Here is a 54,577-nt window from a genome sequence, read left to right on the forward strand (position 1 = left end):
CAGGTACGACGAGGTGACTGGCGCCGACTCGAAGTACGCCAGCTGGATCGAGGAGCTGCTCGCCCGACTCGCCCCAGGCAGCCGGGTGCTCGATCTTGGCTGCGGCAGCGGGGTTCCGATGGCCCGCGCGCTCAGCGCCGCCGGTCATCACGTCGTCGGCGTCGACATCAGCGAAGTGCAGATCAGCCGCGCCCGGCAACTCGTACCGGAGGCCGAGTTCGTCAACGCCGACGCGATGTCGCTCGAGTTCCCGCCCGCGTCGTTCGACGCCATCGTCTCGCTCTATGCGCTGATCCACCTGCCGCTCGACGAGCAGCCGCAACTCCTCGCACGGATCGGGACCTGGCTCCGCCCCGGCGGCTGCTTCGTCTGTACGACGGGCCACACGGCTTGGACCGGCACCGACGACAACTGGCTCGACGGCGGCGCGCCCATGTGGTGGAGCCACACCGACACCGAGACCTACCGCAAGTGGCTCACGGACGCGGGCCTCACCGTCGAGAGTGAGACCTTCGTCCCCGAAGGAGCCTCTGGGCACACCTTCTTCTGGGCGGCGCGGCGAGGGGCTCCGACCTAGCGGGGTGTGATCGGTGTGGTGGTTTCCTGGCGGAGGGCTTCGAGGACGTCGAGTTCGCGGTCTATCTCGCGGCGTTTGGACTGGAGTCGCCGGACCTCCTGAGCGAGCAGTTCCTCCAGCAGGCCGGCGCGCTCCTCGGGTGGGGCGTCCAGGCACGGGAGCAGTTCGCCGATGATGCCGCTGCTCAGGCCCGCCGCGTACAGGTGCTGGATCATCACGACCCGCTCGATCATCGAGGCGTCGAAGTCCCGCCAGCCACCCGGTGTACGGGTCGAGCGGATCAGGCCCTGCTCCTCGTAGTACCGCAGTGAGCGCGTGCTCACGCCGCCGGCCTCCGCGAGTTCTCCGATCCGCATGATCCCAGTGTTGCACCTGACACCAGTGTGAAGTTTCACCCTCGGGAGGACGCACCCTTTCCGGAAGGAACCTCATGCACTGGCTCTACCTCGCGATCGCCGTCGTGTTCGAGATCGCCGTCGCGATCGCCGCCGGCAAGGCGCAGGGCTTCACGCACCGCGGCTGGACCGCCGCGACGCTCGTCACCGGCGGGCTCGGCACCTACTTCCTCAGCCGCGCGCTGCTCACCTTCGACGTCGGCGTCGGGTACGCGCTGTGGACGTCCCTGGCCGGAGTAGGCATCACCCTGCTCGGCGCTCTGGTCTTCGGCCAGCGCCTCACCTGGCGCAAAGCCATCGGCATCGCACTCGTCATCGCCGGAGTGGCCGGCCTGCAACTCACCACCTGAAGGAGCACCCTCATGACTGAGGCAAAGAATTCATCCCGTACGGCGTGGCTCACGTTGCTGCTCGCCGGCGCGTTCGAGGTCGGCTACGCACTCTCGGTCGGAGGCAGCCATGGCTTCACCGTCTGGTCCTGGTCGGCCGTCGCGGTCGTCTTCTTCCTGCTCACCCTCTGGGCCCTCAGCCGAGCCCTCCGCACCATCGAGGTCAGCATCGGCTACGCCGTCTGGGCCGGCATCGGAGCCGCCGGCGCCGCCCTCCTCGGCCCGCTCTTCTTCGAAGAGTCCCTCACCCCGTCGAAGGCGATCTGGCTGACGGTCATCATCACCGGCGTCATCTGGCTGAAACTCGCCGATCGCCCAACCCGACCCAACTGATCCCCGCCGCGAAGGGGTGTCCGATTCGGGCCGCGGAGGTGGGCGGCGGGGAGCCTGGTGGACTCCCCGCCGGTCTGGGTCAGTCCTTGATGCCGGACTGGGTGACGCCCTGGATGAGGTAGCGCTGGAGGAAGGCGAAGATCAGCACCAGCGGAAGGATGGAAACCGCGACGGCCATGAACAGTTCGTGGATGTTGATGGTCTGGGCGGTGATGAAGGTCGACATCGCCACCTGGATGGTCCACGACGAGGAGTCCTGGCCGATCACCAGCGGCCACAGGAACGAGTTCCAGTTGCCGATGAACGTGATCGCCGCGATGGCCGCGAAGAACGGCAGTGAGTTCGGTACGACGATCCGCCAGAACACCCCGAAGTACCCGGCGCCGTCGACCCGGGCCGCTTCCTCGAGCTCGCGCGGAAATCCGAGGAAATACTGCCGGAAAAGGAACGCCGCGAACCCGCTGAACAGTGTCGGGATGATCAGGCCGCGCAGCGACGAGACCCACCCGAGCGAGGACACCACGATGAAGGACGGGATGAAGGTCACCGCGCCCGGGATCATCAGCGTGGCGACGATCGCATAGAAGACCTTGTCCGCGTGCCGGTACGGGATCCGCGCCAGCCCGTAGCCGGCCATCGAGGCCAGCAGCAACTGTCCGCCGGTGCCGAGGATCGCGACGACGGCGGAGTTGTACAGCGCCCGCGCCATCGGCACCGTGGTGTCGTTGAACAGCTCGCTGATGTTGCTCCACTGCAGGTGCGAGGGGAACAACGTCCAGTCGGGCGCGGTGATGTCCTGTTCGGTGGACAGCGCGTTGCGGAGGATCAGGTAGAACGGGATCAGGAACAGCACGACCGCGACGAACAGCGCGATCCAGCGCAGCACCATCCCGACGACGCCCATCGTGCTCCGGCTGAAGCCGATCGGCTGCGGGGTTCCCGTCGTACGCTCGGAGACAGCCATCAGTCGCCCGCCTTTCCGAGGCCGAAGATCCGGTTCTGCAGCAGCGTCACGAGCATGATGATCACCGCCAGGATCAACGCGCCGGCCGATCCGTGCCCGAGGTCCTGGATCGACCCGAGCGAGATGCCGTACAAGTAGACCAGCGGCGGCCGCGCGTAGTTCACGTTGCCGACCAGGTTGTAGAACTCGTCGAACGCCTGGTACGCCGCGATCAGGTTCAGGATCAGGACGGCGACCGACGTCGCCCGCAGCTGCGGCAGCGTGATGTAGCGGAACACCTGCCACCCGGGCTTCGCCCCGTCGACGTACGCCGCCTCGTACAGCGTCGGTGAGATCCGCTGCAGGCCGGCGATGAACAGGATCATGTAGAACCCGAGCTGCAGCCACAGCCGCACCGTCACCAGCGGGATCCAGTACCAGGGCGGGTCGACCGTCGACAGCCAGGCGATGTTGTCGATGCCGAACCAGCCGAGCACCGTGTTCGCGAGCCCGAACCGGACGCCGTTGAAGATCGACAGCTTCCAGATCAGCGACGCGACGACGTACGAGCACGCGGTCGGCAGGAAGAACACCGACCGGAAGAACGCCCGCGCGATCTTCACCTGGTTGACCAGCAACGCCAGCGCCAGCGAGAGCGCGAACGTCAGCGGCACGATGAACACGGCGAAGATCGTGAACGTGCCCAGGCTGGACAGGAAGTTGTGGTCGGTCAGCATGTCGACGTAGTTGCGCAGCCCGACGAACTTCGACGGGGTCGCGGTGTTGTACGCCTCGAAGAAGCTGAGGACCAGGCTCCACAGGATGGGCAGGTACGAGAAGATCAGCAGCCCGATCACGAACGGGCCGACGAACACCCAGAACCACAGGGTGTTCCCGGCGATGCCCTTGTGTCGGCGCTTCCGCGTCTCCCGCTGCTCACCAGTGACAGCGGGATCCGCGGACGTCTTGGCCGGAGCGCTCATCCGAACAACCGCTGGAGCTCGGCGTTGACGGTCTTCTCGGCTTTGGCGATCTCGGCAGCTGGGTCGGCTCCCTTCTTGATCACGTTGGTGAGCATGTCGGTGAACGCCGTACCCATCTTCGGAGTCCAGGCCGGGTTGTCGGTGTGCCCGTAGTCCTGGTTGAGCTTGACCGTGTCGGCCGCGACGCCGCTCTGCAGCTTGGACGCCTTGGCGGCCAGGCTCTTGCGCGGCGGGATGTGGAAGCCGTAGTTGAGCGACCAGTCCTCCTGGTACTCCGACTTGTCGAGCCACAGCCACTTGACGAACTTCTTCGCGGCGTCGACGTTGGCGCTCTTGGCGGACACGAACTGGGTCCAGCCGCCGGAGTACACAGCCGGCTTGCCCTCGGCGTCCAGCTTCGGGAACGGGATCACGCCCAGGTCGTCGCCGAGCGCCTTCTGCATACCCGGCACGGCCCACATGCCGATCCACTGCATGGCCACCAGGCCCTGGTTGATCGCGGTCGGGTCCCACCAGTCGGTGGGCGCGCCGAGCAGGACACTCTTGCTCGCGTAGAGCTCGTGCAGCTTACCGAACGCCGTCGCGGCGCGGGGGTCGGTGAAGCCGGGCTTGTTGTCCTCGGTCAGGTAGCTGCCGCCGGACGACCACAGCGCCGGGCCGCCCATCGCGTTGCCGCCGTCGTTGCCGACGAAGATGCCCTTGACCTTGTTCGTGGTCAGTTCCTTGGCCGCGGCGATCAGGTCGTCGACGGTCTCCGGCGGCTTGATTCCGGCCTTGTCCAGCATCGACTTGCGGTAGTAGATGACCTGCGGGTCGATGATCATCCGGATGCCGTAGATCTTGCCGTCGATGGTGTTCGTGGCCAGGTCGCCGGGCAGGAAGTCGTCCTTGACGTCGGCCATGATGTCGTCGAGCGCGACGACCTGGTTGCTCTTCACCATGCCGATGTTGAACTGGCTCTCGAACACGTCCGGGCCCTTGCTGGACAGCAGCCCGGAGGACAGCTTGGCGGCGTAGTCGCCCGGCGTCCACTGCACGGCGACGTTCGCGTCGGTGTAGGCCTTGGCGTACTTGAGCGCCGCCTGCTGAGTCCCGGTCTCGCCGTACTGGTGGTACCACTGCGACAGGTTCACCTTGGCGCCGCCGTCTCCGCCGCCGGAGGAGGACGGCCGGCCGGTGTTTCCGCCACAGGCCGCGGTCAGTGCGGCGAGGGCGGCCAGGCCACCGGTCCGCTTGAGCAGATCCCGCCGGGTCAGACCGGCGTTCGGAACATGAGCAGGCATGAATTCCACCTTCCCGAGAGCGACGTCGCAGGGGTACGACGCCAGCGGTTCCGAGTTACTTAACGTGGTTAAGCATCTCCGATTTTCGCACACCGTACTACAGGTCAATCGTTGTAGAAGTGCCAGCACAATGTCTCAAAAGCGCGCCCGGCGCAAGACCGGACGCGCTGTTCTTTGTTCGAATGTGTGGAGTTTGCTTGAGTTGGTATCGGCCCGTGATCAGCCGAAGTTCTCGCCCGCCGCCGCGAGGCGGTCGAGCAGCGCCGGCGGCTCGAACCGGGAGCCGTACGCCGCCGCCAGCTCACGGGCCCGCTCCGCGAAGGCTGACAGGCCGTAGGCGTTCACGTACTGCAGCGCGCCGCCGTGCAGCGGCGGGAAGCCGATCCCGAAGATCGACCCGATGTTGGCGTCCGGCACCGACCGCAGCACACCCTCATCGAGGCACTTGACGGTCTCCAGCGCCATCGCGAACAGCATCCGCTCCTGGAGATCGATCAGCGGTACGTCGGTCTGCCCGCCGAACTGCTCCCACAGCCCGGGCCACAACCGCTTCGGCCCGTCGGCCGGGTAGTCGTAGAACCCCGCGCCGGCCGCCTTCCCCTTGCGGCCGAACTCGTCGACGAGCCGGTCGGTGACCGCCATCCCGGGGTGGTCGTCGAAGGCGCCCGCGCTGTCACCGGCCGCCCGCGCGGCGTCCCGGATCTTCTGCGGCAGGGTCAGCGTGACCTCGTCGAGCATCGCCAGCGGCGGCGCCGGGAACCCGGCCTGGGTCGCGGCACGCTCGATCGTCACCGGGTCGACGCCCTCGGCGACCATCGCGGCGCCTTCCATCACCAGCGTGCCGAACACCCGCGAGGTGAAGAACCCGCGGCTGTCGTTGACCACGATCGGCGTCTTCCTGATCTGCCGTACGACGTCGTACGCCCGCGCGATCGCCCGGTCCGAGGTCTTCGCGCCGACGATCAGCTCGACCAGCGGCATCCGGTCGACCGGCGAGAAGAAGTGCATGCCGATGAAGTCGTCGGGCCGGTCGACGCCGTCGGCAAGCGCGGTGATCGGCAGCGTGGACGTGTTCGAGCAGAGCAGCGCGTCGGGCTCGACCACGGCCGCGATCTCCGCGAACACCTTCTGCTTCAGCCCGCCGTCCTCGAAGACGGCCTCGATCACCAGGTCGCACCCGGCCAGGTCGTTCGGGTCGCCGGTCGGCGTGATCCGGCCCAGGAACGCCTCGACGTCGGCAACGGTCGTCCGGCCCTTGGCGACCTGTTTCGCGAGCAGCTCCTCGGAATATTCCTTTCCGCGCGCGGCCGCCTCCAAAGAAACATCTTTGAGCACAACCTCGAGACCGGCTTTCGCGCACACATAAGCGATTCCCGCGCCCATCATCCCCGCACCGAGCACCCCGACCTTGCGCGCGGAATACTTCGGCACGTCGGCCGGCCGCGACCCGCCGGCGTTGATCGCCTGCAGGTCGAAGAAGAACGCCTGGATCATGTTCTTCGCGATCTGGCCGGTCGCCAGCGACACGAAGTACCGCGACTCGATCCGCGAGGCGGTCTCGAAGTCGACCTGGCTGCCCTCGACCGCGGCGCTCATGATCGCCCGCGGCGCCGGGTACGGCGCGCCCTTGAGCTGCTTGCGCAGATTCGCCGGGAACGCCGGCAGGAACGCGGCCAGCTTCGGCGACGACGGCGTACCGCCGGGGAGCTTGTACCCGTCCCGGTCCCACGGCTGCTTCGCGTCGCCGTCGTACGTCGTGATCCAGCGACGCGCCGCGTCGAGCAGGTCCGCGGCCGCGACGACCTCGTCGACGATGCCGACGCTCAGAGCATGGGCGGGCTTCATCCGCTGGCCCTGGAGCAGCACCTTCATCAGCGCGTCCTGGAGGCCGAGCATCCGGACCGCCCGGGTCACTCCCCCGCCGCCGGGCAGCAGGCCGAGCGTCACCTCCGGCACCCCGAGCTCGATCCGGTTGTCGTCGGCAACGATCCGGCGGTGGCAGGCGAGCGCGATCTCCAGGCCGCCGCCGAGCGCCGATCCGTTGATCGCGGCGACCACGGGGACACCGAGCGTCTCCAGCGTGCGTAGCTGCTTCTTGACCAGCTCGATCGTCTCGAAGACCTGCGCGGCATCCGAGGGCTGGATCTGCGACAGCATCTGCAGGTTGCCGCCGGCGAAGAACGTGGACTTCGCCGAGGTGATGATCACGCCCTTGAGCAGGGCCTTCTCGGCCACCAAGCGGTCGACGGTCCGGCCCATCGCCTCGACATAAGCATCGTTCATCGTGTTGGCGGACGCGGAGGGGTCGTTCAGCGTCAGCGTCACAACACCGGCGTCGTTCTTCCACTCGATCATGCGGCGATCCTCTCGATGATCGTCGCGACGCCCATCCCGCCGCCGACGCACAGGGTGGCCAGGCCGTAGCGGAGCTCGCGCCGCTCCAGCTCGTCCAGCAGGGTTCCGATCAGCATCGCGCCGGTGGCGCCGAGCGGGTGCCCGAGCGCGATCGCACCGCCGTTCACGTTCACCTTCTCGTGCGGTACGCCGAGATCCTTCATGAAGTGCATGACCGCGGCCGCGAACGCCTCGTTCATCTCGAACAGGTCGATGTCGCTCACGTCCAGCCCGGCGCGCGCCAGCGCCTTCCGGGCCGCCGGCGCCGGGCCGGTCAGCATGATCGTCGGATCGGCCCCACTGACACCGGTTGCGACCACCCGTCCGCGCGGCGCCCGACCGAGCGCCGCACCGGCCTTCTCGTTGCCAACAGCAACCAGCGCGGCGCCGTCGACGATGCCGGACGAGTTGCCCGCGTGATGTACGTGCTCGATCCGCTCGACGGTCAGGTACTTCTCCAGGGCGACCGAGTCGAAGCCGCCGTGCTCCCCGATCGCCGCGAACGACAACGGCAGACCGGCCAGCGTCTCGACCGACGTCCCCGGCCGGACCAGCTGGTCGTGGTCGAGGATCCGCAGGCCGTTGCGATCCACCACCGGTACGACGGAGCGCGCGAAGTACCCGTTGGCCCAGGCCTTCGCGGCCCGCGCGTGCGACTCGGCGGCGTACGTGTCGACGTCGGTGCGGGAGAAGCCGTCGATGGTCGCGATCAGGTCCGCGCTGATGCCCTGCGGGATGAAGCCGGTCTCGAGCGCGGTCTCCGGGTCCATCGCCCAGGCGCCGCCGTCGGAGCCCATCTTCACCCGGGACATCGACTCGACGCCGCCGGCCAGGATGAAGTCCTCCCAGCCGGACCGCACCCGCTGCGCGGCCTGGTTGACCGCTTCCAGGCCCGAGGCGCAGAACCGGTTCAGCTGCACGCCGCCGGTCGTCTCGGGATAGCCGGCCATCAGAACGGCGGTCCGCGCGATGTCCATGCCCTGGTCGCCGATCGGCGTGACGACGCCGAGCACCACGTCGTCGATCGCGGCCGGATCCAGGCCGGGATGCCGGGTGCGCAGCTCCGTCAACAGTCCCGTGATCAGCTGGATCGGCTTGACCTCGTGCAGCGCGCCGGTGGGTTTGCCCTTGCCGCGCGGTGTCCGGATCGCGTCGTACAGGAACGCTTCGCTGGTCATACGCCTGATTGTGACAGTAGTGCTGTCACGATGGTCAAGGGCGACTCGTTATGATTTCCGCCATGTCGGAAGTGGCGGGGGCTGCATCATTCGAAGGCGTGACCTTGACGGTCGACGAGCTGTCGACGCGGGTCGGGATGACGGTGCGCACGTTGCGGTTCTACGCGGGACGAGGGCTGATCCCGCCGCCGATCCGGCGCGGGCGGGTGGGGTACTACGGGCCGGAGCACATCGCGCGGCTCGACCTGGTGCGGGAGCTGCAGGCGCACGGCTTCACGCTGCAGGCGATCGAGGGCTATCTGGACCGGATCCCGTCCGACGCGACACCGCAGGACATCGCGCTGCATCGCACGCTGCTGACGCCGTGGATGCGGGACCTGCCGGAAACGCTCGACCGCGCGGCGCTGGTCCGGCGTACCGGGCGGGAGCTGAGCGACGACGACATCGAGATGCTGGTCGCGCTCGGGGTGGTCGAGCCGACGCCGGACGAGGACGTGTTCCAGGTCGCGACCGCACACCTGAGCCTCGGCGTCGAGCTGCTCGACCTGGACCTGCCGGTCGAAGCGGTGCTGGCGGCCGGCCGGATCTTTACCGAGCACGGCCGCGCGATCGCGGAGGAGCTGACCGAGGTGTTCCGCACCAAGGTCTGGCCGCACTACCGCGACTCCGGCGGCCCGCCGGAGCACATCCAGCACCTCGTCGAGCGCTTCAAGCCGGTCACGATCCAGGGCCTGGTCCTCGCCTACGAACGCGCCGTCGGCGAAACCCAGCGCGACACCATCCGGCGCACCCAGCACAAGCGCGCCAGTAGGTGATCAGGCGTTGGGGACGCGGAGGTAGGTGAGGCCGCGGAGGTCCAGGTAGGTGTTGTCCGGGGTGCTGACGACGCGGAGCAGCACGGACTCGCAGCCGTTGCAGCGGGCAACCATGCCGGGGGCGTCGACGTACAGGCGGGACTCGGCGAAGACGGCGACCTGGCCGCAGCCGTTGCACTGGCCGGTCGCGGTGGTCAGGTCCACGGCGAACACTTCGCTCAGGGCCCCGGCCGCCGCGTTGCCGTCCAGGTAGTTGGCTTCACTCATCCGAAACGCTCCGTTCTGACTCGGGCCGGGTCGTGACCGGCCGCGACCAGCAGATCCGCCACCGTCTCCACGAACGGCGTCGGCCCGCACACGTACGTCGTCGCGCCGTCCTCGGGCGCGAACGCGTACTGCTCGATCAGCTCCGCGTCGATCCGCCCCACCCGCGGCTCCCCGGCCGGCGCCTCACGGGTGTACACCAGCCGGACGTCGACGTCGTCCGACGCGGCCAGCTGCTTCAGGTCCTGGACGTAGATCACCGACTCCGGCCGCCGTACGGAGTACAGCAGCCGCATCGGCGTCCCGGAACCGGCCGCCGCGCGCAGCATCGACCGCAACGGCACGACCCCCGATCCCCCGCCGATCAGCTGCACCGGTCCTTCCTGGCCGGGCTTCCACACGAACCAGCCGCCGACCGGCCCGCGGATCTCCAGCGGGTCGCCGGCCTTCAGCACCTCGACGAGGTACGGCGACACCTCACCGTCGGGCACCTCCTCGACGGTCAGCTCGACCGTCGAGCCGTCCCACGCCGACGCGATCGAGTACGACCGCGAGGCGCGGTACCCGTCGGGCGCGGTCAGCCGCACGTCGAGGTGCTGACCCGCGAGATGCCCCGGCCAGTCCGGTACGTCGAGCACGATCGTGCGCGCCGTGGCGGTCTCACGCCGTACCTCGGCCACCGTGGCGACCTGCCACGTCAGTCGCCGGCGTATCGCTGTTCTTTCCATGGGTCTCCGTACTCGTGATAGCCGGCGGTCTCCCAGAAGCCGAGGTCCTCGGTGTCGGACAGCACCAGGCCGCGGACCCACTTGGCGCTCTTCCAGAAGTACAGGTGCGGGACGAGCAGCCGCGCGGGTCCGCCGTGCTCGGGATCGAGCGGGTCCCCGTCGTACTCGTAGGCGATCCAGGACTGCCCGTCGAGCAGGTCGTCGAGCGGCACGTTCGTGGTGTACCCGCCGTAGCTGTGCGCCATCGCGAAGTCCGCGCCGGTCTCGACGTCCGCGAGCAGCGTGTCGAGCGAGACGCCCTTCCAGGTCGTCTGCAGCTTGGACCACCGGGTCACACAGTGGATGTCCTTGGTGATCTCCTCGGACGGCAACGCCATCAGCGCCGCCCAGTCCCACTTGTACTTCTCGCCGGTCTCCGTGGTGACCGTGAACTCCCAGTGATCGGTCAGGATGTGCGGCGTCGGGCCTGCCGACAGCACCGGGAAGTCCCGCGTCAGGTACTGCCCCGGCGGTAGGTCGTTGCCGCCCCCGCGCCGACCTGTGAAACCTGGTGACACAATGTCCATGCCGACCCCTCCCTCGGTGTGCCGCCCGGCCACCGCTCGGGAACACGCTGATGAGCGCATCGTACGGCGTGCACCCCGGCGGGCGAGTGAAGGGCACAAGAACGGGTACTGGGTTCCCTCCAGACAATCCATCAGGCCAGTGTTGCGATGAGTCACCAGATCATGATCCGGCCGTTAGAGTGGAGCATCCGCCCAGCGGCGGCTCGAATCTGGGTGGGGTACGTGGATCTTGACCGCGGTGCGAGGGTGTGGGGGGCGATCAGGTCCTCCGCCCGCGCTGAGGGCACGTCCCCGACGCTGTCGCATGCTGTCCGCGCGTGCGCCACGGCAATGTCGGCGGTCGGTGCCGGATTCGCGATGACCCGCGACGGCGGCGCCTGGGAGCCGCTGCTCGCCAGCGGTCCGGAAGCGGCCGAGCTGGACGAGGTGCAGTTCACCCTGGGCGAAGGCCCGAGCCGCGACGCGTTGCAGCGCGGCACGCCGGTCCTCGAATCCGACCTCGGCGGCCTCGGCGCCGGGCGGCGCTGGCCCGCGTTCACCGCGGCCGCCATGGAGCGCGGCATCGCGGCCGCGTTCGCGTTCCCGATCGGCATCGGCGCAGCCCGGATCGGCGTTCTGACCGTGTACCGGACCGAGCGCGGCCCGCTGCCCGGAGAGCTGCTCCAGGACGCCTTGGTGTACGCCGACGCCGTACTGGTCCTGGCCCTCGACGACCGCGTCGGGGCCGGCACCGACCCGGAGCAGGTGGTCTCGGCAGCCTTCAGCAACCGGCGTGCCGAAGTGCACCAGGCCACCGGCGCGGTCGCGGCGCAGCTCGGTGTCAGTGTCACCGACGCGCTCGCGCGGCTGAGGGCCCACGCCTACAGCAGCGGCCAGACCTTGCAGGAGGTCGCCGCCGCTGTCATGGCGGGCGATCTGCGCTTCGAGATCGACCACACCGCACCGCGAACGAAGGAGACGGACTCACAGCATGGCGAGCAGCAGGAGGACTCATGAGCGCGACTGACAGGCGAGTGCGCGAGGTATTCATCGAGCTGTCCGACACCCTCGTCGCCGACTTCGACATCATCGAGTTTCTCGACCGGCTCGCGGACCGCTGCAGCGAGCTTCTGGACCTGTCGGCGTGCGGCATCCTGCTCGTCGATCACCTCGGCGTGCTGAACCTGGTCGCCGCGTCCAGCGAGGAGGCGCGGCTGATCGAGCTCGGCCAGCTGCAGAACCTCGAAGGTCCCGGCCTCGACGCTTTCAAGACCGGGCAACCGGCGCAGTACGCCGACCTGCGCGACGGGTCGAGCCCGTGGCCGGAGTTCACGACGGCGGCCGTCGACGCCGGCTACAGCTCGGTCCAGGCGCTGCCGATGCGGCTCCGCAACACGACGCTGGGCGCGGTCAATCTGTTCCGCGAACGGGCGGGCCGGCTGACCGCGGACACCGTCGTTCTCGGACAGGCGCTGGCTGACGCCGCAACCATCGGTATCGTGCACCAGCGGGCACTGGCCCGGCAGGAGATCATCACCGAGCAACTGCAGACGGCCCTCACCAGCAGAATCCTGATCGAGCAGGCCAAGGGCTTCCTCAGCCACCGACTCTCCGTGGGCGTCGACGAAGCCTTCGACGTACTCCGCTCCTACGCCCGCTCCACCAACCGCCGCCTGACCGAGGTGGCCGGCGACGTTGTCGAAGGCCGGATCAGCCTGACCCGGTGACCCGGCTCAGATGCCCATCGTGCGGCCGATGATCTCCTTCATGATCTCGGTGGTGCCGCCGTAGATGGTCTGGACGCGGGTGTCGAGGTAGGCCTTGGCGATCGGGTATTCGGTCATGAAGCCGTAGCCGCCGTGGAGTTGCAGGCAGCGGTCGACGACCTTCTTCTGGAGCTCGGTGGTCCACCACTTGGCCATCGCGGCCTCGGCCACGGTCAGCGTGCCGGCGTTCAGCTCCTGGATGCAGCGGTCGACGAAGACCCGGGCGATCTGTGTCTCGGTGGCGAGTTCGGCCAGGACGAAGCGGCTGTTCTGGAACGACCCGATCGGACGGCCGAACGCCTTGCGGTCCTTCACGTACCGCAGGGTCTCGTCGAGCATGTTCTCGCACGCCGCGGCCGCGACCACGGCGATCGTCAGCCGCTCCTGGGGCAGCTTCTCCATCAAGTAGACGAAGCCCTTGCCCTCCTCGCCGAGCAGGTTGTCCACCGGCACCCGGACGTCGTCGAAGAACAGCTCGGCGGTGTCCTGCGCCTTGAGCCCGATCTTGTCCAGGTTCCGCCCGCGGTCGAAGCCGGGCATGCCGCGCTCCACGACGATCAGCGAGATCCCCTGGGCGCCAGCGTCCGGGTCGGTCTTGGCCACGACGATCACCAGGTCGGCCAGGATGCCGTTGGAGATGAAGGTCTTCTGCCCGTTCAGCACGTAGTGGTCGCCGTCGCGCCGCGCGGTCGTCTGGATGCCTTGCAGGTCACTGCCCGCACCGGGCTCGGTCATCGCGATCGCGGTGATCGTCTCCCCCGAGCAGAACGCCGGCAACCAGCGCGCCTTCTGCTCGTCGGTCGCATAGTCCAGCAGGTACGCCGAGTTGATGTCGGTGTGGATCGTGAAGCCGACGCCGCTCGCGCGAACCCTGGTCAGCTCCTCGATCAGCACCGCGTTGAACCGGAAGTCCCGCACCCCGCCCCCGCCGTACTCCTCCGGCATCATGAAGCCGAGCAGGCCCGCGTCGCCGGCCGCGGTCCAGAGTTCGCGCGGCACGATCCCGGCGTCCTCCCAGCGGTCGTGGTGCGGGACGATCTCCTTGTCGCAGAACGACCGGACGGTCTCGCGGAAGGCATCGTGATCGGCGTCGAAGAGCTGACGTTCCATGGGCGGGTTCCTTTCAGGTCTGGACGGCGGCGCCGGACTCCAGCAGGTCGTCGAGGTCGGTGATGCCCCAGTCGGCCAGGGCCTCCCGGGTGTGCTCCCCCGGCCGCGCGGGCGGCGGGCCGAGGCTGGTCGGTGTCCGGCCGAAGCGCGGCGCGGGCGCCGCCTGCCGGACGCCGTGATGGTCGACGAAGGTGCCGCGGGCAACGAGATGCGGATGCTCGCCGGCCAGCGGCAGCACCGGCGCGACGCACGCGTCCGAGCCGTCGAACAGCTCCGTCCACTCCGCCTGGGTGCGCTGCCGGAACGTCTCGGCCAGGACCTTGCGCAGCTCCGGCCAGTTGGCCGGATCGTCGCGGTCCGGCGCGTCCAGGCCGAGCTTGCCGAGCAGATCGGCGTAGAACTGCGGCTCGAGCGCGCCGACCGCGACGTGCTTGCCGTCGGCGGTCTCGTACACGTCGTAGAACGGCGCCCCGGTGTCGAGCAGATTCGTCCCGCGCTCCTGCTGCCAAGAACCGGCCGCGAGCGCACCGAGCAGCATCGTGGTCAGGTGCGCCGAGCCGTCGACGATCGCCGCGTCGACCACCTGTCCCTGCCCGCTGCGCTGAGCCTCGTGCAGCGCGGCGAGGACGCCGATCACGAGGTAGAGCGACCCGCCCGCGAAATCGCCGAGCAGGTTCGCCGGGACCTGCGGCGGCCCGCCTGCCCGCCCGATCAGGTGCAGCGCGCCGGACACCGCGAGGTAGTCGATGTCGTGTCCCGCGGCCTGCGCCAGCGGCCCGTCCTGGCCCCACCCGGTCATCCGCCCGTAAACGAGCCGCGGGTTGATCGCGCGACAGTCGGCCGGTCCCAGCCCGAGCCGCTCGGCGACCCCGGGCCGGAAGCCTTCGACCAGTACGTCGGCCTGCGCGACCAGCCGCCGTACGACGTCGACCGCGGCCGGCTGCTTCAGGTCCAGGGCCGCACTGCGACGGCCGCGGTTGACCAAGTCCAGTTCCGGCGGCCCCATCGACAGCCCGCCGCCGGGCCGGTCGATGCGGAGCACCTCGGCGCCGAGCTCGGCAAGCATCATGCACGCGAACGGCGCCGGGCCAAGACCGGCCAGCTCGACCACCTTCACGCCCTCGAGTGGACCCATGCGGGCTATTGTGACAGTCCTACTGTCACAGTCGTCAAGTCATCCTGCGCGTCCCGGCCAGCGCGGTCAGCGGCAGCACGACCATCAGCCCCACGGACAGCGCGAGCACGATCGACCAGCCGACATGGTCAGGTTCGAGATGACCGAGGTGGAAGACCGTGTGCGGGACGGAGAACGCGAGATAGGCCACCAGCGCCAGCGTCGCGAGGAACCGGTCGAGGCGGACCGCCGCGGCGATCAGGACGATGGCCAGCCCCAGCGATGCCGCACCGAAGTCGCGGAACGCGTGTTCGGCGTACGGCGGGTCCCAGTCGACCGTCGGCACGTGGTCGTAGAACGTCCTCGGCACGAGTGTCAGCCACACCCCGAGGACCAACTGGAGCGCGGCGAAGGCGATCAGCACCGCGCGAACGTACGCCCTCATCGCAGGTACTCCGCGAACGTGATCCGCCCGTACGCCGGACCGTCGACCGTCGCAGCACCGTCGGCGAAGGCGCGGAACGTCTTCCCCGGAACCCGCACCGGCAGCACGGGCCGGCGCGACGAGCGGGCCTTCTTCCACTGCTGCGCCAAGGCCCGCGCCGACAGCCGCTCCGGGCCGCCGATATCGGCGGCGCGACCGTTGACCGGCGGCGCGGTCACGAGTTCGGCGAGCCGGACGGCGACTTCGTCGACCGAGATCGGCTGCAGGGTGACGGCCGGAGCGAGGATCATTGGCGCGAAGCGCTGCGCCGTGAAGACCCGGTCGACGAGGTCGTGGAACTGAGTCGCCCGCAGGATCGTGTACGGCACGCCCGACCCGGCGACCAGCCGCTCGGCCTCGAGCTTGTACCGGTAGTACGCCAGCGGGATGCGGTCGATGCCGGCGATCGACATGACGATCAGGTGCTGGACGCCCTTGACGGCGTCCAGGAGGTTGCAGGTCTGCTCGACGTCGCGCCGGCCCTGGCTGGTGGCCAGATGGACGATTACGTCGGCTCCGTCGACAGCGGCGTCGAGCCCGACACCGCTGGTGAGGTCGGCAACGACCCGGCCGGGGCCGGGCCTGCGACTGAGGACGCGGACCTGATGGCCGGCGGCGCCGAGCTGGGTCACGGTCGGCCGGCCGAGCGTACCGGTCCCGCCGGTGACGAGGATTGAGCTCATCGGATTCCTTTCGGTCACCAGCTCAGATCGGGCAGCCCTCCGATTCGTGACAGCTGTCCGACGGCGAACGCGAGTTTCTCCGGGTTCAGCACGAACTGGACGTCGGTGACGCCGTCCGGGCCGATGCCGACGAAGCAGATCGCGACCACGCCTTCGGGGCCGACGGCAATCAACGCCGGGCCGCCGTTCGCCTCGCCCAGCCGTGCCTCGATGCCGCCGCCGAACCGCTGCAGCGCTCCCGCGAGGTAGCGAGCGACCCGGTCCCGCCCGGTGAGCACGTTGCGGGCCGCGGACACCTTGCCGCCGCTGTCCGCGCGGGACACCACGTCCGCCGCGAGCAGCTTCTCGAGTTCTTCGATCTCCCCCAGCCGGGCGGCCGCGATGAACCGCTCGACCAGCTTCCGCCAGCCCGCGCGGTCGACCGGCTGATCCCGTGGCTTGTCCGCGGCCAGCTTCTTGCCGGCTCGCGACGCCAACTGACGCGCGTTCGCCTCGGACGTCCCGATCAGCTCGGCGACCTCGCGGTAGCCGTACGCGAACGCCTCGTGCAGCACGTACGCCGCACGCTCGGCCGGTGTCAGCCGTTCGAGCAGGAGCAACAGCGCGAACGACACCGACTCCCGCTCCGCGACGACGTCGAGCGGTCCGAGCGCGTCGAACTCGGTCCGCCCGGTCAGCACCGGCTCCGGCAGCCACTGACCGACGTACGTCTCCCGCCGCGCCCGTGCCGACGTGAGCTGCCTGATGGACAGGTTGGTGACGACCTTCGCCAGGTACGCGTCCGGGTCCCGCACCGAGGAGCGGTCGACGTCCTGCCAGCGCAGCCACGCGTCCTGCAGGATCTCCTCGGCGTCAGTCGCGGTACCGGTCATCCGATACGCGATCCCGAACAACCGCCCACGCAGGCGCTCGAAGTCGTCCACGCTAGCGGTCCTGCAGAAACGTCTCCGCGGCGCGCTGGATCTTGGTGTAGTACGCCGACCAGCCGGCCTCGTCGAGCAGGTCCGCGTCCTTGCCGCCCTGGCCGTCGATCAGTTCGCGGACGATGTCGGCGTGTCCGGCGTGGTGCGCCGTCTCGTCGACGACCCGGACCAGCAGCGCGCCGAACGTCGTACCGCGTTTGCCCTCGGCCCAGTGCGGGACTTCGGCGGGGTGGTCCAGGTCGAGCTCGGCGATCGAGCGGTCGCTGTGCGCGCAGGCTTCGCGGTAGAGGCCGGTGATGTACTCGGTCGACTCGTCCGGCTTCGCCCACAGGTCGGCGCCTTCCCACACCGAGCCGTCCGCCTCCCAGGGCAGGACCTCGGCCGGCGGGCGGCCGACGCTGGTGCCGAGATAGACGTACTCGATGCCGACGAGGTGCTTCACCAGGCCGAGCAGGTTCGTCCCGGACGGTACGAGCGGGCGCCGGCGGTCGTACTCGCTGATCCCGTCGAGCTTCGCGAGCAGCAACGCGCGCGTGTCCTGGAGGTACTGCTGCAGGTGGGACTTCATGGCGCTCCTGGCGGGACGAAGGGAACAACGGGGGCGCCATTCTCGATCAGGCGCAGCAGTGCGGCGGTGTCGGCGTACTCGTCGATCATGTCGGCCAGCCGGTCCAGCCGCTCCTCGCGCAGCCCCGCGAACGAGACCGAACCGTCGGGCGCAGGCTTGCCGGTGAGCTCCGCGACCTCACGCAGGAAGGCATGCCGGGCGGCGTCGTCGTCCAGCAAACCGTGCCAGATGGTTCCCCACACGGTGCCGGCACGACAACCACCTGGGAACTCCTGCGCGTCGCCGATCACGTCGACGACGCCGTGGTGGATCTCGTACGCCGTCGGCGCCGGCCGCGCCAGGACCTTCTCCCGCCCGAAAACCGTTGCGACGGGCAACAACCCCAGCCCGGGGTGATCGCCCCCGGTCTCCACCCCGTCGGGATCAGAGACGACTGTGCCCAGCGCCTGATACCCGCCGCAGATCCCCAGGACCGGACGGCGCTCGGCCACCCGTGCCGTCAGCGCGTCGGCCAGGCCCTGGGCGCGGAGCCAGGCCAGGTCCGCGACCGTGGCACGGGAGCCGGGCAGGACGACGAGGTCGGCGTCGCGGATCTCGGCCGGGCTCGTCGTGAAGAACACGCTGTTGGTCGGCTCGACCGCGAGCGCGTCGAGGTCGGTGAAGTTGCTGATCCGCGGGAACCGCACGACCGCGATCGTCAGCAGGTCGCCCGGCGAGGTCCGCCGTACCGGGATGTCGAGCGCGTCCTCGGAGTCCAGCCAGAGCTCGGGCAGCCAGGGCAGGACACCGTACGTCGGGCGGCCCGTGACCGAGGTCAGCATGTCGATGCCCGGCTGCAGGAGCGACACGTCGCCGCGGAACTTGTTCACCAGGAACCCGCTGACCAGCGCCTGGTCGGCGGCGTCGAGCAGCGCGACCGTGCCGAACATCGACGCGAACACGCCGCCGCGGTCGATGTCGCCGACCACGACGACCGGCGCTCGCGTGTGCTGTGCGAGGCCCATGTTCACGTAGTCCGACTGCCGCAGGTTGATCTCCGCCGGACTGCCCGCGCCCTCACTGATCACGACGTCGTAGCGCGACGCGAGATCGTCGTACGCCGCGAACGCCGCCTTCGCCAGCTCGGCCCGCTCGGTCAGGAACCCGCGCGCGGACAGCTCACCCCACGGCTGGCCCATCAGGACCACATGGCTGCGCCGGTCGCTGCCGGGTTTGAGCAGCACCGGGTTCATCGCCGCCTCGGGTTCGGCGCCGGCCGCGACGGCCTGGATCCACTGTGCGCGGCCGATCTCGGTGCCGTCCGCGCAGACCATCGAGTTGTTCGACATGTTCTGCGCCTTGTACGGCGCGACCCGGACGCCCTGTCGCGCCAGCCACCGGCACAGCCCGGTGACGACGGTCGTCTTCCCGGCGTCGGACGTCGTACCGGCGATCAGCAGCGAACCCACGACGTCATCTTAGGGTTCCTGTTCGCGCCGCCGTTCAGCCCTCGGCAGCCGCGGCGTCGCGCCCTGGAAGCGGGTACTCCCGCTCGTCGACGACAGCGGTGTCGCGATGTTCTCCAGCGACTTGCCTTCCGCGTCCACGCCGAAGAACCAGGCGATCAGGCCGCCGATCAGCATCACGGCCGCGCCGATGATGTAGCCGACCGTCAGCGGCCCGCGCGCCGGGTGGTCGCCCTCACCGATCAGCGAGGCGAACAGGAACGGCGCGATCACACCGCCGGTCAGCTGCGAGATCGCGAAGAAGAACGAGATCGCCTGCCCGCGCAACTCGATCGGGAAGATCTCGCTCACCGTCAGGTACGCCGACGACGCGCCGGCCGACGCGAAGAAGAACACCACGCACCACAACCCGGTCAGCGATGCGGCGTTCAGAACGCCGGCGTTGAACAGCAGCGCCGTGATGAACAGCACAACGGCGGCCAGCGTGTAGGTGCCGAGGATCATCTTCCGGCGGCCGATGGTGTCGAACAGGCGCCCGAGCAGCAGCGGCCCGGCCAGGTTCCCGATCGCGAACGGGAAGAAGTACAGCGCGACGCTGGAGTCGTTCAGGCCGAAGTACGACTTCAGCACCAGCGCGTAGGTGAAGAAGATCGCGTTGTAGAGGAACGCCTGGGTGACCATCATCGAGAAGCCGAGGAACGAGCGGCTGCGGTAGTCGCGCAGCATCACCCGGGCGATCTCGCGGTACGTCACCGGCGGGTAGTCGACCACCTCGATCGCCTCGTCGTCGCCGACCTGGCGCAGCTCGCCGCCCTGCTGCCGGACCTTCGCCTCGATGTCGTCGACGGTCCGTTCGGCCTCCTCGACCCGGCCGTGCGTCATCAGCCAGCGCGGGCTCTCCGGGATGTGCCGGCGCAGGTAGATGATGATCAGCCCCAGCACCGGGCCGATCAGGAAGCACAGCCGCCAGCCCCACTCGATCGGGACGATGTCGGTGTTCAGGAACACCAGGCCGACCGCCGAACCGATCAGCGCGCCGGCCCAGTAGGTGCCGTTCACGCCGATGTCGACCCGGCCGCGGTACCGCGACGGGATCAGCTCGTCGATCGCGGAGTTGATCGCGGCGTACTCGCCGCCGATGCCCATCCCGGCGACGAACCGGAAGAACAGCAGCGACCCGAGGTTCCAGGACAGCCCGGCCGCGCCGGAGGCGATCAGGTAGACGAGCAGTGTGACGATGAACAGGCTGCGGCGCCCGAGCCGGTCGGTCAGCCGGCCGAACAGCAGCGCGCCGACCACCTCGCCGGCCAGGTAGACCGACGCCATCAGACCGACCTCGGAGGTGGTCAGATGCAGCGTCTCGGGCTCCTTCAGCACGTTCCCGACCAGGGAGACGAGCTGGATCTCGAGGCCGTCCAGGATCCAGGAGACGCCCAGACCGACGACGATCATCCAGTGGAACCGTGTCCACGGCAGCCGGTCCATGCGGGCCGGCACGAGACTCGGTATCGCCTTCCCGTGCTCCAACGCGTGCTCGCTCATCCCAGCTCCTCCCGGACCATGACGGTGGTTGTCGAAAGCCCAACGGCCGGTACCCCGGCAGTCACGGTCCTCAAACGCTGGGTGACGGTGGCTAGAGTGGCGATCATGCAGAACGACATCACCGTGGTGGACGCCAAGGAGCAGAGTCGCTACGAGGCGCACGACGCCGACGGCACGCTGATGGGCTTCGTCGACTACCGGTTGCACCCAGGCGTAATCGTCTTCCTCCACGCCGAGACGCTGCCGGAGTTCCGCGGCCGCGGCGTGGCCGGCACGATCGCCACCAAGTCCCTCGACGACGCCCGCGCAGGTGGTCTCCGGGTGAAGCCGGCCTGCCCGTTCTACCAGGACTTCCTCGCCGAGCACACGGAGTACGCCGACCTGGTGAAGGCGGCGCAGCAGTGACCGCACCGGTGCTGGGCAAGCTGGACTGGCAGCCGGCCGCCGAGGTGCCGGAGCTGCTGGCGGCGCCAGTGCGGGACGCGCTCGGCGACCTGCCGGCGTACGCGGCCGGTATCGACCCCGGGCTCGCCGACACCGCGGCCTTCTGCGCGGAGTACGACGTACCGATGGCCGCCTCGGCGAACTGCGTGGTCGTGCTCGGCAAGCGCGCCGGCGAGGAGTCGTACGCCGCGGTGCTGGTGCTGGCCACGGACCGCGCCGACGTGAACGGCGTGATCCGCAAGCACCTCGGCGTCCGGAAGATCTCGTTCGCCGCGCAGGACGACGCGGTCGGCACGACCGGCATGGAGTACGGCGGGATCACGCCGATCGGGCTGCCCGCGGACTGGCCGGTGCTCGTCGACGAAGCGGTCGTGCGGGCCGGGCCGGTGGTGATCGGCAGCGGCATCCGCGGCTCGAAGATCCTGATCGACGGCGCGGAGCTGGCCTCGTTGCCGACCGCGGCCGTGCTGGACCTCGCCCAGCACTGACCCCGGACGAGCCCTGCCTGAGCCCCGATGGAGCAGCACGACTGGCCCGCCGAGTACGCCGAACTGACGGCGGCGGGCCGGCGTGCGCCGCTGCCGCCCGCGGACCTCGACCGGCTCGCGGTCGCCGCCTTCGTGCTCGGGCGCGACGACGAGGTCGCGGCGTACCGGGAGCGGGCCTACGAGGAGCATCTCGCCCGCGGCGACGTGGTGGCCGCGCTCCGCAGTGGGTTCTGGCTCGGGTTCCACCTGCAGCAGCACGGCGAGCTCGCGCGGGCCGCTGGATGGCAGGCGCGGATCGAGCGGCTGATCCCCGAAGACAGCCCGCAGCTGGCCGGGATGGTCGCCATGGCCGACGCCGCGCTGCGGATGAACTCCGGCGACCCGGCCGCCGCGCTCCCCCTGTTCGAGCAGAACATGGGCTGGGCGACCGAGCCGGACGCGATCGTGCTGGCTGCTCTCGGCCGCGGTAACTGCCTGAACATGCTCGGGCGCGGCGCCGAGGCGCTCAAGGCGCTGGACGAGGCGATGGTGCACGTGACCGCCAGCCAGGTCGGCCCGGAGGTCGCCGGGATGGCGTACTGCTCGGTGATCGCGCTGTGCATGAACCTCTACGACATCCGCCGCGCCCAGGAGTGGACACAGGCGCTGACCGGCTGGTGCGACCAGCAGTCCGGTCTCGTCCCGTACCGCGGGGCGTGTCTGGTGCACCGCGCGCAGATCCTGCAGTACCGCGGCGCCTGGTCCGATGCGGCCGACGCGGCCGAGGACGCGTGCCGCCGGCTCTCAGCCGGCACCGTCGGTTCGGCCTGGTACCGGCTCGCGGAGGTCGAACGCCGTCGCGGGCACGCCGAGGCCGCCGAACGCGCGTACCTGTCGGCAGCCGCGGACGGGATGGATGTCCAGCCCGGTCTCGCCCTGCTGCGGGCCGGGCAGGGCCGGGTCGACGTCGCGATCGCGGGCCTCGAGCGGGCCCTGGCCGAGGACTCGTTCTCCCCGAACCGGCCGATGCTGCTCGCCGCGCGGGCGGAGCTCGCGGTCTCCGGCGGCGACCGCGAGACCGCCCGCAAGGCGGCCGCCGAGCTGACCGAGCTGGCGCGCGCGGACTCGCCGTACCTGCAGGCAATGGCGGCGTCCTGCGAGGGCGCGGTGCGGATCGCGTGCGGCGATCCCCAGGGCGCGATCCCGTTGCTGCGACGCGCGTGGTCGCTGTGGCAGCAACTCGACATGCCGTACGAAGGCGCGCACACGCGGTTGCTGGTCGGGCGCGCGTGCCGAGCGCTCGGCGACGTCGACGCCGAGCAGATGGAGATCGACAGCGCGCGGGCCGTGTTCGAGCGGCTCGGCGCGGTGGTCGACCTCGCCGCCTTGGAGTCGGACCGCGGCAGCGGGCTCAGTCCCCGAGAGCTCGAAGTACTGCGGTTGCTCGCGACCGGCGCGACGAACCGGGCCGTCGCCGATCGGCTGTTCCTGAGTGAGCGCACGGTCGCCCGGCACGTCAGCAACATCTTCGTGAAGCTCGGTGTGAACAGCCGGGCCGCCGCGACGGCGTACGCCTACGAGAACGGACTGACTGGGTAGAAATGACCATTGGCCATCCGGGAAGTGGCGTCATCGGTTGATGTGCGAGTCCACGGCCGAGCCCTACCTTGAGGGTTATGGACAAGGTCGGAACAGTGGTGATCGGCGCGGGACAGGCCGGGCTGGCGATCGGGTACTACCTGCACAAGGATCGCGAGGACTTCGTCGTCCTCGACGGGAACGAACGCGTCGGCGACTGCTGGCGGCAACGGTACGACTCGCTGCGGCTGTTCAGCCTGCCGCGGTACGCGAGCCTTCCGGGGCTGCGGATCGGCACGCAGGACTGCCCGAGCCGCGACGAGATGGCCGACTACCTCGAGCAGTACGCCGTACATCACGAGCTGCCGGTGCGGACCAGCGTACGGGTGACGCGGCTGTCGCGGGACGACGAGGGCTTCCTGGTGGAGACGACAGCCGGCGACTGGCGGGCCGGCAACGTCGTCGTGGCGGCCGGCATGCATACGGTGCCGCGGTGGCCGTCGTTCGCGGATCAGCTCGATCCATCGATCACGCAGCTGCACTCGATGGAGTACCGGAACCCGTCGCAGCTCGCGGACGGGACCGTGCTGGTCGTTGGTGCGGCCAACTCCGGGACCGACATCGCGCTCGAGGCCGTGAAGACACACCGCACCCTGCTCGCCGGCCGGCACCCGGGACAGGTGCCCGTCGACATCGACTCCACGGCAGGGCACTTCTTCACGCCGATCGTGATGTTCCTGTTCAAGTACGTGCTGACCCGCGGTACGCCGATGGGCCGCAAGGCGATCGCGAACGCCGTCCGCAACGGGCTGCCGCTGACCCGCAACAAGCTCGAGCACCTCGACGCGGCCGGGATCGAGCGGATCGGGCGCATCGAGGGAACCCGCCACGGCCGGCCGGTGACCGCCGACGGCGACGTCCTCGACGACGTCCGGACGGTGGTCTGGTCCACCGGGTCGGATCCGGATCACCGGTGGATCGACCTGCCGGTCTTCGACGACGCCGGCCGGCCGCGGCAGGAGCGCGGCGTGTCCACCGACGTACCGGGGCTGTACTTCCTCGGGCTGGACTTCCAGTACGCGATCGCGTCCGCGAGCATCCAGGGCGTGGACCGGGATGCTCGCTTCCTCGTCAAACATTTCGGCCGCCGGACCGCCGACCGCGCGATACCTGTGGACAGCCGGTAGCATCTCCCGCTGAAATGGGTGCGTGGCTGGGCGTGGGTCAGGGTGAGTGAGCAGACGGTGAGCGGCGGCGACGGTGGACCGACGGCACTCCGGATCATGCTCGGCGGGCAGTTGCGGCGGATGCGTGAATCCGCCGGGATCAGTCGCGCCGACGCGGGCTGGCAGATCCGGGCCTCGGAGTCCAAGGTCAGCCGGATGGAACTCGGCCGCGTCGGGTTCAAGGAACGCGACGTCAACGACCTGCTCGAGCTGTACGGGATGGCCGACGAGGACGAGCGGTTCCGGTTGATGGAACTGGCCCGGGCCGCGAACAACCCGGGCTGGTGGTCGCGGTACGGCGACGTGATGCCGAGCTGGTTCGCGAACTACGTCGGCCTCGAGGTCGCGGCGACGCTGATCCGGACGTACGAGGTGATGTTCGTCCCGGGCCTGCTGCAGACCGAGGAGTACGCGCGCGCCGTCGTCCAGATGGGCAAGTCGTTCCTGCCGAACCAGGAGGTCGACCAGCGGGTGGAGCTGCGGGTCACCCGGCAGCAGATCCTGACCCGGCCGAACCCGGCCCGGCTGTGGGTCGTCATCGACGAGTCCGTGCTGCACCGGCCGGTCGGCGGCGAGGAGGTCATGCGGGCCCAGATCGAGCACCTGCTCAAGTGGTCCCAGCAGCCGAACATCACCCTGCAGGTGATGCCGTTCAGCAGCGTCGGCTACCCGGGTGCGGGTGGCGCGTTCAGCCTGCTGCGGTTCCCCGACGGCGACCTGCCGGACATCGTCTACATCGAGCACGCGGCCAGCGCGATGTACCTCGACAAGCTCGAGGAGGTCGACGAGTACGTCGCGATCATGGAAGGGCTGACGATCTCCGCGGCCCCGGTGTCCTCGACCGAGGGCCTGCTGCTGCGGGCCCTCGCGAGGATGTAGCTCAGGCGACCTTGAGGTCGACCTTGATGTTGCCGCGGGTGGCGTTGGAGTACGGGCACACCTGGTGTGCCTTCGCGACCAGGTCCTCGGCAGTGGGGGTGTCCAGGCCGGGCAGACTGACCACCAGAGCGACCTCGAGGCCGTAGCCGGCGCCGCCGTTGATCGGGCCGATGCCGACCTCGGCGGTGACGGTCGAGCCGTCGACATCCAGACGAGCCTTGCGCGCAACGACCTTCAGCGCGCTGTGGAAGCAGGCCGCGTAGCCCGCCGCGAACAGCTGCTCGGGGTTGGTGCCGTTGCCGGTGCCGCCCATCTCGGCCGGCGGCGCGACCACGACGTCGAGCTTGCCGTCGTTGGTGGCTACCTTGCCGTCGCGGCCGCCGTGCGCGGTGGCGTGAGCGGTGTACAAGACCTTCTCTACTGCGACAGTCATCGTGACTTCTTCCTAGTGGGAGGGATCCAGCAGGAGCTTGCCGACGGTCCGGCGAGCTCGCATGTCTTCGTGGGCGGTGGCGACGTCGGACAGCGCATACTCGCCGCCGACGATCGGGCGGAGCTTGCCGGCCGCGGTCAGGTCGAACAGCTCGGCGAGCGGACCGCCGAGCAGTTGCGGGTTCGCGAAGCAGTCGGCCAGCCAGAAGCCGGCGATGGTCTTGGAGCCCTTCATCAACCGGCCCGGGTCGATCGGCGCGGCCTGCTGCCGGGACGCGGCGCCGAAGGTGACCAGGCGGCCGAAGCGGGCCAGCGCGGCGAACGACTCGTCCAGGGTCTGGCCGCCGACCATCTCGAGCACGATGTCCACAGGCTTGCCGCCGTTCGCCTCGAGGATGCGATGCTTCAGGCCCTCCGGCGTACCGTCGATGGCCCCGTCGATTGCGCTGTCGGCGCCGAGCTCGAGGACCTGCTTGCGCTTCTCCTCGGTCGAGGCGGTCGCGATCACGCGGCCGGCGCCCCACAGCTCGGCCAGCTGGACAGCGAGTGAGCCGACACCGCCGGCACCGGCGTGCACGAGGACGGACTCCCCCGGCTGCAGGTGCGTCGACGTCTTCAGCAGGTGCCACGCGGTGGTGCCCTGCAGGGCGAGCGCGAGCGCCTGGCCGTCGGTCACATCCTCCGGCACGTCCCACGCGTACGGCGCGTGCGCCACCGTCTGCTCGGCGTACCCGCCCGAACCGACCAGGGCGACCACACGACGACCGTCGGCCGTGTGCCCGACGACCTCGCCGCCCGGGATGAGCGGAAGCTCGGTCTTCGACAGGTAGCTGTTCTCGACCTGGTGGGTGTCCGCGTAGTTGATGCCCGCGCGGTCGACCGTGATCAGGACCTGCCCGTCGCCGGCGACCGGCTCCGGGACGTCGCTGACCTTCAGGACCTCTGGGCCGCCGAACTCGGTGATCTGAATGGCTCGCATACACCGTACTATACACTGTACGTTATGGAGGTCGAAGGGAGCTGGGTCACATGGCGCGGACGCCGCGGAACACGCTGAGCGCGGAGCTGATCGTGCGGACCGCGCTCGAGCTGATGGAGGCGAAGGGCACCGACGCGTTCAGCCTGCGCGGGGTCGCCGCCGAGCTGGGCGTCGGCCCGATGGCGCTCTACACCTACTTCCGGAACAAGGACGACCTGTACGACGCCGTCCGCGATCATCTGATGGGTCTCCTGCCGGACGTCCCGCAGGACGTGCCGTGGCCGGACCAGGTGCGCGCGGTCTGCCGGTCGCTTCGGCTGCTGATGCTCGAGCACCCTTGCCTTGCGCAACTACTCGCGGGACGCCCGTTGAGCGGTCACGAGACGGCCCGGGTCGCGGAGGGACTTCTCGGCGTACTGCGGGCGGCCGGGTTCGCCCCGGAGACGGCGGCGCGGACCCATACGACCTTGTTCACCTACGTTTTGGGGTCGACGTCGTGGGAGATCCAGATGGCCGCCGAGCGCCGTGATCCCGAGGCCTGGCGGCGGTTGCGGGCGTCGATGGAATCGCTGTCCGCGCGGGACTTCCCGTCCGTGGTGGAGCTGGCGCCGGAGCTCGCGCGCACGACCGGGGGCGACGAACAGTTCGACTACGGCCTCGACCTGCTGCTCGCCGGACTCAGAACACCATCGTGACGATGGCCAGGACGCCGATGCAGACGATCAGCGTCCGCAACGCGATCGGCGGCAGCCGGCGGCCGTAGCGGGCGCCGAGGAAGCCGCCGATGGTGGAGCCGGCCGCGATCAGCGCGGCGGCGAGCCAGTCGACGTCGGAGACGATCACGAACAGGATCGCGGCGACGGTGTTCACGACCGTGGCCAGGACGTTCTTCAGGCCGTTCATCCGCTGCAGGTTCGAGTCGAGGCCGAGGCCGAGGATCGCCATCAGCAGCACGCCTTGCGCGGCCCCGAAGTACCCGCCGTACACACCGGTCGCGAAGACGGCGGGGATCACCCACCAGGCCCCGCGATGCAGATGCGACGGCGCGCTGATCAACTTCGACAGCCACGGCTGGAACGCGACGAGCAGACAGCCGAGCAGGATCAGCACCGGCACGACGGCGTGGAACGCGGAGTCCGGCAGCGTGAGCAGCAGCACTCCCCCGACGATGCCGCCGGCCAGCGACGCCGGCACCAGCCGGAGCATCCGGCCGCGCTGCCCTTCGAGCTCGCGGCGGTAGCCGATCGCGCCGGCCGCCGTACCGGGCGCCAGGCCGACCGTGTTGCTGACGTTCGCCAGCACCGGAGGGATGCCGACGGCAAGCAACGCGGGGAAGGTGAGCAGCGTGCCCGACCCCACCACGGCGTTGATCGTTCCCGCGCCCATCCCCGCCAGCAGGACGAACACCGCCTCGAACCATGTCATCGCTGAAGAACTCTACGCACCTGACCGCCGCACCGCAGAACTGTCCGACCGCTGAACAGCCCGCCCGGTGGGCCGGGCGGGCTGGGTGGTGGTTGGGGTTTAGCGCTGCGGGGGTTCCTGCGCGGGGGGCTCCTGGGTCGGAGCGGGCGGCGGGACCGACGGGGTGGTCGGCGCGGCCTGGCTGCGGGTGCTGACGGCCGCGGACTCGGCCGCCGCGATCGCCTCGCGGACGGCGTTGTCGGCCTCGGCCACCGCGGCTCCACCCGAGCCGTTGCCGACGCCGGCGGTGTCGAGCTCCGGCACCTGGCCGTTCTCGATCTGCGGCGCCTCCCAGTTGCCCTCGGCCTGCTGCGCGATCCCGGCCACCTGGCCGACCGCGCTGCCGAGACCCTTGAGCGCGTCGCCGATCTCGCTCGGCACGATCCAGAGCTTGTTCGCGTCGCCCTGGGCGATCGACGGCAGCATCTGCAGGTACTGGTACGCGAGCAGACCCTGGTCCGGCTTGCCGGCGTGGATCGCGTTGAAGACCGTGGTGATGGCCTGCGCCTCACCCTGCGCCTTCAGGATCCGGGCCTGCCGCTCGGCCTCGGCACGGAGGATGCGGGACTGCTTGTCACCTTCGGCGGTGAGGATCGCGGACTGCTTCTGGCCCTCGGCGGACAGGACGGCCGACTGCCGCATACCTTCCGCGGTGAGGATCGCGGCGCGCTTGTCGCGGTCGGCGCGCATCTGCTTCTCCATGGAGTCCTGGATCGACGGCGGCGGGTCGATCGAGCGCAGCTCGACCCGGTTGACCCGGATACCCCACTTGCCGGTCGCCTCGTCCAGCACGTACCGGAGCTTCTCGTTGATCTCCTCGCGCGAGGTCAGCGTCTGCTCCAGGTCCATGCCGCCGATGATGTTGCGCAGCGTCGTCATGGTCAGCTGCTCGATCGCCTGGATGTAGTTGGAGATCTCGTACGTCGCCCGCACCGGGTCGTTCACCTGGAAGTAGATGACGGAGTCGATCGACACCATCAGGTTGTCCTCGGTGATGACGCCCTGCGGCGGGAACGCGACGACCTGCTCGCGCATGTCGATGGTGTAGCGGACCTTGTCGACGAACGGGGTCAGCAGGTTCAGCCCCGGCTGCAGGCCGGTCTTGAACTTACCGAACCGTTCGACGATGCCGACGGTCTGCTGCTGCACCACCCGGACGGACTTGATGAGTGTGACGATCACCAGTAAGGCGACCAATGCCAGCACTACGAGGAACGCGGTCACTCGACCCTCCACTCGACAGAACGCTCAGGACGGACAGTCTTCCGTATGGACGGGCCATCCCGCGTACCGGTTCCCGGCGCGTCGGGTAGGTCCTGCCGCCCTACTTCCGACAGTACTGCGCGGACAGCTCAGACCTGAGGCGGGTCGTTCGGCTTCGGCGGCTCGGTGGCGTCGAGCTGGTGGTGCAGCGGTTCGCCGACCGGGTACACGACCGCGGTCGCGCCGTCGATCGACATCACCTCGACGCGGGTCCCCGGCGCGATCGTCGACACCTCGTCGTACGGCCGGGCCGTCCAGAGCTCGCCGCCGAGCCGGATCGAGCCGCCGCCGTCGGGATGGATCTCCTTCACCACCGTGCCGGTGCGGCCGATCACGTGCGCCGAGCCGGTCTTCAGCTCCTGGCCGTGATGGATCTTCCGGACGATCATCGGACGGATCGCGGCGAGCATCGCGGCCGCGGTGACCAGCCCGACGACGATCTGCAGCCAGAGCAGCCCCGGGAAGAACGCCGCCACCCCGGCCGCGGTGAGCGCACCAGCGGCCAGCATCAGCAACGTGAAGTCGAGCGAGGCCAGCTCGGCCAGGCCGAGGACGGCGGCGATCGTCAGCCACGCCGCCCACATGTTGTCCCGCAGCCAATCCATCATTTCCCAAGCCTATCCACGTCGGGGGCTCCCAGCAGGTGTTTCGACGCGTCACCGGCCCGCTGGGATCCGGCGTCAGAGGGCGCGGGCGGTGTAGCGGCCATCCTCCTGCTTGAGGGTGAGGGCGAGGTCGAAGGTCTCGCTGAGGTTCTCGGCGGTGAGGGCCTCGTCCATCGGGCCGGCGGCGACGATGCGGCCCTGCTTGAGCAGCAGGGCGTGGGTGAAGCCGGGCGGGATCTCCTCCACGTGGTGGGTGACGAGCACCATCGCCGGCGCCCCGACCGCGGTCGCGATCGCGCTGAGCGAGCGGACCAGCTGCTCCCGTCCGGTCAGGTCGAGACCGGCCGCGGGCTCGTCCATCAGCATCAGCTCGGGGTCGGTCATCAGCGCCCGGGCGATCTGCACCCGCTTCCGCTCCCCCTCGGACAGCGTGCCGAACGTCCGGTCGGCCAGGTGTCCGATCCCGAGCTCGGTCAGCAGCGCCGCGGCCCGCTCGTGATCCAGCTCGTCGTACTCCTCGATCCAGCGGCCGAGCACGGCGTACGACGCCGAGACCACGACGTCGGACACCCGCTCGCCCTTCGGCAGCCGGTCCGCGAGCGCGGCGCTGGTCAGGCCGATCCGCGGCCGCAGCTCGAAGACGTCGACCGCGCCGAGCACCTCACCGAGCAGACCGGCGACACCGGACGTCGGGTGCAGCTGTGCGGCGAGCACCTGCAGCAGGGTCGTCTTGCCGGCGCCGTTCGGCCCGATCACCACCCACCGGTCGGCCTCGTCGATCGTCCAGTCGATCCCGTCGACCAGCCGCGAGTCACCGCGGACGATCGTCACCCCGGCCAGCTCCACCACTGCAGTCATGCTCAAAACCTAAGGGGTCCGCCTCGGTGACTCCTCTCCGGGTGCCGGCGGACTCCCAGCACTCACCAACTCCACGTGCGGGCGCCGTGCGACGCGCTCGCCAGGCGCACAACTCAGCTGGCGCCCAGGTTGGTGAGTGACGCAGGTCCGGCACGCGACGAACCCACCACCCTCTGAGAGACTTGCGGGCGTGCTGACGACCTCCGCCTCGCTTCGGTTCACGGTCTGGACGAACGCGATGCTGACCGGTGCCTGCGATCCCGACACCGCCGCGCAGAAGATCCTCGGCGACGACGTCGGTCACCACGTGGCCGGTCTCGCCGGACACCCCGAGCCGGCCACACTGCCGGTCGCGCTGAACCTGCTGCGCGCCGCGGGGACGACGCAGGCGCATCTCGCCCTGCCGATCCCCGGCGACCCGATCGGCCTGGCCGGGCCGCCGCCGTTCAACGAGGCCGCGCTGGAGACCGGCGAGGCCGTCGTCCTGACGGGGCCGGAGCTCGGACTGGTTCCGTCGTACGTCGGTCCCGCGGTGCAGTGGACCGTGCTGCCGGCGGTGTCGCCGCTGCCCGCGGACTTCGGCGAGGCGGACCGCGCGCTGCGGATGGCGCTGATCGACGCGGCCGAGTCGCTGGCCGCGCTGGACGTGGCGCGCTGGAAGCCCGAGGTCGCGGACGCGCTGATCGACATCCGCAAGATCGGGCGCGGGCGCGGCGACGACCTGGCGCCGGGATACGAACCCCGCGCGGTGAAGACCGCCGCGACCGCGCGCCGCTGCCTCGCGATCGCCGACGCGGCCCTCGAGGACGACGGCGCCGCGCTGACCGGCGCGGAGGCGGACGCCCGGCGCCGCGCCCTCCTCGGCCTCGCAGCCGCCGCCCGCCGAGCCCTAGTCGCCGCCTGCGCCCCACCCGCGCCCTAACCCCCACCCACCCCACCCCGCGCGCCACCCCGCCGCGCCGCCGCGGCGCCCCTTCGGCGCGGGCGAGGCGACTTTGTGCACCGGGGCCGTGGCGCGGCGCTTCGGCGTGCGGATCTGGTGCACGAAGTGGCCGGAATTCGGGCGGTGGGGGCGCCCTGCGCGGGGGTTGGGTAGCGTTCGGGTGAGATGACTGAGCTCAGTGAGGTTGAGAAGGCGGCGGCCGGTCGGCCGACGGTGCTGGTGACGTTGACGGGCACCGACCGGCCGGGGCTGACGTCCGCGGTGCTGTCCACGCTCGCGACCCGCGGGCTCGAGGTGATCGACGCCGAGCAGGTCGTCCTCCGGGGCCGGCTGATCCTCGGTGTGCTGCTCTCCGCCCCGCGCGACCACAAGGACCTGAAGGACGAGCTGAAGGCGCTCGCGAACGTCCTGGACGTCGACATCTCGGTGAAGAAGGGTGTCGGCGACAACGAGCCGCGGCGCAAGGGCCGCAGCCAGGTGACCGTGATCGGGCACCCGCTGTCGGCCGCCGGGCTGGCCGCGGTCGCCGGGCGGATCGCCGACACCGGCGCCAACATCGACCGGATCAGCCGGATGGCGCGCTACCCGGTGACCGCGATGGAGTTCGCCGTGTCCGGCGCCGATCCGGACGCGCTGCGGACCGTGCTCGCGCAGGAAGGCGTCCGGCAGAAGCTCGACATCGCCGTCCAGGACGGCGGGTTGTACCGGCGGGCCAAGCGGCTGATCGTGATGGACGTCGACTCGACGCTCATCCAGGGCGAGGTCATCGAGATGCTCGCCGCGCACGCCGGCCGGCTCGCCGAGGTCGCCGCGGTCACCGAGCAGGCGATGCGCGGCGAGCTCGACTTCGCCGAGTCGCTGCGGCACCGGGTCGCGGCGCTCGAAGGTCTGCCCGCGACCGCCCTCGACGAGGTGTACGCCGCGATCGAGCTGGCGCCCGGCGCACGCACGCTGGTCCGGACGCTGAAGCGCCTCGGGTACCAGTTCGCGATCGTCAGCGGCGGGTTCAGCCAGATCACCGGCAAGCTGGCCGCGGAGCTCGGGATCGACTACGCGAAGGCCAACGAGCTGGAGATCGTCGACGGCACGCTCACCGGCCGTGTCGTCGGCGAGATCGTCGACCGGCCCGGCAAGGCGACCGCGCTGCGCCGGTTCGCCGAGCTGTCCGGTACGCCGCTGACCCAGACCGTAGCGATCGGCGACGGCGCGAACGACCTGGACATGCTGGCCGCCGCAGGCCTCGGCGTCGCGTTCAACGCCAAGCCGGTCGTCCGCGCCGCCGCCGACACCCACCTGAGCGTGCCGTACCTGGACACGATCCTCTATCTGCTCGGCATCACCCGCGAAGAGGTCGAGGCGGCCGACGCCGACACCCCCGCCTGATCACGACGATGCGGCAGGATCGGTCGCATGGACTTCACGCACCGCCCCGCAACCCTTGACGACGCGTCCGCGATCCACCGGCTGATCGCCGCCGCCGAGCAGCTCTGGCACGGACAGACCGACCGGGGTCCGGACGCCGTGGCCGCCGACCTGCAGCGCCCGCTCATCACCCTCGAGCTCGACACCCGCGTGATCGAGGCGCCGGACGGTGAGCTCGTCGCCTGGGCGTGGGTCCACGGCGGGCGGCGCGCGCAGGTCGACGTGCATCCGTCGTACGTCGGTCGCGGCCTCGGGACCCAGCTGCTCGACTGGGCGGAGGCGCGCGCCCGCGAGCACGGCAGCGATTGGCTGGCGCAGACGGTCGACGACGCGGACACGGCCGGCACCGACCTGCTCCGCGCCCGCGGGTACGACGTACTGGCGACCAACTGGTTGCTCGAACGCCCAGTCACCGGCGACGCACCAGTCCTGCCCGAAGGCGTGACGCTGCGGCCGTTCGCGCCGGGTGACGCGCGCGCGGTCCACCAGGTCGTGCAGGACGCCTTCGACGAGTGGCAGCCGCGGCGGCACGAGTACGACGAGTGGGCCGGGACGAGTATCGAGCGCGCCAGCTTCGACCCCGAGGCGTCACCGGTCGCGGTCGCCGGCGACGAGATCGTCGGCGCCGTCATCAGCCTCGAGCTCCCCGACTCCCCCGACGGGTACGTCGACCAGGTCGCCGTCCGGCGGGACTTCCGCGGCCGCGGGCTGGCGCGGGCACTGCTCACGTATGCCGCGGCGGCCGCCGGGCGGCGGGGCAAGCAGACGCTGACGCTCTGGACGCACTCCGGCACCGGGGCGCTCGCGATGTACGAGCGGCTCGGGATGTCGGTCCGCCGCAGCACGACGGTTTACCGGACTGCGCTGTGAGCTGTTGACACACCGCCGTGAGAGCGCTCACATTGGCCTCATCCACCGCCCCTGGAGGTCGACATGCGGATCCGCCCCCTCGCACTCGCCCTGGTCGTCCCGCTGCTCGCCGTCGTCTCGATCGGCGTCGCCGCGCAGGCCGACGTACCCACTCCACCCGCCGGCTGGTCCACGGTGTGGAGTGACGACTTCAACGGGCCCAGCGGCAGTCTGCCGTCGGGCTCGAACTGGATCATCGACACCGGCCACGGCTACCCGGGCGGCCCCGGGAACTGGGGCACCGGCGAGATCCAGAACTACACCAACAGCCCGAACAACGTGTCCCTGGACGGTGCCGGGAACCTCCGGATCACGCCGCGCCGGGACGCGGCCGGCAACTGGACGTCGGCCCGGATCGAGACCCAGCGCGGCGACTTCAAGCCGCCGTCCGGCGGGGTCCTCGCGATCGAGAGCCGGATCCAGATGCCGAACGTCACCGGCGACGCCGCGCTCGGCTACTGGCCGGCGTTCTGGGCGCTCGGGTCGCCGTACCGCGGGAACTACTGGAACTGGCCGGGAATCGGCGAGTTCGACATCATGGAGAACGTCAACGGGATCAACTCGGTCTGGGGCGTGCTGCACTGCGGCGTGAACCCCGGCGGCCCGTGCAACGAGACCACCGGCCTCGGCGCCAGCCGCGCGTGCCCGGGCTCGACCTGCCAGTCCGGGTTCCACACCTACCGGTTCGAGTGGGACACGTCGGTCTCGCCGAACCAGTTGCGCTGGTACGTCGACGGCCAGCAGTTCCATTCGCTCAGCCAGAGCCAGTTCCCGGCCGACACCTGGTCGAACATGACCTCGCACGCCGGCTACTTCGTGCTGCTGAACGTCGCGATCGGCGGCGCGTTCCCGGACGCGCTGAACGGGCCGACGCCGCGCGCCTCGACCGTCCCGGACCGGCCGATGGTCGTCGACTATGTCGCGGTGACCGCCAAGGGCGGCGGCACGACGACTCCCCCGACGACACCGCCGCCGGGCGGCTCCTCGGCGTACAGCACCCTGCAGGCGGAGTCGTACGCGCAGCAGTCGGGCATGGGCCTGGAGACCACGACCGACACCGGCGGCGGCCAGAACCTGAAGCAGATCGGCAACGGCGACTGGGCGCTGTACCGCGGGATCGACTTCGGCAGTACCGCGGCGACGCAGTTCGTGGCGCGGGTCGCGTCCGGTGCCGCGGGCGGGGTCAGCGGGCTGGTCGAAGTACGGCTGGACAGTCGCAGCAACGCGCCGATCGGCAGCTTCGCGATCGCCAACACCGGCGGCTGGCAGTCCTGGCGCACCGTCCCCGCCAACATGGCGTCCGTGACCGGCACACACGACGTCTACATCACCTTCACCAGCGGCCAGCCGGCCGACTACGTCAACCTGAACTGGTTCACGTTCGGCCACTGAGGTACCTAGCACCTATTCTTCGGCTTATGTCAGAACTGCAGGGTGGGCCGGGTGCCCTGTTCGCCATCGGCGGCGCCGAGGACAAGCTGAAGAAGCGGACGGTGCTGCAGGAGTTCGTCGAGGCGGCAGGCGGGTCCAAGGCGCGGATCGTGGTGGTGCCCACCGCGTCCGCGCTGGGCCCCGACGTCGTCGACGTGTACCGCGCGCTGTTCGCGGCCCTCGGCGCCGAGAGCGTGGTCGGCGTCCGCCCGGAGAACCGGGAGGACGCCGACGACCCGGCCTTCATCGCCCCGCTGAACGACGCGACCGGCATCTTCATGACCGGCGGCAACCAACTCAAGCTCGCGGGTGTCGTCACCGGCACGGCGTTCGGCCGCGCGGTCACTGCCGCCCATGCACGCGGCGCGGCCGTCGGCGGTACGTCGGCGGGCGCCAGCATCCTGGCCGAGCACATGATCGCGTTCGGCCGCTCCGGCGCCACCCCGCGGCAGCGGATGAGTCAGCTGTCCGGCGGTCTCGGCCTGGTCCAGGGCGCGATCGTCGACCAGCACTTCGCCCAGCGGAACCGGTACGGCCGGCTGCTGTCGCTGGTCGCGCAGTCCCCCGGCCTGCTCGGGATCGGCGTCGACGAGGACACCGCGGCGGTCGTCCGCGGCAGCCACCTGGAGGTCGTCGGCCGCGGCGCCGTGACGATCTTCGACGGCACCCGGATCACGTCGAACGCCCACAACGCCAAGCGGTCCGAGCCGATCCTGGCGTCCGGCGTCGTCCTGCACGTCCTGCCGGCGACCGCGACGTTCGACCTGCAGAACCGGGTGCTGCTGTCGTACGGCCCGCAGCCGGCCGCCTCGGAGTACGCCGAGCTCGCGGCCGCCGAGGCGGACCTGCGCAAGCTCGCGAAGGAGATCGCCGCGGAGGGGGTGTCACCGGCGTACTACGCCGAGCGGAAGCGGCGGGCGGGCCGCCGGGCGAATAAATCTGCCGCGGCCGGGGAATCCAGACCGGAGGCGACCGAGCCCCTGACCAGACCAACACAGGCGGCCGGCGCCGACCCGCTGCACCCTGCGTCCCCCGACCGCACGCTCCCAGAACAGTGACCCCCCAATGACCGAAACCCACGGCACGCCCGCCCCCGACCTGAAGATCATCGAGACCCGCGTGTACCGCGGCCCCAACGTCTGGAGCTACGACCCCGCGATCCACCTGGTCGTGGACCTCGGCTCGCTGGAGAACTTCCCGTCGAACACGATCCCCGGCTTCACCGAGCGGCTGCTCGGCGACCTCCCCCGGCTCGACCAGCACCACTGCTCCCGCGGCCGCAAGGGCGGGTTCATCGAGCGGCTGTACGAAGGCACCTGGCTCGGCCACATCGCCGAGCACGTCTCGCTGCAACTGCAGCAGGAGGCCGGCCACGACATGCGTCGCGGCAAGACGCGGCAGGTGAAGGGCTCGCCTGGCGTCTACAACATCGTCTACGCGTACGCCGACGAGGCGGTCGGGCTCGCGGCGGGTGAACTCGCCGTCCGGTTCGTGAACAACCTCGTCCAGCCCCAAATGAAGGATGGACAGCCGGCGTTCGACTTCACCACCGAGCTGGAGAAGTTCATCAAGCAGGCCGAGCGGACCGCGTTCGGCCCGTCCACGCAGGCGATCGTGGACGAGGCGGTGTCCCGCGACATCCCGTGGATCCGGCTCAACAAGGCCAGCCTGGTGCAGCTCGGGCAGGGCGTGCACGCGAAGCGGATCCGGGCCACGATGACGTCGGAGACCGGCTCGATCGCGGTCGATGTCGCCAGCGACAAGGACCTGACCACCCGGCTGCTCGCATCGGCCGGCCTGCCGGTGCCGCGCTCGGAGTCGGTGCGGACGGTCGAGGAAGCGGTCTCGGTCGCGCACAAGATCGGGTACCCGGTGGTGTGCAAGCCGCTCGACGGCAACCATGGCCGCGGCGTCTGCCTGAACCTGCAGGACGCGGACGCCGTCCGCGAAGCGTTCCCGATCGCCGCCGAGCAGTCCCGGCGCGGATTCGTGATCGTGGAGAACTTCGTCACCGGCAAGGACTACCGGTGCCTGATCATCAACGGCCGGATGGAGGCGATCGCCGAGCGCGTGCCCGCGCACGTCGTCGGCGACGGCATCCACACCGTGGCCGAGCTGGTCGACATCACCAACGCCGACCCGCGGCGCGGCGTCGGGCACGAGAAGATCCTCACCCGGATCACGATCAACAACGCGGCCCGCCAGCTGGTCCGCGACCAGGGGTTCGAGCTGGACGACGTACCGCCCGAGGACGTGATGGTGAAGCTGACACTCACCGGCAACATGTCCACCGGCGGGATCTCGATCGACCGGACCTGGGAGGCGCACCCGGAGAACGTCGAGATCGCCGAGGAGGCGGCCCGGATGATCGGGCTCGACATCGCCGGGATCGACTTCATCTGCCCCGACATCACCCAGCCGGTGCGCGAGACCGGCGGCGCGATCTGCGAGGTGAACGCGGCGCCCGGGTTCCGGATGCACACCAACCCGACGGTCGGCGAACCGCAGTACATCGCCAAACCCGTGGTGGACATGCTGTTCCCGCCCGGTGCGGTCAGCCGGATCCCGATCGTCGCGGTGACCGGGACGAACGGGAAGACGACGACCTCGCGGATGATCAGCCATGTCTTCAAGGGCATGGGCCGCAAGGTCGGGATGACGTCCACCGACGGCATCGTGATCGACGAGCGGCTGGTGATCCGGCAGGACGCGTCCGGCCCGAAGTCCGCGCGGATGGTGCTGCAGAACCCGCGCGTCGACTTCGCGGTGTTCGAGGTGGCGCGCGGCGGGATCCTGCGCGAGGGCCTCGGGTACGAGCGCAACGACGTGGCCGTCGTGCTGAACGTCCAGCCCGACCACCTCGGGCTGCGCGGCATCGAGACGCTCGAGCAGCTCGCCGATGTGAAGGCCGTGCTCGTCGAGGCCGTGCCGCGGACCGGGTACGCCGTACTGAACGCCGACGACCCGCTGGTGCGGAAGATGCGGCGCAAGTGCTCGGGGCAGGTCGTGTGGTTCAGCATGGCCGAGCAGGGCAGCGAGATCCGCGACTACATCGAGGGCCACTGCCGCCGCGGCGGGCGCGCCGTGGTGCTGGAGCGGTCGGACCTCGGCGACATGATCGTCGTCAAGCACGGCCGCCGGTCGATGCAGCTCGCGTGGACCCACTTGCTGCCGGCAACGTTCGGCGGCCGGGCGATGATGAACGTGCAGAACGCGATGGCGGCCGCGGCGGCGGCGTTCGCGGCGGGTGCGCCGCTGCACGACATCCGGCAGGGCCTGCGGACGTTCAACACGTCGTACTACCTGTCGCCGGGCCGGCTGAACGAGATCGACGTCGACGGGCGCAGCGTGATCGTCGACTACTGCCACAACGCGCCCGCGATGCGGATGCTCGGTGACTTCGTCGACCGGCTCGGCGAGAGCCTGAGCGCGTCGTCCGAGGTCGGGCGGCCGTCGCGGATCGGCGTGATCGCGACCGCGGGCGACCGGCGCGACGACGACATCCGCGAGCTCGGCGAGGTCGCGGCCCAGCACTTCGACGTGGTCGTGGTCCGCGAGGACGCCCGGCTGCGGGGCCGCAAGCGCGGCGAGTCGGCGGAGCTGGTCACGGCCGGGGTGCGGGCCGCGATGGACAACGGCGCGCGGTGCCGGCGGGTGGACGTCGTCCTCGATGAGCTCGAGGCGGTCCGGTTCGCGCTGGAGCGGTCGAACCCGGGTGATCTCGTGGTGTTGTGCGTCGATCAGCACCAGTCCGTGCTCGCCGAGCTCGAATCGGTGTCGCATCTCGCGCAGGCCGGCGCCCGGTCGGGTGACGAGGGCGGCGACCCGGACTTCGTGCAACCCGACGAAGAGATCACAGAGGACCCCGCGCGGGAACTTGCCTAGGGCACGTCTCGTTGGCCGTTGCGTGAAGACGAGGCTATTGCTGCTGTTCGTGCCCTTCCTGCTCGCCGGTTGCGGATCGAATGCGACGCAGGAGGTCGCGGCCGGCACCCCCGGCGTACTCGTGGAGGACGCGTGGGTGCGGGCGACGACCGGCGCGAAGGACGCCACGATGACGGCCGCGTTCATGGCGCTGACCAACCCCGGCGACACCGACGTGAAGTTGACCTCGGCAACTTCACCGGTGGCCGGCGTGGTGCAGCTGCACGAGATGGCGACCCAGGACGGCAAGATGGTGATGCGTGAGAAGACCGGCGGGGTCACGGTCCCCGCCGGATCCCACGCCCACCTCTCCCCCGGCGGCGACCACATCATGCTGATGTCGCTGAAGCACCCCCTGAACCCCGGTGACGAGGTGCCCCTCACCCTGAAGTTCTCCGACAACACCACTCACGACCTCAAAGTCCCCGTCAAAGCCTTCACCGAAGAAGAAGAGCACTACCACCCCACTCCCCGATGACCACACCCACCAACGGCCCCTCGCGGCGGCGGGTGCTCGGCTTCGGCGGGGTGGCTGCTGCTGGGGCCGTGGCCGGCGCGACAGGTGTTGTTGCCGTTGGCGCCGATCGGACTACGGTGCAGCCTCCGGCGCGGGCGATCTCGCCGTACGGAACGCATCAGGCGGGGATCGCACGCGCGGCGCCGGCGTCGGCCGAGCTGGTGGCGTTCAAGCTGTCCACGGATCGGGCCGGGCTGGGACGCCTGATGCGGCTGTGGACCAACGACATCGTCGCGCTGGCGGACGGACGTCCGGCGCCCGGCGACACCGCGCCGGAGTTGGCGGTCGCGAACAAAGGGCTGACCGTGACGGTCGGGTTCGGGCCGCGGGTGTTCGACCTGACCGGACAGCGGCCGGCCGGCCTGGACGATCTGCCGGTGATGCGGCACGACCGGCTGGAAGCCGGTTGGTCGGGCGGGGATCTGCTGGTGATGGTCGGCGCGGACGATGCGGTGAGCGTGGTGCATGCCGTCCGGCGGCTGGTCGCGGACGCGAAGCCGTTCGCGACCCCGGTCTGGCGGCAGACCGGCTTCTGGGACAGCACCGGCGCGAACGGCGAACCGGTCACCGGCCGCAACCTCTTCGGCCAGGTCGACGGCACCGGGAACCCCGCCTTCGGTACGCCGGAGTTCGACCGGACCGTCTGGTCGGCCGACGGCCCCGACTGGTTCCGCGACGGTACGACGCTCGTCGTCCGGCGGATCCGGATGAACCTCGACACCTGGGACGAGCTGACCCGCTCCGAGCAGGAACGCGCCGTCGGCCGCAAACTGTCCACCGGCGCACCGCTGACCGGCACCGCCGAGCACGACGACCTCGACCTCGAGGCCCGCGACGCCGACGGCCGCCCGGTCATCGCGCAGAACGCCCACGCCCGGCTCTCCCATCATTCCGAGAACGACGGCCGCCGGATCTTCCGCAAGGGCCTCAACTACGTCCACGACACCGGCGCGACCCGCGAGTCCGGCCTGATCTTCCTCAGTCACCAGGTCGACATCGCCGGCCAGTTCCTCCCGCTGCTGACCCGGCTGGACGCCGTCGACGCCCTCAACGAGTGGACGACCACCATCGGCTCCGCCGTCTTCGCCCTCCCGCCCGGTTTCCGGCCCGGCGAGTGGCTCGGCCAGAAACTTCTCAGCTGACCTGTCACCCTGCGACGCTCGTCATGGCGTTGTAGGGGTGTGGGGATGACAGCCGAGGACGACTTCGACGAGTTCGTGCGCGCGCGGTGGAGCGCGACCGCACGACTCGCGTACGCCCTGACCCTGGACCACCAGAAGGCCGAGGACCTGGCGCAGGACGCGTTCACCAAGCTCTGGTTCCACTGGCGGAAGCTGCGGACCGGCAGTCCCGAGGCCTACCTCCGCAAGATCGTCACCAGCACCTTCCTGTCCGGACGACGCCGCCGCTGGCACGGCGAACACCCGACCGACACGCCGCCGGAATCCACCGTCGACGCCGGCACCACGCAGGTGGAGGAACGCCTCGCCCTCCGCGAGGCGATGGCACGCCTCAGCCCGCGCCAGCGCGCCGCCGTCTACCTCCGGTACGCCGAGGACCTGCCCGAGCGGACTGTCGCCGACCTCCTCGGATGCTCCGTCGGAGCCGTCAAGCAACACACCCGGCGGGGCCTGGAGACGCTCCGCGTCGACATCACATTCGACACCCCGGACGAGCTGGCCGACCTGGCCGGAAAGGAGATCCGATGACCGACGACCCGAACCAACTGCCCGCGGAGCTGGGCGCGAAGTTGGCCCTGCTCACCGCCGAGCGCCCCGAGCCCGCCGACCCCGCCGTGCCGGTACGACTGCGGATCAAGCGCCGCCAGGTACGTCGCCGTACCACCGCCGCGGCGATCTCCGCGGCGGCGGTGACCGCGGTCGTCGTGGTGGCGAGCGCGGCGCTCGGCTCGCTGCGGTCCGCGGAGCCAGGCGTCGCCACCTCTTCGTCGACGGCCCCTACACCCGCGCTGCAGACCCAGCATCTCGACTTCAAGTACACCCCGCTTCCGTCGCCCTGGTCCGACGAGCCGGCGTTCACGACGCAGCCGGACTCACTCAAGTACGCACCGGCTTTCTACGTCGCCCGGGGCAGCATCCCGAACGAGAGCTGGGCAGTCGCGTCGTACATCAGGTCCGGCTGCCTCGTCGTCACCGACGAAGGTCCGGCGAAGGCCTTCGGCGGCGCCGACGCCTGCTTCACCGAGAACTGGCAGCCAGGGCAACTCGCGCAGTACCGGGCCGTCCCGGCGGATGTCCCGAACCTCTCGTCGCCGATGCACCTCACGCTGGTCATGGGCGCCGTGGCCGCCGACGCACGCAAGGTCCGGGTCACCGCCGGCGGCAAGACCTACGACACCGACGCCGTCGGTACGCCGAACAGCAGCCGCCTACGCTTCTTCGCGCTGGTCATCGACGCGGCCGACGTCACCTCCGTCACCCCGCTGACCGCCACCGGCCAGCAGGCGCCCGGCCCGCGTGGACGCTGAACAAGGTCGCACCGGGTAGCTGTGCTCCAGGTGTGGAAGGGCGGTTCCCGGACACCGATCAGCCTATGGTTGAACCTTCACCTAGAGAGCCCTCTCCGGCGTGTTGCCGACGGGCGAGCAGGCGCCGGCGCGGTTCGATCTCGTCGATCCAGTCGAGGTCGTCGGACAGGACGGCGTCGTTGGACCGATCGGCGTACGGGTCCGGCGGCGGCGGTGCCGGCGGCAGGGCGCGGAGTTTGAGGGCCACCATCGGGATCGCCAGCAGGACGCCGACCACCATCCACGGCCAGTACTCACGCAGCAGCGGCTCGAAGGACTGGAAGAAGGCCTCGGTCGAGGCGTTGCCGACGGCGTCCATCGGCTTCCCGGTCGACCGGCTGACCAGCCGGACCGACGCCACGATGCCGAAGCAGACCAGGTAGAACCCGGCCAGCGGGAGCCAGGACCCCACCGACCGCCAACCGCGCTTCCAGCACGCGACGTACAGCAGGAGCGCGAGCCCGGCCCCGACCAGCAGCCCGTTGAGCTGCCACAGCCACCGCCAGTCGGCCAGCTGCTCGGCCGGGCGCAGCGCGCTCCAGGCCACCGGCAGCGCCAGCGCGAACGCGGCGACCACCGAACTGCGGGCGCCGAGGGCGCCGAAGAACCCGCCGAGAGCGCTTGCCACCAGCAACGTGATCAGCAGGTCGCGCTCGCCGAAGGAGTTCCCGGTCAGCCACCACATGCCCGCGGCAACGACCAGCACCACCGGTACGGCGATCCGGATCCGCCCGATCAGCAGCCCCGCCAGCACCCCGCCGGCGAAGCCGCCGAGCACCACGAGGTCGATCCGCGGCGGCACGAAGGACGTCGTACCCTCCGGCAGGCCCTTCAGGTAGGTCGCGGAGAAGCCGCCCACGAACCAGGCGACCACCGCGGCCGGGATCGACCACAGGTAGCGCATCACAACCCCGTTCCCACCCCGACAGTCCCGTTGCGGGGGCGGAAGGGGCTAGCGCTGGGCTCTCTCGACCTTGCTCTTCAAGGTCTCCGGTGTGTCGACAGTAGCCCCCTCGGACCGCAACCAGTCGTCAAGACTCGCCCGATGCTGCAGAGACATCACCGCCACCACGTCGCCGGGCCGGGCCTCCGCGACCAGCGCCTGCGCCGCCGCCAGCTCGGTCGGGAACGCCGGTACGTCGGTCACGCCGACCGAGGCGGCCCCCTCGCGGAACACCGCCTCGAGCTCCTCCGGCGGCCGTCCGCGCAGGTAGTCGCTCTTGTGGCCGATCGCCACCCGGTCGGTGGCCCGCGCGCCCATCGCGCCGAGCGCCGCGACCATGTCGTCGGCCCGGTCCCCCGGCGATCCGAGCGCCAGCATCAGCCGGCCGCCTTCCGGCCGGACGCCGTTCATGATCTCGAGCAGCGCCTCCAGCCCGGCCTCGTTGTGCGCCAGGTCGATGACGACGGTGAAGCCGCGCAGCGAGTACATGTTCATCCGGCCGGGGTTGTTCTCGTTCGGCGCGAACGTGCTCAGTCCCTCGATCACGGCGGCCCGCGGCAACCCGAGGCCGAGCGCCGCCGACGCCGCGGCCAGCGTGTTCTCGACGTTGTAGTGCGACAGCCCGGACAGCGTCATCGGTACGTCGACCACCTTGAGCAGCGGCTCCGGGTCGCGGGCGTTGTCGAGCACCGTGACGAACCCGTCCAGCACGGTCGTCGCGCGGCCGCCCTCGTCGAGCACGGTCCGGATCGACGGCGAGTCGGGGTCGCGGGAGAACACCCAGCACTTGGCCGGCGAGCCCAGCCGCATCGCGAACGTCCGCGGGTCGTCGCCGTTCACCACGCACCAGCCGCGCGGCCGGGTGATCTGGGTGATCACGGCCTTCACCTCGGCGAGCTGGTCGACGGTGTCGATCCCGCCCAGGCCGAGGTGGTCCGCGGTGACGTTGGTCACCACCGACACGTCGTTGTACGCGACGCCGATGCCGCGGCGCAGAATCCCGCCGCGGGCCGTCTCGGTGACCGCGAGCTGGATGCCCGGCTGCGACAGCACCTGTCCCGCGCCGCTCGGGCCCGAGAAGTCGCCGTACTTCACCAGTTCGCCGTCGAAGTACACGCCGTCGGTGCTCGACCAGCCGACGTGCAGCCCGGCGGCCCGCCCGATGTGCGCGATCATCCGCGACGTGGTGGTCTTGCCGTTCGTCCCGGTGACCGCGACCACCGGCACCTTCGGCCGCAGCGTCGGCGGCGGGTTGCCCGGCGGCTCGTCCCGGACCCGCTCGCCGACCGAAGCGATCAACTCGGTCAGGTCATCGGCACCGAACGCGTCGAGCACCTCGACGATCGCGGCGCCGAGCGCCCGCGCGCGGCCCTCGTGCGCCCACGGGAACGCCACCACGAGCCGCCGTACGTCGGCCTCCGGCCGGACCCGGACCCCGATCCGGCCGATCCCGGCCTCGCGGGCGATCCGCCGGACGACGTGGCCGACGACCCGGATCGCGAACCGCTGCCGGAAGCCGGACCCGATCCGGCCGGGACGGGTGGCGCCGAGACCGATCGCCTGCGCGTACGCCTTCGCCGCCGGTGCCGGCGCGTCCGCGATCGCCGACACGTCCAGCGTCAGCTTGATCGCGGCGCGGCTGAAGTAGAGGTTGGCGCCGTCGAGAACGCGGAGCTCCACCAAGGACGTTGCCACTACGCTCCCATCGCGTGGTAACCGCCGTCGACGTGCACGATCTCGCCGGTCGTCGCGGGGAAGAAGTCACTGAGCAGGGCGACGATGGTCCGCCCGGTGGGCTCGAGGTCCGACGGGTCCCAGCCCAGCGGGGCCCGGTCCAGCCACGGCTCCTCGAACTTCTCGAAGCCCGGGATCGCCTTCGCGGCCAGGGTCTTCAGGGGACCGGCCGAGACCAGGTTGCAGCGGATGCCCTGGGCGCCGAGGTCCCGCGCCAGGTACCGGTTGGTGGATTCGAGGGCAGCCTTGGCCACACCCATCCAGTCGTACCCGGGCCAGGCCACGGTCGCGTCGAAGGTCATCCCGACGACGCTGCCGCCGCGGCTCATCAGCGGCGCGCAGGTGACGGCGAGCGCCTTCAGGCTGTACGCCGACACCTGCACGGCCTGCGCCACGTCGTCCCACGGGCCGTCCAGGAACTTGCCGCCGAGGATCGTCTCCGGGTTGCCGTACGCGATCGAGTGCACGACCCCGTCCAGCCCGTCGACGTGCTCGCGGACGGCGTCCGGCAGCGCGGCCAGGTGCTCGGCGTTCGTGACGTCGAGCTCCAGGACCGGCGGCTCGGTCGGCAGCCGCTTCGCGATCCGCTTGGTGATGCTCAGCGCGCGGCCGAAGTTCGAGATCAGCACGGTCGCGCCCTGTTCCTGCGCGACCTTGGCCGTGGCGAAGCCGATCGACGAGTCGAGGGTGACTCCGGCGACCAGGATCCGCTTGCCGTCGAGGATGCCCATCAGTTGCCCATCCCGATCCCGCCGTCGACCGGGATCACCGCGCCGGTGATGTAGCCGGCCTCGTCCGACGACAGCCAGCGGACCGCGTTCGCGATCTCTTCGGTCAGGCCGAAGCGGCCGAGCGGGATCTGGCTCAGGTACTGCTTCTGGGTCTCCTCCGGCAGCACCGCGGTCATGTCGGTCTCGACGAAGCCGGGGGCGACCACGTTCGCGGTGATGCCGCGGCTGCCCAGCTCGCGGGCGATCGAGCGGGCCATGCCGATCAGGCCGGACTTGCTGGCCGCGTAGTTCACCTGGCCGGGCGAGCCGAGCAGGCCGACCACCGACGAGATGAACACGATCCGGCCCTTGCGCAGCCGCAGCATGCCCTTCGCGGCCCGGCGGGCGACCCGGAACGAGCCGGTGAGGTTGGTCTGCAGGACCGCGTCCCAGTCGTCGTCGGACATCCGCAGCAGCAGCGTGTCGCGGGTGATGCCGGCGTTGGCCACCAGCACCTCGACCGGCCCGTGCTGCTCCGCGATCGTGTCGAACGCGGCGTCGACCTGCTCCTGGTCGGTGATGTCGCACTTGACCCCGAGGAAGCCCTCCGGCGGCGGGCTGGTGTTGTACGTGACCGCGACCTGGTCGCCCGCTTCCTTGAATGCGGTCGCGATCGCCAGCCCGATCCCGCGGCTACCGCCGGTCACCAACACTGACCTACCCACAAGCCCTCCTCACATCGCCGGACGGAGGAACGCTATCCCACCGGGGCGGGTGCTCCCGACTTCGCGGGACCTGTCAGGAGTCTTCGAGCCGGAAGCCGACCTTCATCGTCACCTGGTAGTGGTCGATCTGGTTGTCGGAGAGGTGGCCGCGGATGTCGGTCACCTCGAACCAGTCGAGGTGCCGCAGCGTCTCCCCGGCACGGGTGATCCCGTTGGTGATCGCCTGGTTCAGACCCTCTTTCGAGGTGCCCACGATCTCGGTGACCCGGTAGGTGCGATCGGTCATGACGAACCTCTCTCCAGCCTGGCCACGCCCGGGCTCGGTTGCCGAACCGGCGCGGCGTACCGTTGTTGTGAGGAGGATAGATGTCGAAACGCCAGGAGCGGAGCGACGCCACGGTCATCTCGGTGACGAGCGCGCAGCCCGGCCGGTCCGAGGACCTGGACAGCCGGATCGTGCGCTACGCGTGGATGATGTCGATCCGGATCGTCTGCTTCGTGCTCGCCGTCGTCACGCCGTCGCCGTGGCGCTGGCTGTTCGTCGTCGGTGCGATCGCCCTGCCGTACTTCGCGGTGGTGCTGGCGAACGCCCACCGGTCCTCGACCCAGCCCGCCGCGGACCCGTACGTGGCGCCCGCCCGGCCCGCGATCGGGGACCGTCCGACGGTCGTCGTGCGGGCCGACAACGACACGCCCGACGACCCTTCCGGCGACCCTTCCGAGGACCGTCCGGCCGACACCGAAAAGTGATCTCGGCCGGGACTGGAAAACTTGGACTGATCCGTGTCAGAATCTCCCGCGTGCTCTGAAGTTCATCAGTGAAATTCAGGGACTTGATGCGGCGTCGGACGGCTCCCCCCGTGGCTGTCCGACGTCGCTTCATTTTGCCCAGGCTATTGATTATTGAGACATCAGGAATGCAGAGGAATGGCACCCGCGGATGACTGAAGAAGGCACACCTGCGGTCTGCTCCGCCAAGGGCTGCGGGAACCCGGCGACCTGGGCCTTGCTGTGGAACAACCCGAAGATCCACACCCCCGACCGGCGCAAGACCTGGCTGGCGTGCGACGAACACAAGGACAGCTTGTCCGACTTCCTCGAGCGCCGGTCATTCCTGCGCGAGGTCGAGCCATTCGTCAGGTGAATACCTAGTACCGAAAAAGCACATTTCCGGATTGGGCCGGTATGACCGTCAACCGCCGATCGCGGACATCGGCCGCGCGGGTTGCAGGAAGCTCGGGTCGTTGATGCCGTGACCCGGCAGTTTGTTGAGCATCGCACGACGCCAGCGATCGGCCAGCTCGGCGTCGTCGGCGCCGGCCCGCAGCGCGCTCCGCAGGTCCGACTCGGTGCGCGCGAACAGGCAGTCCCGGACCTGGCCGTCGGCGGTCAACCGGACCCGGTCGCAGTCCCCGCAGAACGGGCGCGTCACCGAGGCGATGATGCCGACGGTTCGCGGCCCGCCGTCGACCAGGAACGACTCGGCCGGCGCACTGCCGCGCTTCGAGGCGTCGTCCGGTGTCAGGTGGAACCGCTCGGTGAGCATGCCCAGGATCTCGTCCGCGGTGATCATCGTCGTCCGGTCCCAGCCGTGCTGGGCGTCCAGCGGCATCTGCTCGATGAACCGCAGTTCGTAGCCGCGTTCGAGGCAGAACTCCAGCAACTGCGGCGCATCCGCGTCGTTCACGCCGCGCATGAGGACCGCATTCACCTTCACCGGCGTCAGGCCGGCGTCGTGCGCGGCCTGCAGGCCCGCGAGCACGTCCTTCAGCCGGTCCCGCCGGGTGAGCTTCTGGAACGTCTCCGCGTCGACCGTGTCGAGGCTCACGTTCACGCGGTCCAGACCGGCCTCCTTCAGCGCGGCCGCCGAGCGCGCCAGGCCGATCCCGTTCGTGGTCAGCGACACCTCGGGGCGCGGGTCGAGGCTCGTCGTCCGGGCGACGATGTCGACCAGGCCGCGGCGCAGCAGCGGTTCGCCGCCGGTGAAGCGGATCTCGTGCACGCCCAGGTGCGTGACGGCGATCGACACCAGGCGGACGATCTCGTCGTCGGTGAGCAGCTCGGGCTTCGCCAGCCAGTCCAGGCCCTCTTCCGGCATGCAGTACGTGCACCGCAGGTTGCACCGGTCCGTGAGCGAGACGCGCAGGTCGGTCGCGACCCGGCCGTACCGGTCCGCAAGCCCTGTTCGCGTCACTTCCGGGGTCACCGTCACGCCCCCAGCGTACGTGCCGCGCGCCGGTCGTTTCAGGGCATGGCTTAAGTTCGAGACGTGGGTCGCTTGATGAACGTCCGCTGGATCGCCGCCGCGCTCGGCGTGCTCCTCCTCGCCGGCGTGTGTGTGCAGCTCGGTCGCTGGCAGCTGCACCGCCTCGACGAACGCAAGGCGCGCAACGAGGTGACCCGGACCAACCTCGCGGCGCCCGCAGCGCCGATCGACCAGATTGTCGGCCCGCCGGGTGTCGTGGGTGACCAGCACGCGTGGCGGACCGCTGTCGTCACCGGGCGGTACGACGCCTCGAAGCAGGTGGTGCTGAAGTACCGCAACGTGCAGGACAAGCCCGGCTTCGAGATCGTCACACCGCTGGTCCTCGCCGACGGCAAGGCGGTGCTCGTCGACCGCGGGTTCCTGGCCCGGCAGAGCTCGGAGCTGATGCCGCTGCACGTTCCCCCGGTGCCGGCCGGTGAGGTGACCGTCACCGGCCGCCTGCAGCGCAGCGAGCGCGGTGGCCGCACGAACGGCGGCACCCCGGACGACGGTACGGCGCGGCTCATCAACGGGCCCGACTACGCGAAGGTGCTCGGGCTGGACCTGTACGACGGCTACCTCACGATCGACAAGCAGGAACCGGCCAACGACCCGGCGTTCAGCGGGTTCCCCGGTCCGGAGATCGACGACGGGCCGCACTTCTTCTACGCGCTGCAGTGGTTCTTCTTCGCGCTGCTGGCGCTCGGCGGCCTGGTGTACTTCTCCCGCCAGCAGACCCGGGACGCCGGTCCGCAGCCGCCAGTTGTTGCTGCGCGCAACGAAACCCCGGAACCCGTGAAGCACGGCGACTGACGCGCTGTTTGCCGTTGGCCACGAACGGTCGAGGTGCGCGGCCGGGGGCGGTGCGGCAGGATGGTGGTGTGGACCTTGGACTACGCGACCGCACCTACATCGTCACCGGCGCCAGCGCCGGGCTCGGTTTCGCCACCGCGAAGGCGCTGGCCGCCGAAGGTGCCCGGCTGGTCATCTCCAGCCGCAACGAGGAATCGATCGCGCGCGCGGCCGCCGAGCTCGGCGAGAACGTCGTGGGCATCCCGGTCGACAACGCGGCCCCGGACAGCGCGGAGCGGCTGGCCGCGACCGCGATCGCCAAGTGGGGTGCGCTGCACGGCGCGCTGATCAGCGTCGGCGGTCCGCGCGCCGGGACGGCGCTGGACACCGACGAGGAGGACTGGCGGGCGGCGTTCGACAGCGTGTTCCTCGGCGGCCTGCGGATCGCTCGCGCGGTCGCCCGGGCGGGCGCGGAGGACACCTCGATCGCGTTCGTGCTGTCGTCGTCGGTGAAGTCGCCGATCAACGGGCTGGCCATCTCGAACGGCCTGCGGCCCGGGCTCGCCATGGTGGCCAAGACACTGGCCGACGAGCTCGGGCCGAACGGGATCCGGGTGAACGGGCTGATGCCGGGCCGGATCGCCACCGACCGGCTGAAGGAGCTGGACGGCAGGTCCGCCGACCCCGACGCCGCCCGGCGTGCCGCCGAGAAGACCATCCCGCTGCGCCGCTACGGCTCCCCCGACGAGTTCGGCCGCGTCGCCGCGTTCGTCCTGTCCCCCGCCGCGTCGTATGTCACCGGCGCGATCATCCCGATCGACGGCGGCGCCCTCCGCGCTCTCTGAGAGCCTCCATCACCCCCACTGGCCGGGGACGTAGTCGCCGGCCGGCTGCTGGGTGATGACGTTGAGGCGGTTCCAGGTGTTGATGCCGGCGATGGCCGCGACCAGGGCGCCGAGCTGCTCCTCGTCGTAGTGCTTGGCAGCGTTCAGCCAGACGTCGTCGGGAACGCCGCCGGCGGCGTCGGCGATCCGGGTGCCGGCTTCGGCCAGCGCGAGCGCAGCGCGCTCCGCCTCGGTGTAGACGGTGGCTTCGCGCCAGGTCGCGACCAGGTTGATCCGGACCGCGGTCTCGCCGTGGTGCGCGAGGTCCTTCGAGTGCATGTCGACGCAGTAGGCGCAGCCGTTGATCTGGCTGACCCGCAGCTCCACCAGCTCCAGTGTGGCCAGCGGTACGCCGGCGTCCATCGCACCCCGGGCCGCGGTGTTGAGGTGCTTGACGAACTTGCCGAGGACGGGGTTGGTGAACAGATCCAGGCGAGCGTCCATAACAGGTGTCTCCTAGCGAATGAGCAGGTTGATGACACCTATTCCGACAAGGTAGGCAGGCGGGTTGTGAGGTGACGTCAGTCACCAATCCGATTGCCCTGCTCGTCCCAGTGCTCGGCGACCTTCTTGCTCGGCTGGACCCGCGGCGGCTCGCCCGGCATCTTCGGATAGTCCGGCGGGAAGTTCAGCTCGCCGCCGGGCAGTTCCTCCCACAGCCGCAGCAGGGCGTCCAGCGGGTACGCCGTTTCGTCCATACCGGCCCACGGGTCGCCGTCGGTGAGGTACTCCGGAACTGTGTGCAGGTTGAAGGCGCGCGGATCGTCGAGCTCGGCGAGCCGCTCCCAGGTCACCGGCGTACTGACCGGGGCGCCCGGCCGGGGCCGCAGTGACCAGGCGCCCGCGACGGTGCGGTCGCGGAGGTTCTGGTTGAAGTCGAGGAAGATCGAGGCCTCGCCGCGCTCCTCCTTCCACCAGGCGGTGGTGACGCCGTCGTCGCGGCGCTCGAGCTCGCGGCCGAGGCCGATCGCGGCGTGCCGGACCTCGTCGAAGGTCCACTCCGGCCGGATCCGCACGTAGATGTGGATGCCCCGGTTGCCGCTGGTCTTCGCGTACCCGCGCAGGCCCAGCTCCTCCAGGAGCTCCCGGGCGACGCCGGCCACCCGGCGCGCGTCGGCGAAGGTCGCGCCCGGCTGCGGGTCGAGGTCGATGCGCAGCTCGTCGGGATGCTCGAGGTCACGGCTGCGGACGGCCCATGGATGGAAGGTCAGCGTGCCCATCTGAGCCGCCCACACGGCCGCGGCGGGCTCGGTCAGGCACAGCTCGTCGATCGGGCGGCCGTTCGGGGTCAGGACCCTGCAGGTCACGAGCCAGTCCGGCGCGCCCTTCGGAAGGCGCTTGGAGTAGAAGCCGTCTCCGGTCTGCCGGCCGGTCGCGTCCACCGACAGCGTCATCCCCTCGCGCCACCCGCCGGGCCAGCGCTCCAGCGCGACCGGCCGGTCGCCGGACGCGTGCATGAACGCGGGAGCGACGCTGATGAAGTACCCGCAGACCTGCAGCTTCGTGACCTCCGGAGCCCACTCGGTCGCCTCGTAGACCACCCGCTCGGGACTGGACACCCGGACCTCACGGTCCCCCACGGTGAGCATCACCGGTGTGCTCTTCGCCATGCAGCGACCGTATCGCCCCGGCCGGACACAGCGGCCGGATTTCCGTGCGCCGCACGGGAACGGCAACTTTTCTCGACCTCTGGCCACGGTAGGTGACCGAGCGGTAACGTTCCTGCACCTCGTTCCTGGGGCGTGAGGCCTCCGGGACACCTGACAAGGAGCGCGAGGATGAGCAGATCCGCCCTGTTCGCCGCTGCGACTGCAGTGGCGACCACCACCGCCCTCGGACTGACCAGCGCCACCACAGCAACGGGAGCGCCGACGGCGTCCCCTGTCCCCAGCCCCGCCGCGGCCGTCGCCAAGGCCAAGGAGGCGATCAGCGGCAACCTGACCGCGCTGCGGGCCACCACGGCCGACGCGTTCGTGGTCAAGGACGTGATCGTCGATCAGGACGGCTCCAGCCACGTCCGGATGGACCGCACCATCGGCGGCCTCCCGGTCCTCGGCGGCGACGTCGTCGTCCACCAGTCCAAGGACGGCGCCTTCAAGGGCGCCAGCCTGACGCTGAGCAAGAGCGCGAACGTCGGCCGGACGCCGAAGCTCGGCAGCGCGACCGCGACCGCGAAGGCGGTTGCCAAGGGCCTCAAGGCCGACGGCAAGCCGAGTCTGGTGATCGAGGCCCGCAAGGGCGCGCCACGGCTCGCCTACCTGGTCACGGCGGTCGGCACCCAGGCCGACGGCACGCCGAGCCGCATCACCACGACCGTCGACGCCCTGACCGGCGCGAAGCTCGTGAGCGAGCAGCACATCGAGACCGCGACCGGCGACGGCAAGAGCCTGTACAGCGGGACCGTGCCGCTGCAGACCTCCACGGCGACCGGCGGCTACACGCTGACCGACGCCACCCGCGGCGGCGGCTACACCGCCGACGCGAACAACAAGACCGACTCGCTGCTGTGCCAGCTGTTCGGGTTCGGCTGCACGGCCCCGACCCGGTTCACCGACGCGGACAACCACTGGGGTACCGGGGTCAACACCGACCGCGCCACGGCGGCCGTCGACGCGCACTACGGCGCCGCGACGACGTTCGACTACTACAAGAACGTGCACGGCCGCAACGGCATCTTCGGCGACGGCAAGGGCGTCCCGAGCCGCGTGCACTACGGCTCGAACTACGTGAACGCGTTCTGGGACGGCAAGCAGATGACGTACGGCGACGGCGACAACGTCGTCGCGGGTCCGCTGGTCTCGATCGACGTGGCCGGCCACGAGATGTCCCACGGCGTCACCGAGCACACCGCGAACCTGACCTACTCCGGTGAGTCCGGCGGTCTGAACGAGGCCACCAGCGACAACTTCGGCACCCTGGTCGAGTTCTACTCCAACAACGCCTCCGACCCCGGTGACTACTACATCGGCGAGGAGATCATGAAGGACCGCCCGGCGCTGCGGTTCATGGACAAGCCGAGCAAGGACGGCAACTCCGCGGACTGCTGGTCGTCCGGGGTCGGCAATCTCGACGTGCACTACTCCTCGGGCGTGGCGAACCACTTCGCCTACCTGCTCGCCGAGGGCACCGGCGCGAAGACGATCGGCGGCCTGCCGCACAACGCGTCGACCTGCAACGGCACGACGCTGGCCGGCATCGGGCGCGACAAGCTCGGCAAGATCTGGTTCCGCGCGCTGTCGACGTACATGACCAGCGGTACGACGTACGCGCAGGCCCGGACCGCGACGCTGAACGCGGCCACCGACCTGTACGGCGCCAGCAGCCCGGAGCGGGCCGCGGTCGCCGCCACCTGGTCCGCTGTGAGCGTCAACTGACGCAGTAGGTCTCGTCGGGTCCTGTCCCACTGGGGCGGACAGGACCCGACGAACAAACGCTTTGTCCCCGTTATCGCATTGCCCTCTGCTTTGTGCGGACCTACCGTCACAGACATGGGTGGGGACTCCGGGGAGGGGCCGCGACTACGGACCGCGCGGCCGGTACTGCTCGTCGTCGACGCTGACCCGGAGCGTCTGGAGCGGTGCGAGACAGAGCTGGATCGTGGTTTCGGCGCGGACTTCCGGGTCCGCGGCGAAGTGACGGCAGCTGCCGCGCTCGACTGCCTGCGGCGGGCGCGCGACTGGGAGCAACGGGTCGCGGTCGTGATGGTCGACCATTCGCTGCCCGACGACGAGCGGGCCGAGATCCTCGCGGCGTCGCGGACACTGCATCCCGACGCACGCCGCGCGCTGCTGATCGAGTGGGGCGCCTGGGCGGAGCGGACGACGGCGTCGGCGATCCTGTCCGCGATGTCGGTCGGCGACATCAACTACTACGTGCTGAAGCCGTGGATCGCCCACGACGAGCTGTTCCACCGGACGGTGGCGGAGTTCGTCCAGGAGTGGTCGCGGTTCGAGGTCGCCAATCTGCGCGAGGTGGTCGTGATCGCTGCCGCGAACTCGGTCCGCGGTCAGGCGGTGCGCAGCCTGCTGGCCCGCAACGGGATCCCGAGCGCGTTCCGGGAGAGCGGCTCGGCGCTCGCGAACGACGTCCTGGAGTTCACCGGCGAGCCGGATCCCGGCGACGGGGTGCTGGTGTGGATGCCCGCGGTCGGCGGTACGGTCCTGCACGATCCGACCGACGTCGAGATCGCCGAGGCGTGGGGCGTCCCGACCACC

Annotated in this window: 59 protein-coding genes (2 of these 59 only partly in view); 28 read left to right on the forward strand and 31 right to left on the reverse strand. The window is 70.2% G+C overall.

Going from position 1 to position 54,577, the window contains the following annotated elements; all coding sequences use genetic code 11:
• Window positions 1-577: the 3' portion of a class I SAM-dependent methyltransferase gene (locus AB0I12_RS14840; protein WP_359929320.1), read on the forward strand. Its footprint begins 50 nt before the window's first position; the window shows 577 of its 627 coding nt (coding positions 51-627); its start codon lies beyond the left edge, outside the window; it ends in the stop codon at window positions 575-577.
• On the opposite strand, the gene AB0I12_RS14845 is transcribed toward AB0I12_RS14840, so the two are convergent.
• Complete coding sequence (locus AB0I12_RS14845; RefSeq protein ID WP_359929322.1) at window positions 574-933, reverse strand: MerR family transcriptional regulator; 360 nt, start codon at window positions 931-933, stop codon at window positions 574-576. The two genes, AB0I12_RS14840 and AB0I12_RS14845, sit on opposite strands and share 4 nt — an antisense overlap.
• 74 nt (window positions 934-1,007) lie before the next feature.
• On the opposite strand from AB0I12_RS14845, the gene AB0I12_RS14850 reads away from it, so the two are divergent.
• Window positions 1,008-1,322, forward strand: coding sequence for a multidrug efflux SMR transporter (locus AB0I12_RS14850; protein ID WP_359929324.1), 315 nt, complete (start codon window positions 1,008-1,010; stop codon window positions 1,320-1,322).
• A 12-nt stretch (window positions 1,323-1,334) separates the two neighbouring features.
• The gene (locus AB0I12_RS14855; RefSeq protein ID WP_359929326.1) at window positions 1,335-1,694 is read left to right on the forward strand and encodes a multidrug efflux SMR transporter; all 360 of its coding nucleotides are present in this window, start codon (window positions 1,335-1,337) and stop codon (window positions 1,692-1,694) included.
• 79 nt (window positions 1,695-1,773) lie between these two features.
• Here the strand turns inward: AB0I12_RS14855 and AB0I12_RS14860 are convergent, their stop codons facing one another.
• The 5 genes from AB0I12_RS14860 to AB0I12_RS14880 all read right to left on the reverse strand — a co-directional run bounded on the left by AB0I12_RS14860 (window position 1,774) and on the right by AB0I12_RS14880 (window position 8,475).
• The gene (locus AB0I12_RS14860; RefSeq protein WP_359929328.1) at window positions 1,774-2,658 is read right to left on the reverse strand and encodes a carbohydrate ABC transporter permease; all 885 of its coding nucleotides are present in this window, start codon (window positions 2,656-2,658) and stop codon (window positions 1,774-1,776) included.
• The gene (locus AB0I12_RS14865; protein ID WP_359929330.1) at window positions 2,658-3,620 is read right to left on the reverse strand and encodes a sugar ABC transporter permease; all 963 of its coding nucleotides are present in this window, start codon (window positions 3,618-3,620) and stop codon (window positions 2,658-2,660) included. The genes AB0I12_RS14860 and AB0I12_RS14865 overlap by 1 nt, the downstream gene beginning before the upstream one ends.
• Window positions 3,617-4,903 carry a sugar ABC transporter substrate-binding protein gene (locus tag AB0I12_RS14870; protein ID WP_359929332.1) on the reverse strand — a complete coding sequence of 429 codons (1,287 nt, stop codon included), beginning with the start codon at window positions 4,901-4,903 and terminating at the stop codon, window positions 3,617-3,619. The genes AB0I12_RS14865 and AB0I12_RS14870 overlap by 4 nt, the downstream gene beginning before the upstream one ends.
• 219 nt (window positions 4,904-5,122) lie before the next feature.
• Window positions 5,123-7,258, reverse strand: coding sequence for a 3-hydroxyacyl-CoA dehydrogenase NAD-binding domain-containing protein (locus AB0I12_RS14875; RefSeq protein ID WP_359929334.1), 2,136 nt, complete (start codon window positions 7,256-7,258; stop codon window positions 5,123-5,125).
• Complete coding sequence (locus AB0I12_RS14880; RefSeq protein WP_359929336.1) at window positions 7,255-8,475, reverse strand: acetyl-CoA C-acetyltransferase; 1,221 nt, start codon at window positions 8,473-8,475, stop codon at window positions 7,255-7,257. The genes AB0I12_RS14875 and AB0I12_RS14880 overlap by 4 nt, the downstream gene beginning before the upstream one ends.
• A 98-nt stretch (window positions 8,476-8,573) precedes the next feature.
• Between AB0I12_RS14880 and AB0I12_RS14885 the strand changes: the two genes are divergently transcribed.
• On the forward strand, window positions 8,574-9,290 hold the full coding sequence (locus AB0I12_RS14885) for a MerR family transcriptional regulator (RefSeq protein ID WP_359929338.1): 717 nt from the start codon (window positions 8,574-8,576) through the stop codon (window positions 9,288-9,290).
• Here the strand turns inward: AB0I12_RS14885 and AB0I12_RS14890 are convergent, their stop codons facing one another.
• From AB0I12_RS14890 to AB0I12_RS14900, 3 genes are read right to left on the reverse strand one after another with little or no spacing between them, the layout of a single operon-like run.
• Window positions 9,291-9,557 carry a DUF6510 family protein gene (locus AB0I12_RS14890; RefSeq protein ID WP_359929339.1) on the reverse strand — a complete coding sequence of 89 codons (267 nt, stop codon included), beginning with the start codon at window positions 9,555-9,557 and terminating at the stop codon, window positions 9,291-9,293.
• Complete coding sequence (locus AB0I12_RS14895; RefSeq protein WP_359929341.1) at window positions 9,554-10,282, reverse strand: ferredoxin reductase; 729 nt, start codon at window positions 10,280-10,282, stop codon at window positions 9,554-9,556. The genes AB0I12_RS14890 and AB0I12_RS14895 overlap by 4 nt, the downstream gene beginning before the upstream one ends.
• On the reverse strand, window positions 10,252-10,848 hold the full coding sequence (locus tag AB0I12_RS14900) for a sulfite oxidase-like oxidoreductase (protein ID WP_359929343.1): 597 nt from the start codon (window positions 10,846-10,848) through the stop codon (window positions 10,252-10,254). Before AB0I12_RS14900 ends, AB0I12_RS14895 begins: the two co-directional genes overlap by 31 nt.
• A 357-nt stretch (window positions 10,849-11,205) precedes the next feature.
• Here AB0I12_RS14900 and AB0I12_RS14905 point away from each other — a divergent pair, with 357 nt between their 5' ends.
• Both AB0I12_RS14905 and AB0I12_RS14910 read left to right on the forward strand, forming a co-directional pair.
• Window positions 11,206-11,844 carry a GAF and ANTAR domain-containing protein gene (locus tag AB0I12_RS14905; protein WP_359929345.1) on the forward strand — a complete coding sequence of 213 codons (639 nt, stop codon included), beginning with the start codon at window positions 11,206-11,208 and terminating at the stop codon, window positions 11,842-11,844.
• Window positions 11,841-12,554, forward strand: a complete 714-nt coding sequence (locus AB0I12_RS14910) for a GAF and ANTAR domain-containing protein (RefSeq protein ID WP_359929347.1) — start codon at window positions 11,841-11,843, stop codon at window positions 12,552-12,554. Before AB0I12_RS14905 ends, AB0I12_RS14910 begins: the two co-directional genes overlap by 4 nt.
• A 6-nt stretch (window positions 12,555-12,560) precedes the next feature.
• Here AB0I12_RS14910 and AB0I12_RS14915 read toward each other — a convergent pair whose 3' ends face one another.
• From AB0I12_RS14915 to AB0I12_RS14950, 8 genes are read right to left on the reverse strand one after another with little or no spacing between them, the layout of a single operon-like run.
• Window positions 12,561-13,703: an acyl-CoA dehydrogenase family protein gene (locus AB0I12_RS14915; RefSeq protein WP_359929349.1), complete on the reverse strand. Its 1,143-nt coding sequence runs from the start codon at window positions 13,701-13,703 to the stop codon at window positions 12,561-12,563.
• A 13-nt stretch (window positions 13,704-13,716) separates the two neighbouring features.
• A complete protein-coding gene (locus AB0I12_RS14920) occupies window positions 13,717-14,838 on the reverse strand; it encodes a CaiB/BaiF CoA-transferase family protein (RefSeq protein ID WP_359929351.1) in 1,122 nt (373 codons plus the stop codon).
• Between the two features lie 34 nt (window positions 14,839-14,872).
• Window positions 14,873-15,262, reverse strand: coding sequence for a hypothetical protein (locus AB0I12_RS14925; protein WP_359929353.1), 390 nt, complete (start codon window positions 15,260-15,262; stop codon window positions 14,873-14,875).
• On the reverse strand, window positions 15,259-15,984 hold the full coding sequence (locus tag AB0I12_RS14930; protein WP_359929355.1) for an NAD(P)H-binding protein: 726 nt from the start codon (window positions 15,982-15,984) through the stop codon (window positions 15,259-15,261). Before AB0I12_RS14930 ends, AB0I12_RS14925 begins: the two co-directional genes overlap by 4 nt.
• A gap of 14 nt (window positions 15,985-15,998) precedes the next feature.
• Complete coding sequence (sigJ, locus tag AB0I12_RS14935; protein WP_359929357.1) at window positions 15,999-16,907, reverse strand: RNA polymerase sigma factor SigJ; 909 nt, start codon at window positions 16,905-16,907, stop codon at window positions 15,999-16,001.
• Window position 16,908: 1 nt separating this feature from the next.
• Window positions 16,909-17,475, reverse strand: coding sequence for a DinB family protein (locus AB0I12_RS14940; protein ID WP_359929359.1), 567 nt, complete (start codon window positions 17,473-17,475; stop codon window positions 16,909-16,911).
• On the reverse strand, window positions 17,472-18,923 hold the full coding sequence (locus tag AB0I12_RS14945; RefSeq protein ID WP_359929360.1) for a cobyric acid synthase: 1,452 nt from the start codon (window positions 18,921-18,923) through the stop codon (window positions 17,472-17,474). Before AB0I12_RS14945 ends, AB0I12_RS14940 begins: the two co-directional genes overlap by 4 nt.
• Window positions 18,924-18,932: 9 nt before the next feature.
• Window positions 18,933-20,462 (reverse strand): MFS transporter, encoded by a 1,530-nt coding sequence (locus AB0I12_RS14950; protein WP_359929362.1) that lies wholly within the window; start codon window positions 20,460-20,462, stop codon window positions 18,933-18,935.
• A 105-nt stretch (window positions 20,463-20,567) separates the two neighbouring features.
• Between AB0I12_RS14950 and AB0I12_RS14955 the strand changes: the two genes are divergently transcribed.
• The 5 genes from AB0I12_RS14955 (at window position 20,568) to AB0I12_RS14975 (ending at window position 25,056) form a co-directional block, all read left to right on the forward strand.
• On the forward strand, window positions 20,568-20,867 hold the full coding sequence (locus tag AB0I12_RS14955) for a GNAT family N-acetyltransferase (protein WP_355690603.1): 300 nt from the start codon (window positions 20,568-20,570) through the stop codon (window positions 20,865-20,867).
• The gene (locus tag AB0I12_RS14960; RefSeq protein ID WP_359929364.1) at window positions 20,864-21,394 is read left to right on the forward strand and encodes a YbaK/EbsC family protein; all 531 of its coding nucleotides are present in this window, start codon (window positions 20,864-20,866) and stop codon (window positions 21,392-21,394) included. The genes AB0I12_RS14955 and AB0I12_RS14960 overlap by 4 nt, the downstream gene beginning before the upstream one ends.
• Window positions 21,395-21,421: 27 nt before the next feature.
• On the forward strand, window positions 21,422-22,972 hold the full coding sequence (locus AB0I12_RS14965; protein WP_359929366.1) for a LuxR C-terminal-related transcriptional regulator: 1,551 nt from the start codon (window positions 21,422-21,424) through the stop codon (window positions 22,970-22,972).
• Window positions 22,973-23,049: 77 nt separating this feature from the next.
• Window positions 23,050-24,138, forward strand: coding sequence for an NAD(P)/FAD-dependent oxidoreductase (locus AB0I12_RS14970; RefSeq protein ID WP_359929368.1), 1,089 nt, complete (start codon window positions 23,050-23,052; stop codon window positions 24,136-24,138).
• A 96-nt stretch (window positions 24,139-24,234) separates the two neighbouring features.
• Entirely contained in the window at window positions 24,235-25,056 is an 822-nt protein-coding gene (locus AB0I12_RS14975; protein ID WP_359929766.1) for a helix-turn-helix transcriptional regulator, read from the forward strand.
• Window position 25,057: 1 nt separating this feature from the next.
• On the opposite strand, the gene AB0I12_RS14980 is transcribed toward AB0I12_RS14975, so the two are convergent.
• Both AB0I12_RS14980 and AB0I12_RS14985 read right to left on the reverse strand, forming a co-directional pair.
• On the reverse strand, window positions 25,058-25,489 hold the full coding sequence (locus tag AB0I12_RS14980; RefSeq protein WP_359929370.1) for an organic hydroperoxide resistance protein: 432 nt from the start codon (window positions 25,487-25,489) through the stop codon (window positions 25,058-25,060).
• Between the two features lie 12 nt (window positions 25,490-25,501).
• Window positions 25,502-26,467 carry a zinc-binding dehydrogenase gene (locus tag AB0I12_RS14985; protein ID WP_359929372.1) on the reverse strand — a complete coding sequence of 322 codons (966 nt, stop codon included), beginning with the start codon at window positions 26,465-26,467 and terminating at the stop codon, window positions 25,502-25,504.
• 50 nt (window positions 26,468-26,517) lie between these two features.
• Here AB0I12_RS14985 and AB0I12_RS14990 point away from each other — a divergent pair, with 50 nt between their 5' ends.
• The gene (locus AB0I12_RS14990; protein WP_359929374.1) at window positions 26,518-27,162 is read left to right on the forward strand and encodes a TetR/AcrR family transcriptional regulator; all 645 of its coding nucleotides are present in this window, start codon (window positions 26,518-26,520) and stop codon (window positions 27,160-27,162) included.
• Here the strand turns inward: AB0I12_RS14990 and AB0I12_RS14995 are convergent.
• The 4 genes from AB0I12_RS14995 to AB0I12_RS15010 all read right to left on the reverse strand — a co-directional run bounded on the left by AB0I12_RS14995 (window position 27,146) and on the right by AB0I12_RS15010 (window position 30,657).
• The gene (locus AB0I12_RS14995; protein ID WP_359929376.1) at window positions 27,146-27,892 is read right to left on the reverse strand and encodes a sulfite exporter TauE/SafE family protein; all 747 of its coding nucleotides are present in this window, start codon (window positions 27,890-27,892) and stop codon (window positions 27,146-27,148) included. The genes AB0I12_RS14990 and AB0I12_RS14995 overlap by 17 nt on opposite strands.
• A 99-nt stretch (window positions 27,893-27,991) precedes the next feature.
• Entirely contained in the window at window positions 27,992-29,155 is a 1,164-nt protein-coding gene (locus AB0I12_RS15000; RefSeq protein ID WP_359929378.1) for an SPFH domain-containing protein, read from the reverse strand.
• 128 nt (window positions 29,156-29,283) lie between these two features.
• Complete coding sequence (locus AB0I12_RS15005; RefSeq protein WP_355690588.1) at window positions 29,284-29,802, reverse strand: NfeD family protein; 519 nt, start codon at window positions 29,800-29,802, stop codon at window positions 29,284-29,286.
• Window positions 29,803-29,874: 72 nt separating this feature from the next.
• A complete protein-coding gene (locus tag AB0I12_RS15010) occupies window positions 29,875-30,657 on the reverse strand; it encodes an ABC transporter ATP-binding protein (protein ID WP_355479411.1) in 783 nt (260 codons plus the stop codon).
• 190 nt (window positions 30,658-30,847) lie between these two features.
• Between AB0I12_RS15010 and AB0I12_RS15015 the strand changes: the two genes are divergently transcribed.
• From AB0I12_RS15015 to AB0I12_RS15060, 10 genes are all read left to right on the forward strand, one after another.
• The gene (locus tag AB0I12_RS15015) at window positions 30,848-31,579 is read left to right on the forward strand and encodes a hypothetical protein (RefSeq protein WP_359929381.1); all 732 of its coding nucleotides are present in this window, start codon (window positions 30,848-30,850) and stop codon (window positions 31,577-31,579) included.
• Window positions 31,580-31,765: 186 nt separating this feature from the next.
• Window positions 31,766-32,983 carry a phosphoserine phosphatase SerB gene (gene serB / locus AB0I12_RS15020; RefSeq protein ID WP_359929383.1) on the forward strand — a complete coding sequence of 406 codons (1,218 nt, stop codon included), beginning with the start codon at window positions 31,766-31,768 and terminating at the stop codon, window positions 32,981-32,983.
• A 27-nt stretch (window positions 32,984-33,010) separates the two neighbouring features.
• A complete protein-coding gene (locus tag AB0I12_RS15025; RefSeq protein ID WP_359929385.1) occupies window positions 33,011-33,892 on the forward strand; it encodes a GNAT family N-acetyltransferase in 882 nt (293 codons plus the stop codon).
• 63 nt (window positions 33,893-33,955) lie between these two features.
• On the forward strand, window positions 33,956-35,323 hold the full coding sequence (locus tag AB0I12_RS15030) for a glycoside hydrolase family 16 protein (protein WP_359929387.1): 1,368 nt from the start codon (window positions 33,956-33,958) through the stop codon (window positions 35,321-35,323).
• A 26-nt stretch (window positions 35,324-35,349) separates the two neighbouring features.
• The gene (locus AB0I12_RS15035) at window positions 35,350-36,420 is read left to right on the forward strand and encodes a cyanophycinase (RefSeq protein WP_359929389.1); all 1,071 of its coding nucleotides are present in this window, start codon (window positions 35,350-35,352) and stop codon (window positions 36,418-36,420) included.
• 7 nt (window positions 36,421-36,427) lie between these two features.
• Complete coding sequence (cphA, locus tag AB0I12_RS15040; protein ID WP_359929391.1) at window positions 36,428-39,247, forward strand: cyanophycin synthetase; 2,820 nt, start codon at window positions 36,428-36,430, stop codon at window positions 39,245-39,247.
• 22 nt (window positions 39,248-39,269) lie between these two features.
• Window positions 39,270-39,764: a copper chaperone PCu(A)C gene (locus AB0I12_RS15045; RefSeq protein WP_359929393.1), complete on the forward strand. Its 495-nt coding sequence runs from the start codon at window positions 39,270-39,272 to the stop codon at window positions 39,762-39,764.
• Window positions 39,761-40,945: a Dyp-type peroxidase gene (locus AB0I12_RS15050; protein WP_359929395.1), complete on the forward strand. Its 1,185-nt coding sequence runs from the start codon at window positions 39,761-39,763 to the stop codon at window positions 40,943-40,945. The genes AB0I12_RS15045 and AB0I12_RS15050 overlap by 4 nt, the downstream gene beginning before the upstream one ends.
• A gap of 45 nt (window positions 40,946-40,990) precedes the next feature.
• Entirely contained in the window at window positions 40,991-41,512 is a 522-nt protein-coding gene (locus AB0I12_RS15055) for a SigE family RNA polymerase sigma factor (protein WP_359929397.1), read from the forward strand.
• Window positions 41,509-42,291: a hypothetical protein gene (locus AB0I12_RS15060; protein WP_359929399.1), complete on the forward strand. Its 783-nt coding sequence runs from the start codon at window positions 41,509-41,511 to the stop codon at window positions 42,289-42,291. The genes AB0I12_RS15055 and AB0I12_RS15060 overlap by 4 nt, the downstream gene beginning before the upstream one ends.
• Window positions 42,292-42,349: 58 nt before the next feature.
• Here AB0I12_RS15060 and AB0I12_RS15065 read toward each other — a convergent pair whose 3' ends face one another.
• The 5 genes from AB0I12_RS15065 to AB0I12_RS15085 all read right to left on the reverse strand — a co-directional run bounded on the left by AB0I12_RS15065 (window position 42,350) and on the right by AB0I12_RS15085 (window position 46,728).
• Window positions 42,350-43,234 (reverse strand): hypothetical protein, encoded by an 885-nt coding sequence (locus AB0I12_RS15065; protein ID WP_359929401.1) that lies wholly within the window; start codon window positions 43,232-43,234, stop codon window positions 42,350-42,352.
• Between the two features lie 48 nt (window positions 43,235-43,282).
• Window positions 43,283-44,968 (reverse strand): Mur ligase family protein, encoded by a 1,686-nt coding sequence (locus tag AB0I12_RS15070; RefSeq protein WP_359929402.1) that lies wholly within the window; start codon window positions 44,966-44,968, stop codon window positions 43,283-43,285.
• On the reverse strand, window positions 44,968-45,738 hold the full coding sequence (fabI, locus tag AB0I12_RS15075) for an enoyl-ACP reductase FabI (RefSeq protein WP_359929404.1): 771 nt from the start codon (window positions 45,736-45,738) through the stop codon (window positions 44,968-44,970). Before fabI ends, AB0I12_RS15070 begins: the two co-directional genes overlap by 1 nt.
• On the reverse strand, window positions 45,738-46,442 hold the full coding sequence (fabG, locus tag AB0I12_RS15080) for a 3-oxoacyl-[acyl-carrier-protein] reductase (protein ID WP_359929406.1): 705 nt from the start codon (window positions 46,440-46,442) through the stop codon (window positions 45,738-45,740). Before fabG ends, fabI begins: the two co-directional genes overlap by 1 nt.
• A 73-nt stretch (window positions 46,443-46,515) precedes the next feature.
• Window positions 46,516-46,728 (reverse strand): dodecin, encoded by a 213-nt coding sequence (locus tag AB0I12_RS15085; protein ID WP_350863729.1) that lies wholly within the window; start codon window positions 46,726-46,728, stop codon window positions 46,516-46,518.
• Window positions 46,729-46,808: 80 nt separating this feature from the next.
• Between AB0I12_RS15085 and AB0I12_RS15090 the strand changes: the two genes are divergently transcribed.
• Complete coding sequence (locus tag AB0I12_RS15090) at window positions 46,809-47,192, forward strand: DUF3099 domain-containing protein (RefSeq protein ID WP_359929408.1); 384 nt, start codon at window positions 46,809-46,811, stop codon at window positions 47,190-47,192.
• 190 nt (window positions 47,193-47,382) lie between these two features.
• Window positions 47,383-47,586, forward strand: a complete 204-nt coding sequence (locus AB0I12_RS15095; protein ID WP_359929410.1) for a hypothetical protein — start codon at window positions 47,383-47,385, stop codon at window positions 47,584-47,586.
• 48 nt (window positions 47,587-47,634) lie between these two features.
• Here the strand turns inward: AB0I12_RS15095 and moaA are convergent, their stop codons facing one another.
• Entirely contained in the window at window positions 47,635-48,654 is a 1,020-nt protein-coding gene (gene moaA / locus AB0I12_RS15100; protein WP_359929412.1) for a GTP 3',8-cyclase MoaA, read from the reverse strand.
• A 57-nt stretch (window positions 48,655-48,711) separates the two neighbouring features.
• Between moaA and AB0I12_RS15105 the strand changes: the two genes are divergently transcribed.
• Both AB0I12_RS15105 and AB0I12_RS15110 read left to right on the forward strand, forming a co-directional pair.
• Entirely contained in the window at window positions 48,712-49,500 is a 789-nt protein-coding gene (locus tag AB0I12_RS15105; RefSeq protein ID WP_359929414.1) for an SURF1 family protein, read from the forward strand.
• A 68-nt stretch (window positions 49,501-49,568) separates the two neighbouring features.
• Window positions 49,569-50,324, forward strand: a complete 756-nt coding sequence (locus AB0I12_RS15110; protein ID WP_359929416.1) for an SDR family oxidoreductase — start codon at window positions 49,569-49,571, stop codon at window positions 50,322-50,324.
• Window positions 50,325-50,333: 9 nt separating this feature from the next.
• On the opposite strand, the gene AB0I12_RS15115 is transcribed toward AB0I12_RS15110, so the two are convergent.
• Together AB0I12_RS15115 and AB0I12_RS15120 are read right to left on the reverse strand one after the other, a co-directional pair.
• Window positions 50,334-50,807, reverse strand: coding sequence for a carboxymuconolactone decarboxylase family protein (locus tag AB0I12_RS15115; RefSeq protein ID WP_355690554.1), 474 nt, complete (start codon window positions 50,805-50,807; stop codon window positions 50,334-50,336).
• Between the two features lie 77 nt (window positions 50,808-50,884).
• Window positions 50,885-51,973, reverse strand: coding sequence for a DNA primase small subunit domain-containing protein (locus tag AB0I12_RS15120; protein WP_359929418.1), 1,089 nt, complete (start codon window positions 51,971-51,973; stop codon window positions 50,885-50,887).
• Between the two features lie 168 nt (window positions 51,974-52,141).
• On the opposite strand from AB0I12_RS15120, the gene AB0I12_RS15125 reads away from it, so the two are divergent.
• Both AB0I12_RS15125 and AB0I12_RS15130 read left to right on the forward strand, forming a co-directional pair.
• Window positions 52,142-53,737 carry a M4 family metallopeptidase gene (locus tag AB0I12_RS15125; protein ID WP_359929419.1) on the forward strand — a complete coding sequence of 532 codons (1,596 nt, stop codon included), beginning with the start codon at window positions 52,142-52,144 and terminating at the stop codon, window positions 53,735-53,737.
• 114 nt (window positions 53,738-53,851) lie between these two features.
• Window positions 53,852-54,577, forward strand: partial view of an FAD-dependent oxidoreductase gene (locus AB0I12_RS15130; protein WP_359929421.1) — the start only. 1,002 nt of this gene lie beyond the right edge of the window; the window shows 726 of its 1,728 coding nt (coding positions 1-726); its start codon is at window positions 53,852-53,854; its stop codon lies off the right edge, out of view.

This window comes from Kribbella sp. NPDC050459 (assembly GCF_040655315.1).
GTDB lineage: Bacteria > Actinomycetota > Actinomycetes > Propionibacteriales > Kribbellaceae > Kribbella.

Excerpts from the sequence above, each read along its gene's own strand:
- AB0I12_RS14910 (WP_359929347.1), top strand. The coding sequence starts at position 11,841 with ATGAGCGCGACTGACAGGCGAGTGCGCGAGGTATTCATCGAGCTGTCC.
- AB0I12_RS15115 (WP_355690554.1), bottom strand. The coding sequence starts at position 50,807 with ATGGACGCTCGCCTGGATCTGTTCACCAACCCCGTCCTCGGCAAGTTC.
- AB0I12_RS14920 (WP_359929351.1), bottom strand. The coding sequence starts at position 14,838 with ATGGGTCCACTCGAGGGCGTGAAGGTGGTCGAGCTGGCCGGTCTTGGC.
- AB0I12_RS14985 (WP_359929372.1), bottom strand. The coding sequence starts at position 26,467 with ATGCGAGCCATTCAGATCACCGAGTTCGGCGGCCCAGAGGTCCTGAAG.
- AB0I12_RS14880 (WP_359929336.1), bottom strand. The coding sequence starts at position 8,475 with ATGACCAGCGAAGCGTTCCTGTACGACGCGATCCGGACACCGCGCGGC.
- AB0I12_RS14950 (WP_359929362.1), bottom strand. The coding sequence starts at position 20,462 with ATGAGCGAGCACGCGTTGGAGCACGGGAAGGCGATACCGAGTCTCGTG.
- AB0I12_RS15050 (WP_359929395.1), top strand. The coding sequence starts at position 39,761 with ATGACCACACCCACCAACGGCCCCTCGCGGCGGCGGGTGCTCGGCTTC.
- AB0I12_RS15065 (WP_359929401.1), bottom strand. The coding sequence starts at position 43,234 with ATGCGCTACCTGTGGTCGATCCCGGCCGCGGTGGTCGCCTGGTTCGTG.
- AB0I12_RS14955 (WP_355690603.1), top strand. The coding sequence starts at position 20,568 with ATGCAGAACGACATCACCGTGGTGGACGCCAAGGAGCAGAGTCGCTAC.
- AB0I12_RS14995 (WP_359929376.1), bottom strand. The coding sequence starts at position 27,892 with ATGACATGGTTCGAGGCGGTGTTCGTCCTGCTGGCGGGGATGGGCGCG.
- AB0I12_RS14875 (WP_359929334.1), bottom strand. The coding sequence starts at position 7,258 with ATGATCGAGTGGAAGAACGACGCCGGTGTTGTGACGCTGACGCTGAAC.
- AB0I12_RS15025 (WP_359929385.1), top strand. The coding sequence starts at position 33,011 with ATGGACTTCACGCACCGCCCCGCAACCCTTGACGACGCGTCCGCGATC.
- AB0I12_RS15120 (WP_359929418.1), bottom strand. The coding sequence starts at position 51,973 with ATGGCGAAGAGCACACCGGTGATGCTCACCGTGGGGGACCGTGAGGTC.
- AB0I12_RS14845 (WP_359929322.1), bottom strand. The coding sequence starts at position 933 with ATGCGGATCGGAGAACTCGCGGAGGCCGGCGGCGTGAGCACGCGCTCA.
- AB0I12_RS14980 (WP_359929370.1), bottom strand. The coding sequence starts at position 25,489 with ATGACTGTCGCAGTAGAGAAGGTCTTGTACACCGCTCACGCCACCGCG.
- AB0I12_RS14975 (WP_359929766.1), top strand. The coding sequence starts at position 24,235 with ATGCTCGGCGGGCAGTTGCGGCGGATGCGTGAATCCGCCGGGATCAGT.
- AB0I12_RS14915 (WP_359929349.1), bottom strand. The coding sequence starts at position 13,703 with ATGGAACGTCAGCTCTTCGACGCCGATCACGATGCCTTCCGCGAGACC.
- AB0I12_RS14965 (WP_359929366.1), top strand. The coding sequence starts at position 21,422 with ATGGAGCAGCACGACTGGCCCGCCGAGTACGCCGAACTGACGGCGGCG.
- AB0I12_RS15090 (WP_359929408.1), top strand. The coding sequence starts at position 46,809 with ATGTCGAAACGCCAGGAGCGGAGCGACGCCACGGTCATCTCGGTGACG.
- serB (WP_359929383.1), top strand. The coding sequence starts at position 31,766 with ATGACTGAGCTCAGTGAGGTTGAGAAGGCGGCGGCCGGTCGGCCGACG.
- AB0I12_RS14860 (WP_359929328.1), bottom strand. The coding sequence starts at position 2,658 with ATGGCTGTCTCCGAGCGTACGACGGGAACCCCGCAGCCGATCGGCTTC.
- AB0I12_RS15030 (WP_359929387.1), top strand. The coding sequence starts at position 33,956 with ATGCGGATCCGCCCCCTCGCACTCGCCCTGGTCGTCCCGCTGCTCGCC.
- AB0I12_RS15035 (WP_359929389.1), top strand. The coding sequence starts at position 35,350 with ATGTCAGAACTGCAGGGTGGGCCGGGTGCCCTGTTCGCCATCGGCGGC.
- fabI (WP_359929404.1), bottom strand. The coding sequence starts at position 45,738 with ATGGGCATCCTCGACGGCAAGCGGATCCTGGTCGCCGGAGTCACCCTC.
- cphA (WP_359929391.1), top strand. The coding sequence starts at position 36,428 with ATGACCGAAACCCACGGCACGCCCGCCCCCGACCTGAAGATCATCGAG.
- AB0I12_RS14900 (WP_359929343.1), bottom strand. The coding sequence starts at position 10,848 with ATGGACATTGTGTCACCAGGTTTCACAGGTCGGCGCGGGGGCGGCAAC.
- AB0I12_RS14925 (WP_359929353.1), bottom strand. The coding sequence starts at position 15,262 with ATGAGGGCGTACGTTCGCGCGGTGCTGATCGCCTTCGCCGCGCTCCAG.
- AB0I12_RS14870 (WP_359929332.1), bottom strand. The coding sequence starts at position 4,903 with ATGCCTGCTCATGTTCCGAACGCCGGTCTGACCCGGCGGGATCTGCTC.
- AB0I12_RS15085 (WP_350863729.1), bottom strand. The coding sequence starts at position 46,728 with ATGACCGATCGCACCTACCGGGTCACCGAGATCGTGGGCACCTCGAAA.
- AB0I12_RS14895 (WP_359929341.1), bottom strand. The coding sequence starts at position 10,282 with ATGGAAAGAACAGCGATACGCCGGCGACTGACGTGGCAGGTCGCCACG.
- AB0I12_RS14930 (WP_359929355.1), bottom strand. The coding sequence starts at position 15,984 with ATGAGCTCAATCCTCGTCACCGGCGGGACCGGTACGCTCGGCCGGCCG.
- AB0I12_RS14890 (WP_359929339.1), bottom strand. The coding sequence starts at position 9,557 with ATGAGTGAAGCCAACTACCTGGACGGCAACGCGGCGGCCGGGGCCCTG.
- AB0I12_RS14905 (WP_359929345.1), top strand. The coding sequence starts at position 11,206 with ATGACCCGCGACGGCGGCGCCTGGGAGCCGCTGCTCGCCAGCGGTCCG.
- AB0I12_RS14855 (WP_359929326.1), top strand. The coding sequence starts at position 1,335 with ATGACTGAGGCAAAGAATTCATCCCGTACGGCGTGGCTCACGTTGCTG.
- AB0I12_RS14865 (WP_359929330.1), bottom strand. The coding sequence starts at position 3,620 with ATGAGCGCTCCGGCCAAGACGTCCGCGGATCCCGCTGTCACTGGTGAG.
- AB0I12_RS15060 (WP_359929399.1), top strand. The coding sequence starts at position 41,509 with ATGACCGACGACCCGAACCAACTGCCCGCGGAGCTGGGCGCGAAGTTG.
- AB0I12_RS15010 (WP_355479411.1), bottom strand. The coding sequence starts at position 30,657 with ATGACTGCAGTGGTGGAGCTGGCCGGGGTGACGATCGTCCGCGGTGAC.
- AB0I12_RS14940 (WP_359929359.1), bottom strand. The coding sequence starts at position 17,475 with ATGAAGTCCCACCTGCAGCAGTACCTCCAGGACACGCGCGCGTTGCTG.
- AB0I12_RS15125 (WP_359929419.1), top strand. The coding sequence starts at position 52,142 with ATGAGCAGATCCGCCCTGTTCGCCGCTGCGACTGCAGTGGCGACCACC.
- AB0I12_RS14850 (WP_359929324.1), top strand. The coding sequence starts at position 1,008 with ATGCACTGGCTCTACCTCGCGATCGCCGTCGTGTTCGAGATCGCCGTC.
- AB0I12_RS15095 (WP_359929410.1), top strand. The coding sequence starts at position 47,383 with ATGACTGAAGAAGGCACACCTGCGGTCTGCTCCGCCAAGGGCTGCGGG.
- AB0I12_RS15055 (WP_359929397.1), top strand. The coding sequence starts at position 40,991 with ATGACAGCCGAGGACGACTTCGACGAGTTCGTGCGCGCGCGGTGGAGC.
- AB0I12_RS15005 (WP_355690588.1), bottom strand. The coding sequence starts at position 29,802 with ATGATGGATTGGCTGCGGGACAACATGTGGGCGGCGTGGCTGACGATC.
- AB0I12_RS14970 (WP_359929368.1), top strand. The coding sequence starts at position 23,050 with ATGGACAAGGTCGGAACAGTGGTGATCGGCGCGGGACAGGCCGGGCTG.
- AB0I12_RS14990 (WP_359929374.1), top strand. The coding sequence starts at position 26,518 with ATGGCGCGGACGCCGCGGAACACGCTGAGCGCGGAGCTGATCGTGCGG.